Origin of the sequence: Haloarcula salinisoli, from assembly GCF_019599405.1 — an archaeon.
In the GTDB taxonomy this organism is placed as follows: Archaea; Halobacteriota; Halobacteria; order Halobacteriales; family Haloarculaceae; genus Haloarcula; species Haloarcula salinisoli.
In genome coordinates this window covers 220,691-276,091 of record NZ_RKLQ01000002.1, presented here as the reverse complement: position 1 = coordinate 276,091, position 55,401 = coordinate 220,691, and the positions used below count along the sequence as shown (strand labels likewise).

Here is a 55,401-nt window from a genome sequence, read left to right as displayed (position 1 = left end):
ACAGCGCGAGCAACTCGCCGCGGAGGTCGAGGACGACCTCGAAACGCCGATGGCCGAGCTCAAGGAGTCCTCCGACGGCGTCGCCCAGTCCTCCCAGCAGATATCCGACCTGACCGGCGAACAGTCCGAGCGCATCCAGTCCATCGCCAGCGAGGTGTCGAACATGAGCGCCACCGTCGAGGAGGTCGCCGCCAGCGCCAGCGAGGTCGAGGGCAACAGTCAGCGGGCGCGTGACCTCGCCGAGGACGGCCAGTCGGCCGCCGACGACGCTATGGGCGTGATGGACGACGTCGGCGACGCCGTCGACGACGTCTCAGACGACGTGGACGAACTCCAGGACCGGGTCGGCGAAATCGATTCCGTCGTCGAGGTCATCAACGACATCGCCGAACAGACCAACATCCTCGCGCTGAACGCCTCCATCGAAGCCGCTCGCGCCGGTGAGGCCGGCAGCGGCTTCGCCGTCGTCGCCGACGAGGTCAAGTCCCTGGCCGGCGACTCACAGGAGCGCGCCCAGGAGATAGAGACGCTCGTCCACGCCATCGAGGCCGACACCGAGGACACCGTCGAGAGCTTAGACGAGACGACCGAACAGATAGAGGCCGGCATCGAGCGCGTCTCCGAAGCGATGGAGCTGCTCGACGACATCGCCGACGCCGTCCAGGAGACCGCCCAGGGCATCCGCGAGGTCTCCGACGCCACCGACGAACAGGCCGCAAGCACCGAGGAAGTCGCGAGTATGCTGGACGAACTCGTCGCACAGGCCGACACCGTCGCCGCCGAAGCCGAACAGATCGCCGCCGCCAACGAGGAACAGGCCGCGACGATAGAGGAAGTGTCCCAGGCCGTGGGTCGGCTGACGGAGAACTAGAGGTTCGGGTCGTCGAGCGCGTTTCTCCTGTCTCTGGCACCACGACTGGGGTCTCGCCGGTGCCGAAGTCTACCCAAAAACAGCCGTGTCGCCGAAGGTTTTTGTTGTAACGATTGTAAGGATTGCACACGAGGGGGCACTCATGTCGAAGGCAACCAAGCGAATCCCAGTCACCGAGGAACGGTGGAAAGAGCTGAGCGAACTGAAAGAGGCCGGTGAGACGTACGACGACCTGCTGGGTGAGTTGATACAGGAACACCAGCGCCGACAACTGGCCGAACGAGCGAAGACGGTGCGAGAGGTAGACAGCGACGAGCTGACCTCGCTCGATGAGTTATGAGGTCCTCCTCGCGGCGGAAGCCCGCGAGTACGTCGCCGCGTTAGACGAGAAGAGCGCCCGAATCGTCAAGGACAACCTTCAGAAACTGGCCGACGACCCCTACCCGAGGCCGGACGCCGGGTCCGGCGACAGGGAGAAGCTCGTCGTCGACGGCAAGGAGCTATACCGGTTGCATATCGGCCGAACGCATACGGCATTTTACGATATTCTCGAGGCCGCAGAAGAGGTCCGGGTAATCGAAATACTGGCTATCGACGACGCGCACAAGCGATACGGGTTCGACTGAGCCTGTGTTTGCTGGGGCACCCTCTATACGAAAGACTACCCGCTGGCAACAATGTCTAGCTGACCGGATTCTTGAACAGCTGCGAGACCAATCGGTATCGATAGCGAAGCACATCGTAATCCGCGACGGAATTCACGACACCGAATCACAATATCGACGAGCGGCGTCGGAAATACTGGGTCGCTCAGTTCGCGGGTTTCGGGTGTCTCGAACCAGCTGCCGACATTCTGCTCTTCCTTCCAGAGCAATCGATGTTTGGACGGGGTCCTCACACCATTACCCGAATCCCCAAGATTGCGGGATGTCCGCGCGAACGAAGTAAGCGCGGTTCACCGGCATCGAGCGAAGCGAGATGCCGGCCTTTTTCATCGACGTTTTTCGAGGAGCCCTCCCGCAGCGAGCCGTAGGCTCGCGAGGAAGGGCGACGACGAAAAAGGTCGACGGGCACGGTGGGATTCGAACCCACGACCGTCGGATTAGAAGTCCGACGCTCTATCCGGGCTGAGCTACGTGCCCACACGGGGCCAAAAACGGGGCAGCGTCAAAAACCGTCCGAATCGGCCGGCTACGTCGGGCATTAATATTCCAGCGCCGCTCTGGGAGCGGTCCCACTGTGGTAGCAGACATCAGATACAGCCAGACAGTCCCACCCGTAGCTGTTTGGCCAGCCGACATGGGTGGGACTGAGCGGGGCCTCCGGCTCCGCGAGGGTTGGGAGACGAGAAGCGTCTCCAGGGACTTTCTGGCTGTTCACGCTGTCGGTTCCAGTCGTTGCTAGCGGGGCTTTCTGGCTCAACGCACCAACGCCTACGTGCCTGACCGCTACTCACACGCCTCATTCCCCGGGCCGGTCCACGTTCCGGAACTCGAACCGCGCCCCACCGGCGTCGCTCTCCGTCACAGAGACGGTCCACTCGTGGGCGTCGGCGATGGTGCGGACGATAGACATTCCGAGGCCGGTGCCCTCGTTGGTGGTGGTGTAGCCGTGGTCGAGGACGGCGTCGCGTTCGTCTTCGGGGATGCCGACGCCGTCGTCTTCGATGAAGAAGCCGCCGTCGAGCGGGCCGACGGTGACGGTGAGGCCGCCGCCGTCGCCCAACGCCGCGCCGGTCTCCTCGGGGAGCCCGTGTTCCATCGAGTTCCGAAAGAGGTTCTCGAAGATGTGGAGCAGGTAGTCGGGGTCGGCGATGATGATGGCGTTTTCGGAGACCCGCAGAGCGGCGTCGCCGGTGTCGACGTGGGCCCAGGCAGTGTGGGCGGTCTGGGCGACGTTGACGCGGTCCGCGTCGAGGCTGTCGCGGTCGACGGTAGTCAGTTCGCGCAGCTCCTCGACCATCTCGCTCATCCGGCGGATGGCGCGGTCGACGTCGTCGAGCCGGGAGAGGTCCTCCGTCTCGCGGGCGAGTTCGACGTAGCCCGAGGCGACCTGGATTGGGTTGCGCAGGTCGTGGGAGACGAACTGGCCGAACTGGTCTAAGCGTTCGTTCTGGCGTTCGAGCTGGGCGGTGCGAACCTGGAGCTGGCCGCGCTGGCGACGTTCCTCGGTGATGTCGCGACCGACGACGACGACGCCGGCGCCCTCCCCCGTGGAGTTTTCTATCGTGGAGACGCCGATGTCGTAGAAGCGCTGCTCGCCGTCTATCTCGCAGGCGAGGATGGTGTCGTCGTCGACCGGGGTGCCGGCGACGGACTGCTCGTAGCAGGACAACAGCGTCGGCCGGGCGGCGAAGGCCGTCTCGACCGGTTCGGTCGGAGCGTCGGCGTCGGGGGACCGGCCCAGGAGTCGGTTCCCCGGCGGGTTCGTGTACCGAATCGTCCCCTCGCGGTCGACGATGTAGACGGCGTCGTCCATGCTCTCGATGACGGCCTGGCGGGCCAGGGGCTGGATGTCGAAGAAGAAGTCGTTGACGTACGACCAGCCGATGGGGATGGCGGCGATGGTCGCGCCGTAGGTGATGAGCTGGACGTTGGGCCATGGGTTCAGCGCCGGGAGCAGCGTCGTGTGTTCCGAGAGAAAGAGCACGGAGAGGCCGAACTCGACGGAGCCGACGACCGTCAACACGAGCAGCTGTGGCCGATAGCTGGCGAAGGTGCGTTTCCACGTCGAGACGATAAGGACGTGGGCGACGCCGACGACCCCGAAGATGTAGACGCAGTTGAGCCAGAACAGCGGGCCGAGCGTGAGTTCGAGCAGGAAGAGCGCACCCATCGTGTCGAGCGCGAGCGCCGACCAGTACAGCTCGCCGGGATTTACCAGTACCAGGCCGACGAAGGCGAGGCCGACGGCGACGATGGGGGCCAGTAGCCGGCGGTCGAGCAGTTCCCGGCGGTCGGTGTACTGGGCGGCGAACACCCAGAACGCCATCGCGAACAGCGGACTCATCGCGTGCCGAGCGACGAACCACGGGCGCTTGCCGGCCACCGTCGGCACGAGCAGCTGCCCGACGTATAGCGTCGACCACACGGCCAGTGTGACCATCAGGACCGTGTAGGTCCGTGCGCCCCGCGTCGCTCGCTGTTGCCAGGCCACCCCCGCGATGAGCAACGCGAGCGCTGTCGAGAGCATCCCGAGGACGACGACGGGATGGGTGAGCGCGCTCATAGCACATTATACTGCACGTATTATGAGTCAGTTACGGCTTTCGGCGGCGCGCAGTCGTCGATATTCGAGTTTCGTGTAGTAGCCGACTGTCCGGAGGATGCCGTCCTCGGTCATCCGCCGGCCGGAGGTCTCGACGAGGACACGGGGGCAGGTCGCGGTGGCGTAGGCCCGGCCGAGCCGGTGGCTGAAGGTGAGGTCCTCGTTGGGGCCGCTCGCGAACCCGCCCACGTCGAAGTACGCCGGCCGCGAGACGAAGACGTTGAACCCCGGGAACGGCGGCGGCGACAGTCTGGGCAACCCGTGGTTGAAGAGGCATTCGAAGGGAACGGTGCGCCAGCCGCCGGTGACGCGACAGCGGCTGTTGGCCCCGGCGAGGTCCCGGTCACGGACAAAGGAGAGCATCGCCTCGGTGTAGTCGGGTCGCAGGCGGGTGTCGGCGTCGATAAAGGCGAGCCACTGGCCGCTCGCGTGGCGGGCGCCGCGGTGTCTGGCGTCTCCCTGGCCCGTGGCCGGGCAGGTAAGGACGCGAGCGCCGTGGTCACTGGCGATAGCTCGGGTGTCGTCGTCGCTGTCGCCGTCGACGACGAGACACTCGTGGTCGACCGACGCCGCCGTCGACCGAATCGAGGACAGCGTCGCGGGGAGATAGTCGGCCTCGTTCCTGGCGGGCACGACGAAACTGACCGTGGGGTCACCCGTCGAACTCGACATCCTCGTCGGTCGCCGCTTCGGTCGTGATAGCGATGGCGTCGGTCGTCTCGACGGCGTCGAGCCCGTCGATGGCACAGACGTCGGCGACGGCCTCGTGGGCCACCGAGACGGCGAGGTCGTCGAACTGGAGGCGGCGTTCGACGGTCCCGCCGGCGGCTTCGGCGGCCGCGGCGACGGCGTCCGGGTCGGCGTCGTCAGCCGTCGTCAGCGCGAGTCCGACCGATTCGCCCTCGATGGGGTCCTCGCGGATACTTTTCACGGCGCGGGAGACGTACATTACTCCGAGGAGGGGCCGCCAGGGCCTTGGTTGTGGCGCTCGGCGGCGTTCAGGCGAGACTCGGCGATGGCGAAGGCGAGTGTGCTCGCCAGTCCCAGCAGCGTCCCGCCGGTGAGGACGACGGCGAGATACTCCAGGGTGCGACTACCGAGGAAGAAGGCGCTGAGTCCGTGGAGGACGCCGCCGATGGCCAGTACGTAGAAGGGCGCGTTGAGGTAGCGCCACTCGAAGCTCCCGTTGAGGTACTCGTCGGTTACCCGGCCCAGGCTGGAGGTGATGCCGGCGGCGGCGAACCACTGGACTGCGCCGTTGACCAGCGCTGCGAGCACCTCGACGGCCGAGAGGGGTTTGGGCTGGTTCTCGTAGGCGGTGACGCCGCTGAGCCCGCCGATGGCCAGCAGGGCCGCGGCGACGACGTAGGTGATGATGGTGATGCGGCCGCCGTAGAAGCCGGAGGTCGCGCGGTCGACGGCCTCGTCGAGGATGCGCTCGACGCCGAGCCCACGCCCCAGCACGTAGAGTCCCAGCAGGCCCGAAATGATGCCAAGCGCCGACCCTGGATAGCCCAGGGACTCGACGGCGATTGTCATCGGGTAGATGAGCAGGAGGATGCCGAGCGGGACGAGAATAGTCCCCCGCGTCTCGGGGTCGTTGAGCACCTGCTTGATAGTGTAGTACATCGATTCGAGGTCCTGTGCCTGCCGGACGACGACGCGGCGGACCCCGTCGATGCGGATGCGCGAGCGGATGACCGGTACGACGGACTCGTCCTGGGCGCCGTCGGTCACGACGATGGCCCGGACGTCCTCGTTGGCCGCGAGGGATGCGAGGACGGTGTCGACCTCCTCGCCGACGGCGCGGTTGGCGGCCACGTCGCCGGCGTCGACGCCCGTGACCGCCGCGACCTCGACGGGCTCGTCGTCGATCTCGTCGGCGATGTGGACCCCCTCGAAGAGGACGTTGACGTCGGAGTCCTCCGGGTCCGCGCTGGCCAGCGCGACGGCTGCGTCGACGACGTTGTCGCGGCCGACGACGGGCGTCTCGACGTCGGTCTTGCGCCCGAGGTCGTCGTCCAGGTCCACGCACAGCACCAGCAGCATTGGTCGGTGGTATGCCAGCGGCCTTTAATTGTCTTCGGGCGTGGCAAAGATTGCCACCCTACGTGGTGCGACGTTCCACGACGAGCAACACGGCGAGCCCGATGATGATGAGCGTGTACGAGCCGGCGGCCATCAGCGCCGCCTCCTCGTCGGCGTACTCGCCCGTCCGGAAGATGATGGCTTTCCGGACCATCGCGATGACGCCCGTGTAGATGACCAGCCGGACGATGCGGCGGGTCTCGCTCTCCTGCGTGTAGGCGACGACGGTCTGGTACACCTCGACGATGATAAAGAGGAGGAGGGCGGTGTCGATGAAGCCGACCACGACCAGCGGGTCGGTGATGCGGCCGCTGAGTGCGCTGTTGAATATCTGGAGCCCGAGGTCGAACACGCCGATGGCGAACAGTAACACGATGACCAGCGCGGCGATGACCTCGACGTAGCGGATGAGTTCTTCGCTGGCCGCCAGGACCCGCTCGTCGAGTGAGTCACCCATCGGGAGCGACCCGCCGACCGGGTCTGCCTCCTCGTCGTCCATAGTCCATATTGGAATCTGACACGTATCAACGGCGTGCCTATCTGACGTGGCCCGGGTCGGCCGACCGGGGGTCCGGTGGCGTCCCGCCGCGGCCCGGCCATACGCTTACTGGTCGTGGCGGCGGCATAAGCCCGGCGGCGACGTGCGGTCAGCTCCCGTCGTCCGTCTCGCTCGACGGGTCCGCGGCCGTCTCCAGAATCGTGTCCATCGTCTCGAGTTCGGTGTCGAGCCTGGCTGCCACCCGACGACTGGGAGTAGCCACCGTCCGTCTCGCCCGGCTCGTACTGCCAGTCGTCGATTTTCTCTACCGACGGGTCGCTGGGCGTCGGCGTCTCGGTCGTCGTGCCGGGCGTCGGGTCGTCCCGCTCGCCCGGCGAGCCCAGCGACGAACAGCCCGCCAGCGCGGTTCCAGCGCCCGCCGCGAGCAGTTTGATGTACGAGCGTCGGGAGTTACCGTCGACCATACGTGGGCCGACACGGGTGCGGACCCTATAGGCGACGTTCGCTCAAACCCCGGTTTGAGCGACGCCATCCGTGCGGCCAGTTTCGCACGCTTTTTGTCACTCCACGAGCAAGGATTGGTACTCAATGATCTCCGAGGGCTGCGAGCAGTGCGCCAAAGGCGGCAAGATGGTACTCTTTGTCTACGGCTACTGCGACCAGCGGGACTGTTTCTACTGCCCTCTCGGGGAGAACCGCAAGAACGTCACCCAGATGTACGCCAACGAGCGTCCCATCGAGGACGACAGCGACGTCATCGAGGAGGCAAAGCGCATGAGCGCGCTGGGCACCTCGATTACGGGCGGCGAACCACAGGAGGTACTCGACCGGACCTGTCACTATCTGGAACTGCTCAAAGACGAGTTCGGCGAGGACCACCACACGCACCTCTACACCGGTATCACCGGCGGTCGCGAGAATATGCGCCGGCTCAGCGAGGCGGGCCTGGACGAGATTCGCTTCCACCCGCCACTGGAGCTGTGGGGCGATATGCACGGCACCGAGTGGGAGGAGATTCTCTACATCGCCCGCGAGGAAGGACTCACCCCGGCCTTCGAGATTCCCGGCATCCGCGCCGAACCGGAGTTCCTGGAGTTCCTCGACGAGGGCGCCGCGGACTTCTGTAACATCAACGAGTTCGAGATGTCCGACGGCAACTACCGCCGGATGCAGGAGGAAGGGTTCGAGCTCAAGGAAGACCACATGAGCGCCGTCGAGGGCTCTCACGACATCCTCGAACAGATGGGTGACCACGAGAAGGTCTACTTCTGTACCAGCGTCTTCAAAGACGCCGCCCAGCACCGCTCCCGACTGAAGCGGATGGCCGAGAACATCCGCCGGGAGTTCGACGACGTCACCGAGGACGGCACGCTCGTGTATGGAAAGGCATGGGTGAGCGAGGCCCGCCTCGACGAACTGGGCGTCCCCGAGGAGTTCTACGTCGCCAAGTCCGAGCACGTCGAACTCGCCTGGTGGCTCTTAGAGGAGATGGTCGAGGAGGGCGACGTGCCCAAAGGCGAAATCGTCGAGCAGTATCCGACCTACGACGGGACGGTCGTGGAGCGAACGCCACTGTCGGGCGGGGCGGGCGGGAGCCGGGCGACCGCGGACGACTGAGTGTACGGCGACCGAAGGGAGCCGTTTCCCCGGTGGCGAACGGAGTGAGCCACCGGCCTTTTTCGCGAACGTTTTTCGAGGAGCGGTTCGCGCTTTGCGCGAACCCGACGCAGAAAAAGGTTCAGAGGCACTGTCGACAGTAGGCGGTGTCGTCGCGGTTACCAGCGCCACAGGTCGGACAGGTCACGACCGGCGAGTCCGGCGAGGCCGTGGGGCTGAGCGAGAGTCCCGAGGCGTCGTCGGCCTCGGCGCGCTCTCTGACCCGCCGGACGAGCGCGTCGTCCTGCATCGACTGCAGGCCGCGCCAGAGGCCGAGAAAGAGCAGCGTCGGCGCGACGATGACGAACAGGCCCGCGAGGACGCGCAAAGCGAGTTCGAGCTGGCCGAGTGCCATGGGCTACCATAGGCCTCCACCGTGGAGAATCCGTCGGCGTCGAGGGCCGTCGGTATCTTCCGCTGTCACCTGTCGAGATGCGGCGGCGGACACAGATACCGATAGTTAATTTTATATTTTTCTCGAAAAATTTTATAAGTCAGGTCCCTCTTACCAGTATCCAGAACGGACGGATACTCGGCATGGGAGCAATGATAGCGAGCGGTTTCGGTCTGGCTGGGGCGATCTGCGTCCGCACGATGGAGCGATTCTAGATGGATACGGACCGGGCCCGTGAGATTCTCGGGGTGTCGATTTCCGACGGCGACGAGGAACTGGAAGCGGCGTATCGGCAGAAGGTGAAAACGCACCACCCCGACGTGACCGACGACCCGGAGGCGGCAGGCAAGTTCCGCAAGGTCCAGGAAGCGAAAGAGACCCTCGAACAGTTCCGACAGCGAGAGAGAACCGGCGACCGGGCGGGCTCTGGGGACTCCGGACAGCGGCGGCAGCGACAGCGGCCCGACTGGGCCGACGCGGGTCGGGGGCAAACCGACCGACGGTCCCGTACCGAGCAGACGGCACGTGCAAGCGAGTCCGACTCACAGTGGTCCGAGCGCTCGCGGTCGACACCAGGACAGGCCGACCAGTGGGTGAACCGCGAGCGAGACGAGCGGGCAGCCGACGGCGAATGGCAGTACGAGTCCGCGACGAGTCGACACGGTGCCTCGTGGACCGCCGATGGTGTCAGCGGAAGCGGGTCCAGAAGCGCCGCCCGGCGCAGGGAGCGAACACGCAACCGTACAGGTCGGAGCCGGTCCCGAGGGAGCGAAGACCAGGCAGCGGCCACAGACCAGGCAGGGACCACGGCCGACGATGCCGAACAGACGAACGGGCCACTGGTGGTGCGAATGGGGTATGCAGCGGGTATCGGGTCGATGGTGTATCTCGCCTTTCTGCTCGCACTCGTCGGGACCGCGTCGCTACTGCCGATGGCGACGGCTGTGACCTTCGTCGCGGGGCTGGGTGGGCTGGCATGGGCCGGAAGCCGGTACCCGCTCTCGACGACGGGGACGACCGGCCTGCTCGGACTCTCCGCCGTCGGTGTCCTGCCGGTCGGGCCGGTGTATTCCCTCTCGGGAACGATGCCAGGTATCGCGTCGTACAGCCCGCTGGGAATCGATATGCTGCTTGCCCTCCCAATCATTGCGACGGCAGCCGGTATCGCGTACGGGACGGCGGTTCGGGACGGCGAGCGTTCGACCGACCAGTCTCAGTAGTTGTACAGCGACACCACGAAGGGGAGCTTGCCGTACATCCACACGGCAAGCGGGATGCCGACGATAGAGAGCGTCAGCGTGTAGGCGACACCGGTCCAGACGCCGCTGGCCCACCAGCCGACCAGGAGGAACCACACGGCCCGGACCGGGATGGAGTACTGTGATTTGCCGGCGCCTGCCTCGACGTACCGCTCGCGTTTCTTCAGCGAGAGGACGTACGGGACCCAGTTTATCATCTTGATACCCAGCGGAATGCCGATGATGGTGACGTTCAACAGCCAGGCGACGGAGAGCCAGAGGCCGGTGAGCCACCAGCCCACGAGGAGGAACCAGACGGCGCGGACGAGGAGCGAAGGTTGGTCAGCCATACGACATGTAGGGCACAGACGGGGATAAGTAGCGCGTCCAGACTCTCGCGTGTCGTCTGGCCGTATCAGTCCGTCCACCGGAAATCCGGCGGTTCAGCGACGACGACTCAGCACTCGCCTTTGATATCCTCGGCGTACGGGTGGTCCGACCACATATCCAGCACGTCGTTCATCTTCTCGTCGACCGTCTCGCAGTCGTCTCGCCACAGCGCGTTCAACCCCTCCTGGTAGGTCGTCGAGAGCTCGCTCTGTTCGGGCTCGACACCGAGTTCTTCGAGGAATTCCGTCGCGGTTTCGATGGGGAGGGCAAAGCCCGTATCTTCGATGCTGGAGTCCGCGGGCCCGAACGTCGCGACGCCGACGACTTCCCCGTCGCTGTTGTACACCGGACCGCCGCTGTTGCCGCTGTTGATCGCGGCGTCGGTCTGAATCGTCTCCACGTCGGATTTCAGCGTTCGCCGTGCACTGACGACACCGGAGAACAGAGACGGCTCCAGCGTTGTATTGCGGTCCGTGAACAGGGACTCGATGCCGATAGTCGGATAGCCGATGACGAACAGGTCCGCGCCGGTTCCGAGTCCGGTAGAGTCGCCCAGCCGGACGGTCGGGAGCGGGTGGTCCACGTCGACTTTGAGAACGGCGATGTCCCGGCCCCACGTCGTCTCGCCGTCGACCTCTTCGTAGACAGAGCCGGTCGTCTCGACGGACGCCGACCAGCTCTTGGCGCTGAACTCCTCGTCCGGCGTCGCGGTGCCACTGAGGACGCCGACGCTCGTCGAGACCGAGGCGACAGTGGACTTCTCTGCGTAGTAATCGTTTAACTTGGTCGTGAAAATGTCGGTCAGTTCCTGTTGCTCGCTCTCGCTGAGGTCGTCGTCGCCTGCCAGTTCCCCCTGTATGGCCTGTCGTGTTTCGGCCGCGAGCTGGTAGTAAATCTGCTCCTCGGGGTCTTTGTCGGTGCCGACGACGTGAGCGTTCGTCACGACGTAGCCGTCCGGACTGACGATAAACCCCGACCCCGTCGCTCCCGCGGTGAGGTCTCTGGAGTTCGTCTCGGCGTCCTCGGCTGCGTACACGCCGTAATCCCTGATTATCTCGACGACTGAGCTACGACCGTCCTCGCCGTCGACAGTTTGCTCTAACTGTTCGGTCCCTGATCCGTCTGGCTCCGAGAGCTCGAGAACAGGCGTTCCCCCATCCGTGTCGATCTCGTAGCGCCGTTCGTACTCGCTTCCGTCAGAATATGTGACCCGAAGAAGCTGCTCGGGCGGGTACGTCTCGTACGTTCCGGTGGCCTCTTGACCGGACTCACGGTACGAAAACGTCAGGTCGTCGTTGAACTGGAGTTCCGTACCCTCTCGCTCCCACGTCCCGAGAAGCGGCTCCTGGACCCGGTCGTAGTACTCGGCCTCCGGCCACTCGATCGTGCCGGAGACCGTCCACCGGATATTCGGAATCGCGGCCTTGTCCCGGAGAACCGTCTGGCGTTCGATGGTGGGTTTGTCCATCGGCGCTGTCGGCGTGGCCGTCTGTTCCGGCGTCGCCGCCGCCGACGTCGTCGCTGGCGTCTCCTCGCTCCCCAGGTCGCTACAGCCGCTAATCCCCACAGTTAACGCACCCGAGAACACCCCGAGTGCCTCACGGCGGGAAAATCCATCGAAGGACCGGTCCATGCCCGCCTATTATTATCGAAGATATAAAGTAATTTTTTGTTTGTCCACTAGCGATAAGTATCCGCTCGATAGCGCGGTTCGACATTTCTTCAAAACGCACACAGACAGTGGCGAAGACGGACTACTCCTCCACGGCTCACTGCGTTCGCCGTTACGGTTCGAGGTCTCCCGTTGGTCGACCTCGCTACTGCTCGCGGGTCACGCCGTTCCCCGCTCGCAATCCGAGAAAGCTCCCTGCGGTCGCTTTCTCGCTACTCCTCCGCGGGTCGCTTCGCTCCCCGCTCCGGTTCGAGGTCGCTCACTACGTCGTCGGGCGGCGCTGCCGCCCGACTGCCCGAGGGACCGACGGTCCCTCGCTGTTCGCGACCTCGCTACTCCTCGAACACGAACGTCCCATCCTCCTGCACTTTCTCCCCGTCCACCTCGATGAACGACTCCTCGCTCATGTCGACGATCATGTCGACGTGGACCGCGGAGTCGTTCTGCTCGTTGTCCTCGCCGACGGTCTCCTCGTAGGCGCGACCGACGGCCATGTGAACGGTGTCGCCCATCTTCTCGTCGAACAGCATGTTGTAGGTAAAGCGGTCGATGTCGCGGTTCATCCCGATGCCGAGCTCGCCCAGCCGGCTCGCGCCCTCGTCGGTCGAGAGGACTTCCGACAGCAAGTCCTCGTTCTTGCCGGCGCTGTGTTCGACCACGTCGCCGCCCTCGAACCGGAGGAAAACGTCGGTAATCTCCCGGCCCTGGTGGTAGAGGGGTTTGTCGAAGAGGACCTCGCCCTCGACGCTGTCGGCGACGGGCGCGGTGAAGACCTCGCCGCCGGGGAGGTTCTTCTCGCCGTAGTCGTTGAGCGTCGGGTTGCCGGCGACGGACATCGTCACGTCGGTCCGTTCGCCGGAGACGATGCGGACCTCGTCTGCGGGGTCTAAGATGTCGACCATCTGTGACTGGTGTTCCCGAACGGCGTCCCAGTCCTTGTTGACGGCGTCCCAGACGAAGTCTTCGTAGGCCTCGGTGGACATCCCCGCAAGCTGGGCGTTGGCCGCGGCCGGGTACTGGGTGAGACACCACGGCTTCGACAGCCGCTCGGCGAGCAGCGGTTGCATCGCCTGCTGGTAGGCGGCGTTGGTCTCGGGGTCGACGTCGCTGGTCTCGGTGACGTTCGCGTTCGCTCGGATGGCGATATAGCAGTCCATCGCCTCGTACAGCGCCTCCATGTGGCCGGGCGTTTCGAACTCGTCGCGGTTCCGGAGGAAGGCCCGTTGATAGCGCTCGCCCAGCCGGTCCTGGACGACGAGCGGGTTCGCACCGCGGTCGGCGGCGAGTTCGTGGAGCGCGACGACGAGGTCCTCGGCGACGGGATGGGCGTCGATGACGAGGTCGTCGCCCTCGGAGAGGTCGATGGAGTGGTCGACGATGACGGACGCGTGTTCGCGGATTCGCGGGTCCATACCTGCAACTCCGGCGTCGCGGCCAAACCATTTTCGGGACCGCAGAGAGATTTGGTCGCGGAGTGGCACACAAATTGAACCGCTCACCAGAACAATTTTATTACAGACTCAGAAGGAAGGAATATGGAGAGGCAGACAATGTTGCGTCGTCAGTTCCTCGCTGCCACCGGCGTCGCCGGTGTTGGCGGACTGGCGGGGTGTTTCGGTGGCAGCAATGGCGAGGGAACCGAGGAGAGTGACCCAGAGACTGACAGTCAGGTCAAGGAGACAGAGCCAGAATCGATGGGCGGAACCGACACGCCGGGGGAGACGCCCTCCGAGACGGAGACGCCCTCCGAGACGGAGACGCCCTCTGAGGACGAGTCGGTTACCGTCTCCGGGTCGCTGGTCGGACCGTCGGGGTCACCGGTGACGTCGGGGCAGATAGACTTCCTGACTATCCCCGAGTACCCGGAGATCGTCTCACCCGAGGAGGACGGCACGTTCTCGGCGGAACTCACTTCGGGCCTCGACTACACAGTGGTTCGCGAGAGTGGTTACGGTGACTCGATCGACGGGGTGCCCGACGTCTACGTGATAGACAAACTCTCGTTTACATCGGACACCGACCTGGGCGAAATTAGCTTGCCAGAGGCCTACAAAGTGGACGTGACCGTCGAGACGGCGGAGGGCGAGGACCTGACAGACCAGGTGAAGGTATTCATCTCGCACACGAACGACGGGGTGACGGGCGGGAATGCGGTCGTCAGCGGCGACCCCATCGAACTGACCGGCGAGGTGACGTTCAGCGCCGACTACGAAGGGGAGACGAGAGAAAAGACCGTCACGATTACCGAGGCGCAGTCGGTGACGTTGACGTTCTAGTCCGCGAGCGCACGGTTACTTCTCGCGGCCGCCCTGCATCCCCTCTTTGAACCCGAGGATGGACCGTCTGACCATCAGGTACATGAAGAAGAAAAAGCCCAGGACGAGCGCGAGAAGCACCCACGTGAGCAGCCCGACCTCTATCATAGCCGGCGGTTGACGGCCACCGGACAAAGAGGTTTCGGGGTGGCGTGGCGCGTATCGGGTCGGCTCACCGTGGCCGCGTGACCGTCTCGAAAACTTCCCCGTCGGGCGAACGCAGGCGGACCCGAAGCGCCCCCTCGTCGACGTCGAGTTCGGCGTGGGCCGGGCGGTAGCGGCGCGGGTCGGCGTAGCTCCCCGGATTGACGAGCAACCGACCGTCCAGCTCGCCGAGTTCGGGCCGATGGGAGTGGCCGACGACGACGATATCCGCGTCCTCCTGACGGGCGAGCATGGCCAGGGCGGTGTCGGAGTGGCGGTGGCCGTGGACGACCAGGAGACGGTGGCCGGCCCACTCGACGGTCGCCTCGGCAGGCAGGCGTTCCCGCAGCGCCGGCCGCTCGTTGTTGCCGGCGACCGCAGTCAGCCCGGCGGCCTCAGCCTGGATAGCGTCGTAGACGGCTTCGGTCGTGAAATCCCCGGCGTGGACCACGTGGTCGGCGGCCCGGACCGCATCGAGGGTCTGGCCAGTCAGTCGGTGGGAGTCGGTGCCGTGCGTATCGGAGATGACGGTGAGCATACGCTTCCTTTCTGCTCCAGATATAAATCCAGAACCACTTTCACCCGGCATCGTGAGGGGGTGATAATGGCAGGCAGCAAATCAGTCGTCTTAGCCGCCCTGGTCGCCAACGGAGCCATTGCTATCCTGAAGTTCTTCGGCTTCCTGTTGACCGGGAGCGCAGCGATGCTGTCGGAGACCTACCACTCTCTCTCCGACACTGGCAACCAGGTGTTCCTCCTCATCGGTATCCGCTACTCCGAGCGGAAAGCCACCCGACAGCACCCCTTCGGTTACGGCAAATCACAGTTCTTCTACAGCTTTCTGGTCTCGGTGTTCCTGTTCGGTATCGCGGGCTGGGAGAGCCTGAAACACGGCTACAGCGAGATTACCAGCCACGGCGGCCACGGCGGGGGCAGCGGCGGCATCGACTTCCTCTTTATCCAGTACACGCCGCCGGCGTGGCTCGACCCGGTATGGGTGAACTACACGGTCCTGCTGGGCGCCTTTGCCTTCGAGACGTGGGCGCTGTACAAGGCCCGCGCGGAGATGCAACGGCAGATGAAACGCAACGACTGGGACAGTTACCGGGAGGCGTTCCGCAAGACCAGCGACGTGACGACGCTGACCGCACTGACCGAGGACACCATCGCGCTGCTGGGTATCGTCATCGCGCTCGTGGGGCTCGTCCTCGCACAGCTGACCGACAACCCCGTCTACGACCAGATTTCGGCGGTGCTCATCGGTATCATGCTGATGGGCTTTGCCCTGGCGCTGGCCTGGGAGAACAAGCGGCTCCTGCTGGGCGAGAGCCTCCCCGCAGACGAGGGCAAGCGACTGCGTGACGTCATCACCAGTAACGAGCACGTCGAATCCATCGTCGACTTCCGGACGGTGTATTTCGGTCCCAACGAAGTCATCGTCTCCGCGGATATCGCCTTCCGTGACGGCCTCGAGACCGAGGCGATGGACGACGCGATTACGGCTATCGAGGACGAACTGAAAGCCACCAACGGCGACATCCGCAAGGTGTACATCGAGCCCGAAGCGGTCCCGGAAGCGGCCTGAAACGAGCGGTCCGCACGACGGTTTTGAACCCACAGTTTTGCCGCCGGTGACCTTTCGATTCTGAACGACAACAGTGGTGAACGAGCACCGTGTATCCACTAGTATGAACGACAGTTCGGGAGCGGCGCTCGGTCGTATCGTCCGGCTCGCGCTCGTCGCGCTGGTCGTCGTGCTCGCGGCCACCGGTCCGGCCGCCGCCCACTCCGGTGACGACGGCAGGCACCACCACGACGGCTGGATGGGGACCCACGGCGGGATGGGCTGGGGCATGGGCTGGGGCGTCTGGCTCCTGTGGCCCGCGCTCCTCCTGCTCGGCGGCGTCGCCGCCTACGCCCTCTACAGGAGTGCAGACGGGGCCAGCAACGGCGGCGGCAGCGACGACGCGATGTCGGCGCTCCGAGAGCGGTACGCCCGGGGCGACATCGACGACGAAGAGTTCGAACGGCGGCGGCAGACGCTGCAGCGCGGGGAGCCCTAGGCCGGTGAATCGGGATGCAGATGATACTCATCGACAGCGTGCTCGAAGCGCTCCGCATCGGCGTCGGCTTCCTCTGGACGGCGGCCTGGGCCATCATCATGGGACTTGTCATCACCAGCCTCGTTCAGGTGTACGTCTCGAAAGAACGGATGGCCCAGCTCCTCGGCCGCGGCGACGTTCGGGGCGTCACGCGAGCGACGCTGTTCGGCGCGGCCAGCAGCGGCTGTAGCTTCGGCGCCGTCGCCATCGGCAAGGGACTGTTCAAGAAGGGGGCCCACGTCGTCCCGTTCCTCGCCTTTATGTTCGCGTCGACCAACCTCATCGTCGAACTGGGGCTGATGATACTCGTCCTGCTGGGCTGGGAGTTCCTGCTGGCCGAACTGCTCGGTGGACTGATACTCATCGCCGTGATGGCGCTGCTGGTCCACCTGACGCTGCCCGAGACGCTCTTCGAGCGGGTTCGCGAGGAGCTGGCCGAACGCGACCGCGAGGCCGGCACCACGGAGGACCCGACCTGTGGGATGGAGGGCAAAGACGAGTACACCGTCGTCACGGACGGTGGGGAGACGCTCAAATTCTGTTCGCCGGGCTGTCTGGAGACCTACGAGCAGGCGGTCGCGGGGCGGGGAAGCTGGCGCGAGGAACTGCGCTCGTGGGGCGGCTGGTACAAAGTCGCGAACCAGTACCGCAAGGAGTGGTCGATGCTCTGGACGGACGTCGTCGCCGGCTTCCTGATATCCGGGTTCGTCATCGTCTTCGTCCCACAGTGGGTGTGGAACAGCCTGTTCCTCGGCGGCGACGGGGTCCTCGTGAGTGCCGAGAACGCCGTGATGGGGGTTGCTATCGCCGTGGTGAGCTTCGTCGGCAGCATGGGCAACGTCCCGTTCGCCGTCGCACTCTGGGGCGGCGGTGTCAGCTTCGCCGGCGTCATCGCGTTCGTCTACGCCGACCTCATCACGATTCCAGTCCTGAACGTCTACCGGAAGTACTACGGCTGGAAAGTGATGCTGTACATCCTCGGCGTCTTCTTCGTGACGATGGCGTTTACCGGGTTCCTGATGGAACAGCTGTTCGACCTGCTGGGCATCGTCCCGGACCTCGCCGGCGGCGAGACGGCCACCGAACAGGAGTTCTTCGTGGTCGATTACACGCTCGTACTGAACCTGCTGGCCTTTGGGCTCTCCGGGTTCCTGCTGTACGTCTACCGCCGTGGGCTGGGCGCGCCCGGCCAGTACCGCGACCCGGTCTGTGGGATGCGGGTCGGCGATGACGGACCCAGTGCGGCGGCCGACGGCGAAACCTACCACTTCTGTTCGGCGACGTGTCGACGGACCTTCGAGGAGTCACCAGGTGCGTACACCGCCGACCACTCCGTTCCGGCCGACGGGACGGCCCACGACCACCACTGACGACGGTTACCCGTACACTCCGATATCCTCGGCCCACCACGGGACAGGCACGCGCTCCGTATCGGTGGTGACCGCCATCCGAAGGTAGACGATGGTCCCGTCGGGCCGGCGCTCCCAGTGGTCGACCTCCCTGATGACGCCCTCGCTATCGACGTAGAGCCGCGACTGGGCCGAAATCGAGGGGTCCACCCCGGACCCCCGTCCCGTGGCGTTGACGGCGACGACCGCCAGGTTTCGCCCGCCACGACGGACCGTGTCGACCCGCTGGTAGCCGTCCTCGAGCAGGACCTGTCCGAGGCGGGCCTCGCCGGACCGGGTGGGGACGTACGGGACCGTGGCGTTGCTCGGCTCGCTGGTGTAGGCCCGGTCCGGGTCGTCGCTGGCCACCCGGTAGCGCCGGCCGTCGAACAGGATGGCGTCGTCGACGACCGGCCCGAGGGTCCGCCGGACCCGCACGACGCCGCGCTCGCGGTCCACCCACACGTCCCTGGTGTTCTGTGGTCCCTCGCGTACGACCCGGCGGTGGAAGCTCCGGTCCGAAAGGGCCGCGTCGTGGCGCGCGAGAACCCGGTCGATGTCGACGCTCCCGTTGGCTCTGGGAACGTCGACGTCAGAGGCGTCCGGCGTGGTGATGGGGACCGGCGTCACCGTCGGCTCGTCGGCGCTTGCCCCGAGTCCGAGACCGCTACAGCCCGCCAGCACGACGAGCGTGACGACGGCGAGCGAGCGATGCATATCCCAACGAAGGACTGCTGAGGCAAGTGACTGCCGGGAGTATCGGCGACCGACCAGGAACGGGTGCGTGTAGCCGATTGACTAATCACCGCGGGTGGGACTGAAAGGGGCCGACCGTTCGAGTAGCCTGGGCGACGCTAGCACCGAGCGAAGCGAGGCGCGCAGCGAGCCCCGGCAGTTTCGTGAGCGAAGCGAACGAAACCTCGATAGGCGAGCGAAGTGAGCCTATCGGCACTCGAACGGTCGGGGGCTTTCTGGCGGTTCGGGGTCCCGGCACCACTATCAGACGTATCGCATACTGTTCCTAGGGCCGAACCCTTTTGCCCGATAGCGGCCAACTACCCCCCAGTGACGACAGACGACGGCTATCTACGCTTTTTCCCCTTCGAGGAGCCCTACGACCACCAGCGGGAGGCGATGGACACCATCTACGAGGCGCTGGGGGAGGGCGACGACGTGCTCTTCGAGGGGGCCTGCGGAACGGGGAAGACGCTCGCGTCGCTGGTCCCGGCGCTGGAACACGCCCGCGAGACGGGCAAGACCGTCGTCATCACGACCAACGTCCACCAGCAGATGCGCCAGTTCGTCGAGGACGCCCGCGCCATCACCGAACAGGAGCGGCTCCGTGCGGTCGTCTTCCGGGGGAAGGGGTCGATGTGTCACATCGACGTGGACTACGAGGAGTGCCAGGCCCTGCGGGACACGACCCGGGAACTCGTCGACGTGGAGGAAGACATCGCTCAGCTGGAAGAGCGCGAGGGGGAGCTACTGGCGGCGGGCCAGGACGGTGACAGCGAGGCGATGGAGGCCCGCAACGCCGTCGTCGAGGAGCTGCGGGACCTCCAGGAAGAGATGGACGAACTCGAGAGCGAACGGTCGACCTGTGACCACTACTACCGGAACCTCACCGTCGACACCAGCGAGTTCTACGCCTGGCTCTACGACGACGTGCGCACGCCCGACGACGTCTACGAGTACGCCGGCGACCGGGGGCTGTGTGGGTACGAGCTCCTCAAGGAGGGGATGGAGGGCGTCGACCTCGTCGTCTGTAACTATCATCACCTGCTGGACCCGACCATCCGCGAGCAGTTCTTCCGCTGGATCGGCCGGGACCCCGAGGACATCATCGCCGTCTTCGACGAGGCCCACAACGTCGAGTCCGCCGCTCGCGACCACGCCCGCCGTACGCTGACCGAGAACACCGTAGACCAGGCCATCGAGGAGCTCTCCGGCGTCGAGGACTCGCGAGCCGAGAACGCCGCGAACGTGCTGGGTACCTTTCGGGACGCGCTGGTCGAGACCTACGAGGATTCGTTTGGATTTGGCGACCGCGAGGCCGTCGACGAGCACTGGGACGACATCACCATCGCGAACGACGACCGGAAGGACGATCTGACCCTCTCGTTCTTCCAGGCCTACAGCGGGCCGGGCTTTCACGAGGAGGTCGACCTGGCGCTGGACCTCGGTCGGGAACTCGACGAGCGCTACGAGGAGCAGTTCAAAGAGGGGGAACTGGACACCCGCAAGGAGTGCCAGACGCTCCAGGCAGCGGGCTTTCTGGCCGACTGGCTCTCCGAATCGGACGCCACCGGGCAGTACCCCGTCGTCAGCGTCCGACGGGACGAGTCCACGAGCGAGGTCTACGGCCGCGCGGAGCTGTACACCTGCATCCCGGAGCAGGTGACCCGCGAGCTGTTCGACGATCTGCACGCCGCCGTGTTGATGAGCGCCACCGTCCGCCCCTTCGACGTGACCGAGGACGTCGTCGGCCTGGACGAGCCGGTGACGATGGCCTACGGCGACCAGTTTCCGGAAGACCGGCGCCGGACCTACGCCGTCTCCGGGCCGGCGCTGTTTTCCAGCGAACGGGACGACCCCGAGACCCAGCGCACGATAGCGCGAACCCTGGAGGATATCATCCGCTTTACCCCCGGAAACACGCTCGTCTTCTGCCCCTCCTACAGCGAGGCCGAGCGCTACCACCAGATGGTGGCCGTCTCCGGGACCCGGTATCTTGACGAACCGGGCAAACAGGCCCGCGACCTGCGGGAGGCTTTCACCGACGACGACGGCGCCGTCCTCTTTACCTCGCTGTGGGGGACGCTGGGCGAGGGCGTGAGCTACGACGGCGACGACGCCCGGACCGTCGTCGTGCTGGGCGTGCCCTATCCCCATCTGGACGACCGGATGGAAGCGGTCCAGGACGCCTACCAGACCGCGTTCGGGGAGGGCGAGGGCGACCACCGGGAGGCCTCGAAGGACGACGAGGCCGGCTGGCGCTACGCCGTCGAGATTCCCACTGTCAGAAAGACCAGACAGGCCCTGGGCCGGGTGGTCCGCTCGCCAGAGGACTTCGGCGCGCGCATCCTGCTGGATAAGCGCTACACCGAAGCGGCGGAGATGGAGATGCACGACTACGCCGTCCGCGGCCGGTTCCCGCCCGAGGAGCGCAAGGAGATGGTCGACATCGGCCCCGAGAAGTTGAAGTTCGCGCTGTTGAACTTCTATCAGGATATGGGCGCCTACGACGGGCCACCGCCGAAGCCGTAGCTGCGTGTCCGGTGGCTTCGCCACCGGTTCGCAGGACCGAACGGAGTGAGGTCCCTGTTTCGGGTCACCCGAGCTGTGCCCCTGGCAGGCGGTCCCGTTTCGCGTAGAGGACGACCAGGCCCCAGACGGCGGCCACCGCGATACCGACCGGGCCCCTGAGGAGCATCGAAATCAACGAGACGGAGATGAGGATGCCGGCGAACGCATACGAGACGACGATGTATGCCGACGGCCCCGAAATCGTCCGTTCGCGGAAGTCCTCCAGGCCACGTTTTCGGACGTTCACGAGTCCGAACGTGTCCACGAACAGCCAGTAGCCGTCGCCGTGGAACAGTGGACAGAGACTGCCGGCAATCCGGAACACCGACCCGATGACGTAGAGCTGGAGTCCGAGCGTCCAGCCGGCCGCCCCGACGGTGGCGCCGACGACCGACAGGATGAAGCTTACCTCCACGAAGGGCCCGGCCAGACTGATCCACCGCCGCACATTACGGGGAAGTATCCAGGCCTCGTGGGTCTTCGTGGTCAAGACCGGGATAATGCCGTTCATCGTCGAGAGCTGGAGCGAGGGGTCGAAGTACGGCCGGGACGCGACGTAGTGGCCCCCCTCGTGAACGAGTATCGTGACGATTGTGAGGGCCACGACAGTCACGATATCGAACGGGGTCAGTGCGCTCACACTGTTCGGAAGTGAGCCGATCTGTGACGCGGCGACGGTGACCAGTACCGAGGCCAGACCGAGGAACAGCGCCGCCCGTGGCCAGAATCGGATATCGTCGGGTGTGACCACCCGTTCGACGGGGCCGTTCTGGCGGACGTACCCCTGCTCTATCAAGCGGTCGAGGACGGTGGCCGCATTGTCCGGCAGTTCGTCCCTTGAGAGTTCGCCGGTGGCCAAGTCCCGGAGCATCGTGACGACGTCCTCCGAGACGCCCCGAAGTCCCCCATCACTGTCCAGCAGGTACCAGAGCGACTCCGTGGCTCCCCAGGTGAAACCGAACTCGCCGTCTGGAATCGTGGTCTCAGTCTCGGGCGTCACGGTTGGTGGGCAGTCGTCGTCAGGTACTTCGCCAGCGCATCGCTCACAGACTGGCCGCTGTTGGCATCGGCGTAGGCGAACGCGGGGGTCTGGTTCACCTCGAGGAGCGCGTGCCCGCCATCGGGACGTCGGCGGATATCGACGGCGCCGAAGGTGAGTCCGGTCGCGTCTGCGGCAGCCAGTGCTGTCTCGCGGACCTCAGATGAGAGCGTCGCCGGGACCAGCTCGACCTCCTCGCCGCGCCGGTCCGCGACCTTGAACGAGTAGGCCTCGCTCTCGTATCTGGTCGCACCGACAACCGCGCCGTCGAGAACGTAGACCCGGAGGTCCTCGCCGGGGACGAACGCCTGGAACTGGACCGGCGCAGTCTCGAGGTTAGCGAGCTTCTCGGGGTCCAGGTCCGCCTCGGTCACGACGTTTGGCTCCGCCCCGCGGGATACTGGTTTGAACAGTACCCGCTCGTGTGCAGAACAGAACTCCCGGACGACCGACGGGTCGTTGGTAAACACCGTATCTGGAACCGGAAGGTCCCGCTGTTCGAACTGGCGGAGCTGCCAGGGCTTTCGCTCCTGGAGGTAGTGGGTGGACTCGCTCGGAATCACGGGAACGCCGTTCGACTCGAAAACCCGGCAGAGACTTTCGAAGAGACTGCGATACTCCTTGAGCTGTATCAACGCCGAATACGGGTTCTGGTCGTCGAACTGTTTCTTGAAGCAGATATCTGTTGGTCGGAACAGGGAGGGGGCGTGGGCGTAGACGCTGCCGACATCGTCCAGGGAAAACTGGGCGTCCGTGACGAACTCGTCGCTCGCCGGGTCGAGCCGTATGGGAGCCCCGCCGGGCCACTCGGAGATGTCGACGACGATTGGGTCACCACCCTGGTCACGGAGCGCTGCTTCGAGGAGCTGGATTTCACCCAACCCCGCCCGACCGATGACGACAATAGACATATATTTCATTTTCAGATATAGGAAAATAAGCGTTTTCGAGTGAGATACTAATCCACGACCCCCGCGACTGCCGCAGTCGCGCAGTGATTTAATTTCTTCTACCACTACATTTATTATTTATTATTTCTAACCTTCATATTGGGATGTCAGACCACTATATCGAATCCCTGGACGAGAGCCCCGATTTCGAACTTGAAGAGCGTGAAAACGCGTCGTGTCACGGCGACTTCTGGAGAACAACCTATTTCTGTTTGGAATTGGCGTAGCGACGTCTCGCCAACCACACCCATTTTATCCCCGATACGTCCGTTCCAACAGCACTGTGTATCGGTTTTCGCCGCCCGGGTGAAACCGGATAGTTTGAAAGGTTTGGCCCAGAACCACCACGCAATGCTAGTCGCCTTCGACTTCGACGGGACCCTCTCCGACTCGGAGATGACCGTGTTGCTGGGCAACCAGAACGGCACCGCCCAGGACATGGCCGATATCACCGAGCGGGCGATGAACAACGAGATAGAATACGCCGAGAGCCTTCGCCAGCGCTGTGAACTGCTCGCTGACCTGCCCGACGAGCAGGCACAGGCGGCCTTCGACGAGGTCGAGCTGCGCCCCGGCGCGGCCGAGGTCATCGCCGCGCTACGGGAGGCCGGCCACTACGTCTCGATTCTGACCGGCGGGTTCGACCGCGGGGTCGAAGCTGCACTCGAAACGGAGGGCGTCGAGGTCGACGCCATCGTCGCCAACCGCCTGCCGGTCGCGGACGGCGCACTGACCGGCGCGGTCGAAGGCCCGCTCATCGAGGGCACCAAAGACGACGCCCTGGAAGTCGCGACGGCTATCGTCGGCGAGGACCGGTCGGATACCATCGCCATCGGCGACGGCGCCAACGACCTCCCGATGCTCGAAGTCGCCGGACTGGCCGTCGGCTTCGAGCCGAAACCCGCCGTCGAGCCCGCGTGTGACGTGACCGTCTCGACGATGGACGAGCTGTACACGCTGCTCGAAGAGCGAGACGTGCTGTAGCGCCGGCGACGGCCTTACCGGTCCGGTTCTATCGTGCCACAGCCACAGGCCGGGCAGTTGCGTCGCTCCCGTTCGAATGTGAGCCGGCAGAACCGACAGACGTAGGACTCGTTCCGGCCGCCGAGCGCGTCCGTGAGTCGTTTGAGCACGGGCATGGGGGTAGCTCCGTGGATGTGTGACACTGTTAGGACAGTACCGACTTCTTTCTTTGGATTGTCACAGAATCAGCGAAAAAGATACACGTGCAAACATAGAACTCGGCCAAGTGAGAGAATACATCCTCTATTGGCTCGAAGACCGTTAGATTGGTCAGTCAGTTCGTGAGGTCTCGAAAAGCAGGATGTGGTCGTCGGTTACGACGACTGGGCGATAGCCTGGTCGAGGTCGGCGATGATGTCGTCGACGGCTTCCGTCCCGACGGAGAGCCGGACCATGTCGCCACTGACGCCGGCGGCGGCCTGCTCCTCGTCGGTAAGTTGCTGGTGAGTCGTGCTGGCGGGGTGGATGATGAGCGTCTTCGCGTCGCCGACGTTGGCGAGCAGGCTCGCGATCTCGGTCGACTCCACCGTCGAGCGGGCGGCGTCGTAGCCCGCCTCCAGCCCGAACGTTATCATCCCGCCGTAGCCGCCGTCCAGATACTCGCTTGCGGCCTCGTGGGTCTCGTGGTCGGAGAGGCCGGGGTAGGTGACCCAGGAGACCTCGGGGTGGTCGTCGAGGAACTCCGCGACGGCCATGGCGTTGTCGCAGTGGCGGTCCATCCTGGCGGGGAGCGTCTCCAGGCCCTGCATCGTCTGCCAGGCGTCGAAGGGGGACTGCTGGCAGCCCAGGTCACGCAGCCCGCGGGCGATGGCGGCGTACGTGAAGGCGGCGTCGCCAAAGCGCTCCTGGAAGTTGACGCCGTGGTAGGCCGGGTTGTCGCCGGCGATTTCGGGGTACTTCTCGGCGTGCTCCTCCCAGGGGAACGAACCCCCGTCGACTAGCACACCGCCCACGGTCGTCCCGTGGCCGTGTATCCACTTCGTCGTGGAGTTCCAGACGAGGTCCGCGCCGTGTTCGAGGGGGTTACAGAGGTACGGCGTCGCGAAGGTGTTGTCGACGAAGAACGGACAGCCGTGGTCGTGGGCGATGTCGGCCAGCCGCTGGAGGTCCGGAGTCACTAGGGCGGGATTACCGATGGTCTCGCAGTGGACGTAGGCCGTGTCGTCGTCGATGGCCTCGGCGTAGGCGTCGTAATCCAGCGTGTCGACGAAGCGGGTCTCGACGCCGTTGCGTGGCGCAGTATGGGTGTAGTAGGTGTACGTGCCCCCGTAGAGTGAGGAGGCGGTGACGACGTTGTCGCCGACGTCGGCGAGCAGGAAGGTCGCGAGGTTCAGCGAGGCCATCCCAGACGCGGTGGCGACAGCACCCACCCCGCCTTCGAGTGTGGCCAGCCGCTCCTGGAGCTGCCCGACGGTGGGGTTCATCAGCCGCGAGTAGATGTGGCCCGGTTTTTCGAGTGCAAACTGGGCAGCGGCGTCTTCGGCGTCCTCAAAGACGTAGGAGGTGGTCTGGTAGATAGGCGGGGCCCGCGCTCGGGCTTCGCTGTCCGGTTCTTCCTGGCCGACGTGCAGGGCGTCTGTCTCGAATCCGTGGTCGTCGTCGCTCATACAGAGAGATACTGGACGGGGAACCCCTTAATTCCCTATTGAGCGGCGAACGAGTCTGGTGGTCCGGGGTAGCGGTGAATGTTGGCTGGGTCGGTGACGGGGGAAGCAGGACAGCGGTGCGAGTCGTCCACGGCGCCGACACAGTGGCCGTGAGCGGCCTCCGTGCCGCGAAGACGGGGGAGGGCAGGCTGTCGAGAAAATCATCCGGCGGCTCCGCCGCCGGTTCCCCGGAAGCGCGCCGCTGGCGCGCTTCCGGCCTTTTTCATGAACGTTTTTGCAAGCGGGGGTTCGCATCGCGAACCCCCCGCAGCAAAAAGGTTCAGGTGAATTTACGGACCGTCATATCCAGCGTGTCCAGGTCCAGGATGGGCGCGTAGCCCGAGTCGGGGTCGATGTTGACGGACTTCTGGAACTCCGTCTGGGCCTGCCAGCAGCCCGAATTCAGCGCCAGCACGTTGTGGTACTTCCCCCAGCCCAGCTTGTGGACGTGGCCGGTGTGGAAGACGTCGGGGACCTCCTCCATCACCAGATAGTCCCTGTCTTCGGGTGCGAGACGGGTGTGGCCGCCGTACTGCGGGGCGACGTGGCGCTTTTTCAGGAGCTGGTACATCGCCTTGTGGGGCTCCTCGTAGCTGGCCTCCTCGTCGGGCAGTTCCGCGATGACCTCGTCCAGCGAGACGCCGTGATACATGAGGATGGTGACGCCCTCCACCGTCACGAGGGCGGGGTTCGAGTGGACGCTGGCGTCGTGGACGGACATGATATCCCGGAGTTCCTCGTCGAAGCCGGGCTGGGGCTCGGCCAGCCGGACGGCGTCGTGGTTGCCCGGAATCATGCGAATCTCCATGTCGCCGGGGACCTCCTTGAGATACTCCGAGAACTGCTCGTACTGCTCGTAGATGTCGATGATGTCCAGCTCCTTGTCCTGTTCGGGGTAGATGCCGACGCCCTCGACCATGTCGCCGGCGATGAGCAGGTACTCGACGTGTTCCGCTTCGGGGGTGTGGAGCCAGTCGGTAAAGCGGTGCCAGGCGTCTTCCATGAACTCCTGGCTACCGACGTGGACGTCGGAGATGAGCGCGGCCTGAACCGGTCGGTCGGCCGTCGACGGGCTGTGGGTCCGGGGGATGTCCGGGAAGTGCAGCGAGTCGACGAACAAAATTCCGGAATCGTCGGCCAGGGTTCCGTCGACAGCGATGACCTCGTCCAGCAGGAGCTGCTGGACAAGGTCGGCGATGGGGCGGTCTTTCATCACCAGACACGGGAACGTGCCGTTGGTGTCTTCGAGTTCGACCAGCCAGTGGCCGCTGGCGGTCGAGCGGATATCGGAGACCATCCCGATGAGGGCGGCCTCGCTTCCCCCGGCCATGTTCTCGATGGCGTCGGTCGGGCGGTGGTTCACCCGTCCCCGCAGCTTGCTCGCGAGCTTCTCGTAGCGGTCCCGGAACACCTGCACGAAGTCGTTGTACTCTCCGGTGCCCGTCGAGTCGCCGGTCATGTCGTTGGCGACCTCGATGGCACGCTTAGATATATCAACGTCGCGAGACCCCTTCGTTTCGACTGGAACACCGTCCCCCACGTCGGGCGAGTTTGGCGGCTCCGTTCCAGTTGAAACAGAGGGGTCTTCGGGTTCGGTCGCCGACGTGACTGCACTCGCCCCGGTCTCGGCGTCCTGGCCCGGCGTCGACGTGGCGGCGGCACGCGATTCCGACCGGTCGAGTACCGAATCGACGTGGTCGACGGTGAGTTTTAGCGCGTCGTCGGGCATCGTTTCCAGTGCGCGTTCGAGCGCGGTCTCTGACTCCGGCGCGCCGGCCAGACGCGTCACTGCCGCCGGTTCGGCGTTGTAACCACGGCTGGCCAGCTCGCTGACGATACGGGCCGGCGTCGAGAGTGGCACAGTATCTCTCAACGCGCCGGTCCGCAAAAGGCTAGCGGACGGTAACTGGTTGCCACAGCGGAATTTTGATTGTTCGTCTCCCGGTACGCACGCACGAATGAATGGTGCCGATGAGTCGGCGTCGAGTGACGGCGAGCCGCCACAGTCCGTCCAGTACGGGCTGGACATCCTCGGCAGCGCTGGGACAGTCTTCCTCGTCGGGCTGTTGGTCCTGGCGGTCAGCGGAATCTGGCCGCCACTGGTCGCCATCGAGAGCGGGAGTATGGAGCCACAGATGGAACGGGGGGATATGGTGTTCGTGATGGCAGAAGAGCGCTTTGCGGGTCCGGGCGCCAGAGATGGCGTGGTCACCGCAGCGACAGCCGAGTCGTCCGGCTATAATCGCTTCGGACGACCCGGAGACGTCATCGTGTTCGCTCCCAACGGGAGCGACCAGCGGACACCCATCATCCACCGGGCGATGTTCTACGTCGAGGCGGGGGAGAAGTGGTACAGCCGTGCCGACCCGGAGTACATCGGCGACGCCGAAAACTGCGAGGAACTGACCAACTGCCCGGCAAAACACGAGGGGTTCATCACGAAAGGGGACGCCAACGGGAGGTACGACCAGGTTCAGCCGATCAAGAGTACCGTGGTCCGACCCCGATGGGTCATCGGGACCGCCGAGCTTCGGGCCCCCGGACTGGGGTGGGTCCGGCTGTCGGGACCCGGGTGAGTTCGGGTGTAGCCACAACGGAACGTTGATTGCTCGCCTCGCGGTAGTCGGTGTACGAATGTCCGGTGACGACGGGCCACCTTCCAGTGATGACGAGCCGCCACAGTTCGTCCAGTACGGGCTGGACATCGTCGGAAGCGCCGGCGCCGTCATCCTGGTCGGACTCCTGCTCTTTACCGTCAGTGGCGTCTGGCCGCCACTCGTGGCTATCGAGAGCCCGAGCATGGACCCACAGATACAGAAGGGCGACCTCGTGTTCGTCATGGAGGAAGAGCGCTTCGCCGGGGCGAACGATAGATACGGTGTCGTGACCGCGGCAGACGCCAACGGCTACACGAAGTTCCAGCGCCCCGGTGACGTCATCGTATTCCAACCCGATGGAAGCGACAGACGAACACCCATTATTCACCGGGCGATGTTCTACGTCGAGGACGGCGAGAACTGGTACAGCCGGGCAGATCCCGACCATCTCGGCGGGGCCGACAACTGCGAGGAGCTGGCTAACTGCCCGGCAGAGGACGGTGGCGGCTTCATCACCAAAGGCGACAACAACAATCAGTACGACCAGGTCGGAAGCGAGCCCATCAGCGAGCCGGTCGAGCCCGAGTGGGTCATCGGCACCGCCGAGTACCGGGTCCCGCTGCTGGGCGAGATTCGACTGGGCTGGAATCAGGCGGCGTAGCGACTCGACGCGGGGCAGGTGGCGTCAGTTGTCGAAGCGAGCCTGGACGAACGGCTGGACGTCGTCGATATCGCCCAGCCGGGAATCACTGAGCAGGACGGCTTCGGTCTCCTCGGTCGGGACCGACAGGGAGATCTCCTTGGTCCGGCCGTAGCGGCCCTTCGAGACGACGACGGCGTTGACGATGCCCAGCATATCCAGCTCGGAGATGAGGTCGGTCACCCGGCGCTGTGTGAGGACGTCGGCGTCGATCTCCGCACAGAGGTTCTTGTAGATGTTGAACACCTCGCCAGTGTTGATGTTGTGGACGCCGTTCTTCTCGAGCAGGATGATGGCAAAGAGGACGATTTTCGACTGCGTGGGCAGGGTGCGGACCACCTCGACCACGCGGTCGAGCTCTATCTTCTCCTGGGCCTGTCGGACGTGGTCCTCCTCGACGTTGTCTATCTGGTCGCGCTCGGCGAGTTCGCCGGCAGTTCTGAGGAGGTCCAGCGCCCGGCGGGCGTCTCCGTGTTCCTGTGCGGCGAAGGCTGCACACAGCGGGATGACGTCGTCGGTGAGTGCGTTACCCTTGAACGCCACGTCGGCGCGGGCCTGGAGGATGTCCCGCAACTGGTTGGCGTCGTAGGGCGGGAAGACAATCTCCTCCTCGCCGAGGCTGGACTTGACCCGCGGGTCCAGGAAGTCGGTGAACTTCAGGTCGTTCGAGATGCCCATGATGGAAACACGGGAGTTCTCCAGTTCGGAGTTCATCCGCGAGAGATTGTAGAGGGTGTCGTCGCCGGATTTCTCGACTAACTTGTCTATCTCGTCGAGCATGATGACGACGACCCGTTCGTGGTAGTCGACGGCGTCGAAGAAGGAGCTGTAGACGCGGTCGGTCGGCCACCCCGTCATCGGCACCTCCTCGAACTCCTCCTTGTCGGCTTCGAGGTCGTCGATGGCGTCTTCGAGTGCTGCCAGGGAGTCGTAGTCGCTGTCGTCGAGTTCGCTCGTGTCTTCGCGTGCACGGGCCTGGAGGTCTTCCAGTTCCGCGATGCGCTCGTCGATGACGTCGACGTTCTTGTTGATGAACTTGTTCGCGAGCTGGGCCAGCACCCGGTACTGGGTGTCGGTCACCTCGCAGTTGATATACTCGACCTCACAGGGGACCTCGTACTTCTGGGAGGTGGTCTCCAGTTCTTCGCTGACGAACTTCGCGCTCGCGGTCTTGCCCGTCCCGGTCTTCCCGTAGATGAGGATATTCGACGGCGTATCCCCGCGCAGGGCGGTGACGAGGATGGTCGCCATGTTGTTTATCTGTTCCTCGCGATGGGGGAGCTTGTGGGGCGTGTAGGACGGTCGCAACACCTCCTTGTTCTCGAAGATGGGCTCGCCTTCCAGCAGGTCGTCGAACAGCCCTCGGGAGGCCTCGTCGGAGGCCTCACCCGTGCCAGTGTCGAGATTGTCCAGAACGACGTCGTCCAGGTCGGGCGACGGCTGGTCGTCTGTCGAACCAAGTTCCGCCGAGGTGTCGCTGTCCTCGTCCGGGTCGATAGTCGCCTCCGGGTCGTCGTTTGTGTCAGTCATTCTCGGGAGCTGTGACCCCACCGTTTCAGGTGGAGTGTCGCCTGCGAACCGCTAGCTCGGACGTGAAGAGCGTGTTACGGCCACCTTCCGGGCGTTTCCACACGGGCGGGTGCGTCCAGTTGAACCACATGAACCCGTGGCTGATTAGATATTAAATATTTCGGTCCGACGGACCCCGACACTGGACCGGAAGTAGGGGTCACCACCGGCACAATGGCCTGTTTACAGACCTTTTGGCCGCCGGAACCCACCGTTGGATCAGTGCTGGAACCGGTGTGTTTCGGTTCGAACTGAGGGGAAAATCGTGTTGCACGGGAACTTGGGGCGGGTCGGCCCAGTCAGTTCGGAACTGCGGACCGTATTGTCGGTGACAGGAGGGGTGCGAGAACGGCATTCGTGGTGGGTGGGTGTGACACTATACCACGATATCCACTAGACCCCCCCACCCCTTTGTTTCGGGTGGAACGCCCAAGAAGGGTGGGTGGGGGGTCAGCGAGAACGGGGGTTGTGCTCTAGTCTAGGAAAGATTTATATCACATACCACACAACCAAATCCGCACTAGAAAGAAAACAAGCTTCAGCTAGCTAGTACGGTTCTAGACTGTTCCTAGAGCGAGTCTCCGTGATAGAATCCCTAGTTCGGCTCGCGCTCGTCCCGGCTCGTCACCCCCTCGAACACCCGTCGCGCCAGGTCCCCTCCCGGGCCTGTTCCCCGTTCCACCCGAAACGAAGGGGTGGGGGGCATCCCCCCGCTCCCATCAACTCTCGACAGTGCAGTGCTCTTGTCGGTTCCTAGACCGGATTCGTGATTTCGCTCGTGCCCGTGGGGGGACTGTTTCCTGTCCAACCCGGGTTCCCGTCCGACCCCTGTTTTTGTTGACTCGCTCGCCTGCTCGGTACGGTTCCCTTTCGGATTCAGTCCAAATGGGTCACCCCTGACCCGTCTCCAGCTGACTCTAGAATCTTCTCCTGCCTATCCGGACCGAACCATCGTCAAGTTTACACCTCGATTCACCTACTCTCCAATATGGCGACCCGGACGAAGGCACTCTTTACCGGTATCGTAGGAACGGTTGGGGCCGCAGGGATGCTCGCGCTGACAGTGTACCCGTTCGACTACGGGGTCGCCGAGAGCGCCGTCCTCGCGGGAGCCGTCGTCCTCGTGGCGCTGTATCAGACCGTTCTCGACGACGCGTTCGCGTCGTAATTCGTCCGTTCAGAGCGCTCGGTAGCTACGTGTTACGTACCATTTCACCCTCGATTTCGCCTGGAACGCCCGACTTAGCGACGTCGTCGACTTTCGACCACAATCGTGTCAAATCATTTTTGTTTGTCTGACGTAGCCTTAAGTGAATTCCCGCATCTCTTGGTGGTAGAAGCCGCCATACCGGCACGTCCGGGCGGCGGGAGGATAGGATGGGACTGCTCACAAATCTCAAAGACAGCATTTCGAGGGCGGCATCGACGCTGTTCTCGGAAGAAGACCCCAAGCGTATCGGCATCTACGGACCGCCCAACGCGGGCAAGACGACCCTCGCGAACCGCATCGCACGCGACTGGACCGGCGACGCCGTCGGCCCGGAGAGTCACGTGCCTCACGAGACCCGTCGAGCCCGCCGGAAGGAGAACGTCGAAATCGAGCGCGACGGCAAGAAGGTGACCATCGACATCGTCGACACGCCCGGCGTGACGACGAAAGTCGACTACACCGAGTTCCTCGAACACGACATGGAGAAAGACGACGCGGTGCGTCGCTCCCGCGAGGCCACCGAGGGCGTCGCCGAGGCGATGCACTGGCTCCGCGAGGACGTCGACGGCGTCATCTACGTGCTCGACTCCTCGACGGACCCCTTTACCCAGGTCAACACGATGCTCATCGGTATCATCGAGAGCCAGGACCTCCCGGTCCTGATTCTCGCGAACAAGATAGACCTGGAGGACTCGTCGGTCCAGCGCATCCGCAACGCCTACCCACAGCACGAGACCATCCCGCTGTCGGCCCTGGAAGGGGACAACATGGACGAGGTCTACGACAAGATAGCGGAGTACTTCGGGTGATACAATGGCAGAAGTGAAAGACCCAAGCGACGGCGTCCAGATCGACCTCATCAGCGGGGAGCGCATGGACGGGCTCACGTCCATGGAGAAGATTCGGCTCATCCTCGACGGCGTGCGCGATGGCAACATCGTCATCCTCGAAGAGGGCCTCTCGCCTGACGAGGAGTCCCGGCTCATCGAGGTCACCATGACCGAGATAAGCCCCGACGAGTTCAACGGCATCGAGATAGAGACCTACCCCAAGTCCGAGGCCGCGGACGCGAGTCTGCTCGACCGCATCATGGGCAAGGAGTCGACGAAGAAGCTCACGGTCATCGGCCCGGCCAACCAGATAGAGACGCTCCACAAGGACAAGAACCTCATCAGCGCGCTGGTCTCACGGAAATAATGCCACACCAGTGTACGGACTGCGGCCGCGGGTTCGAGGATGGCTCCCAGGAGATGCTGTCGGGCTGCCCGAACTGTGGCGGCAACAAGTTCCAGTTCCGCCCGGAAGGGGCCGACAGTGCGCCGCCGACGGACGCGGAACCACCGGAGCCGCCCGAACCGCCGGGCGGAAACAGCACCGTCGCGAAGACGGTCGGGAAGACGGCGGCAACGGTTCGGGACATCGTCGGGGGCAACGACGAGCCCTCGGTGGGAGCCGACCAGCCCGAGACCGCGGACAGCCAGATCGCTGCCGGGCCGACAGACACCGAAGACGCCGCGCAGGCCAGCGCCCGCGGCGAGGTCGTCTCGCCGGACGAGCTCCCGGACCACACGCCCGAGGGCGACCACCAGTTCGAGCCGGTGGATGCCGACGACGCCGCCTCGGTCGAACCCCCGTCCGAGGAGACACGCGACCGGCCGGACCTCAAGGAACTGCGCGAGGAGCTGAACAACCAGTTCGAGTCGGTCAAGGTCGTCGCGCCGGGCCAGTACGAGCTGAACCTGATGGAACTGTACGACCGCGAGGAGTACATCGTCGCACTGGAGGAAGACGGCCGCTACTCCATCCAGGTGCCCGAGCCGATTCAGGAATAGGCTGTTTTCGCCGCTGGCTACCCACTGTCCTGAACGGGTCGAATCATCGCTATGGCGTTCGGCTCGACTCGAAAAGGGGGCCGCTTTGCTGACCGACGGATTCCGGCGGTGCGGACCGACAGCCTCAGGCGATCTTGTCGTACTGCTCTTCTAACTTCTCGGCGGCCTCGGCCATCAGCTCCTGCTCGTAGTCGTCCAGTTCCCACTCGATTACCTCCTCGACGCCGTTCGACCCGAGCCTGACGGGGACGCCGAAAGCGGTGTCCTCGTGGCTGAACTCGCCCTGTAGCTTCACCGACGCCGGGAACACCGCCCCCGTGTCTCGGAGGATGGCCTCGACCATGTGGGCGACGCCCCGTGCCGGCCCCCACTCGGTCGCACCCTTGCGCTCGATGACGTCCATCGCGGATTCCTGCAGGTCGCCCAGAATCTCCTCGCGCTCGTCGGCCGAAAAGTCCGGGTCGCGGCCGTCGACGCGGACCTTCGAGAACACCGGCACTTGCGCGTCGCCGTGTTCGCCCAGAATCGTGGCCTCGACGTTGGTCGTCGGCGCGTCGAAGCGGTCGGCCAGCACGTACCGGAACCGCGCCGAGTCCAGGCGGCCGCCAAAGCCGATGACCTGCTCCCGAGGGCGGTCACCGGCCTCGTAGAGGTGCCGGTTGAGCAGGTCGACGGGGTTGGAGGTCGTCAGCGAGACGTAGTCGTCGTTGTGCTCGTCCAGCGACGACTGGATGTCCTCCATGATGGGGGCGTTATCGCCCGCGAGGTCGATGCGGGTCTGGCCGGGCTGGCGCGGGATGCCGGCCGTTATGACCACCACGTCGGAGCCGGCGGTGTCGGCGTAGTCGCCCTGTCGAACCCGGGTGTTCGAGTCGTAGGCGATACCGTGGTTCGTGTCCGCGGCCTGCCCGATGGTGTCTGCCTCCTTGTCGGGAATGTCCACGAAGACGAGTTCGTCAGCGATGTCCCGAACGGCGATGCTGTAGCCCGCAGCGGCACCGACGGTTCCGGCCGCACCGACAATGCTTACCTTTGTCATGCCGTGTTGTACTGGTGGCCGAGCGAAGGTAAACACTTCTCCTCTCTCTGCGGTCCCGGGTCGGGTACTCCGTCCCGGCAGTTCCCCACGGGGCGCCAGCGCGTCGCCGGCCCGCAAGCCCTAATCCGCTCGCCCGTCTGTCCACGTACATGAGCGACTTCGACAAGGAAGCCGAGCGCGAGAAACTCCGCGAGAAGTACGGGGAAGAGGAGGAAAAGCGCAAGGCGACCGAGCAGATGAGCGAGCTGCTGTTGAAGGGTGCGACGATGACCAACGCCCACTGTACGGACTGTGGCGACCCTATCTTCCGCTACGACGGCCAGGAGTTCTGCCCCACCTGTCAGAAACCGGTCGCTCGCGACCAGGGTGCGAGCGACGACGGAGCGGACGACCAGACCGACCACATCGAGGTGGCCGACCCCAGTGACGAGGCCACGGTCCAGTTCGGGGACGGCGCCGACGAGCAGTCCGCGAACGAGCGGGGCTCGAACGGCGCTCCGGAGACGGCCGACGCGTCGACAGACGCCGCTGGACAGCCGCCCGCCGCGGGGTCGATGGGCGACACTACCCGGGAGATTCCTTCGGCCGACCCGGACCGGACGCCAGGGGCCTCACGGACAACAGAGGCGGGGGACGGCAGCGAACCGACGGCCCCCGCCCCCGAGGGCCCAACCACTGGCCAGCGCACCGACCGCGGCGCGGTGACGACGGAGCTTTCGGCGGCCGAGGGGCTGCTTGCGGAGACGGTCCATCGGTTCGCCCAGCGGGCCGCCGACACCGACGACCCACGCACCGCTCGCGAACATCTCAAAGCGGCCCGCGAGGCTGCCGAGGCGCTCGACGCCGTCCGTTTCTAGCTGTCGACCGGCGTATTGCCGGTCGATGTCGCGTCCGCGGCTCGGTGACGGTCGAGGAACCCCAGGAGCGACTCGACGACCGGCACGTCCAGCTCCGCTTCGGTCGCAGTCGCGACGACGCGGAGCCCGTCATCCCCGGCGCGACAGAGCGCAACGGCCGGGAGCGAACCCACCGACTGCTGGAGCGACCCGAACGTCTCGAAGGTATCGTCACGCTCCGTCGCTTGCTCGCTGGCCCCGTCGGTTGCCGGGTCCACCAGCATCGGGAACGGCAGGTCGTACTGCTGGTCCCACAGCCTGGCCCGCTCGCGGATGTCGGGCAAGACGGGGACGACCGCCGTGTCCCGCCTGCGGAACGCGTCGTGGCGCTCGGACAGGACCCGGACGAGCTCTCGGGACCGTGAACAGTAGTGACTGCCCAGCAACACCACGAGCAGGGAGTTACTGTCGGCGAGCAGTTCGCAGCACTGTACCGTCTCCCCCCCGCGACCCACGTTCGGGAGTTCGAAATCGAACTGATGACTCTCGCGTTCGTTCACGGTCTGACCCCTCTCGTGCGTCTGGGTCGCACTGTCAAATGAAAGTTCCTATCAGTCGGCGGACAGGGCGGCCGTTCTGTCTAATATATCAGGGTTCGTACGCGCTTCCGACGACCGAGCGGATGCGCTCGGCCGTGACCTCGCCGATACCGTCGACCGCGAGCAGGTCGTCGTGGGTGGCGGTCATCACCGCCTCGACGCTGCCAAAGTGTTCAAGCAGGCTGCGGGCGGTCACCGGCCCGACCTCCGCGACCGAGGCGACGACGTACTCCTGTTGCTCGGCGACCGTCTTGGACTGTTTCTCCCCGTGGACGCTGACCTCGCGGTCGCCGTCGTCCTGTTCGCGGGTCGCGATGGTCTCCAGCAGGTCGGCGGTCTCACCCTCGTCGTCGGTCCGGAGCACGCTCGCACCGAAGTCCACGGCCAGCGAGGCCAGCGCGCCGTTGATGGATTTCGCGTGGACGTTCCGCTCGCCGTAGAGGTCGCCACCCTCGATGACGACCACCGGCCGCGCGTAGTTTCGGGTGGCGTCGCCGACCTGCTCGAACATCGACCGGTCACCGCCGGTCAGCGTATCCAGAAAGTCCGAGACGGTCTTTCGCTCGACGACGACGCGGTCCGAGAGGACGTAATCGCCGACGGCCAGCGTCTCCAGGCGCGTCTCGATGCCCTCCCGCGTCGAGAGGTCCCGCGCGATAGTCGAGTCCAGTTCGCGCTGGTCCGCGACGATTTCGACCGACTCCGCGTCGCTTTCGGGTTTCGCGACCACGCCGTCGTCACTGTCGTCGCTTTCGTCGTCCTTGCCGTCGCTATCGGCGTCCTCGCCCGCCTCGGTCGCGCCGCTCGTGTCGTCTGTGGCTTCCCGCTGGTCGTCTACAGTCGCCATGTCCTGTCCGGCGAAGGCGTCCAGCCCGGCCTGGCCACCGTCGGCGTTGGCCTGGCTCTCGGCTTCGCCGCTCGCGTTTTCCGAGGCCTCCCCCCGGTCGGCCTCGCCGGTACCACCGTTGGCGGCTGCCTCGCCCGCGCCAGCGCTCGTCCCGCCGTCGGTTTCGGAGGCGGCCTGCTGTTTGGCCCCACTGTCTTCGTAGTCGTCCAGCCCGGTCTGGTCCAGTTCGGCCGAGAGCTCGCCGGCCACACTCTTGAGCTCGTTCAGTTCGTTCTGCATCCGCTTCTGGTCGTTGCGCGCCTTCCAGAAGTACGCCTCGTCGCGGGTGTCGGTCGCCAGCAGGACGACGACCCGCCCCTCGGCCTGGCGGCCGGTCCGGCCCTTGCGCTGGATGGCCCGAATCGCGGTCGGCACCGGCTCGTAGAAGAGCACGAGGTCGACCTCCGGTACGTCCAGCCCTTCCTCGGCGACCGACGTCGAAACCAGCACCTCGAACTCGCCGCTGCGGAACCGTTCCAGGGTCTCCTGCTGTTCGGTCTGGGTCATCCCCTCGCTGCCGTCGGTGTCTGACTGCCCGACGAACTTCTGGGTCGTGAAGTGGTTCGAGAGGAAATCGACCAGCGTCTCGGCCGTATCCCGGGACTCGGTGAAGACGATGACCCGCTCCCCGTTCTCGATGCCGAGCGTCTCGGCCAGCAGCATTCTGGTCTGGCGGAACTTGGGGTGGAGGTCGTCGTAGCTCTCGGCTTTCCGTATCGCTTCCCGAATCTTGGGCTCGCTGACGAGGCGCTGGTCGGCTTTCGATGCCCCTGACGAGCGGGCGGCCTCCTTCAGCCGCTCGAAGTACCGCCGCAGGGACTCGACGCTCTGGGTCTCGACGTAGGTGACGGCGGTCCGCAGTTTGCGTATCTCGGCGAGCAGACTCATCCCCTGGTACCCCTCGCTCTGGTCGTTGTTCATCAGCTTGCGGAGCTCGGCCTGCATTCCCTGGATGTCTCGTTCCGAGAGGTCCGGCGAGGACTTGTTCGTCACGCCCAGTTCCTTGAGTTGCTCCAGCCGGTCCGCGACGACCTCGTTGATGGCGTCACGAATCTCGACGACGACCTCCGGGAGGTCGATGCGCTTCCAGTCGACGTCCGTGTCGTGGGTGTACTCGGCGACGTCGGCGTCGTCCTCGGTCATGACGGCGACCTCCGAGAGCCCGAGGTTCTCACACACCTGCAGGATGGCCTCCTCGTCGTCGCCCGGCGAGGCGCTCATCGCGGTGACGAGCGGGTCGGCGGCGTCGGCGTGGTAGCGGTCCGCGATATAGTTGTAGGCGTAGTCGCCGGTCGCGCGGTGGCACTCGTCGAAGGTGCAGTGCGTTACCCGGGCCAGGTCGATGCGGTTGCCCACGAGGTCGTTCTCGACGACCTGCGGGGTCGCGATGACCACGGTCGCGTCCTCGAACAGGGCGGCGCGGTCGTCGGGGCGAACCTCGCCGGTGAAGACGACGATTTCGTCGTCGGGAATCGTCAGGGCCTCGCGGTAGAACTCGGCGTGCTGTTGTACCAGCGGTTTGGTCGGCGCGAGCAGGAGCGATTTCCCGCCCACCTCGTGCAGCCGTCGGGCCGTCACCAGCAGGGAAACGGTCGTCTTGCCCAGCCCCGTCGGGAGACAGACCAGCGCGTGGTCCCCGCTCGCAGTGTCGGCGAGTTCGACCTGATACCGGCGGTTCTCCAGGAAGCCGTCGGTGACGAGCGGGTGCTCGAGGAACTCCCCGTCGGCGGTGGTCGCCATTGGCGTGGCGTTGGCTCCCGCTGGGGTTAAGGGTTCAGGTACCAGGGTGAAACTGAAACGGTCCGCCCGAAACACACAGACGGCAACCATTCATCTGCTGCAAAGAGTTTTGTCCACATACAGTCAATGACACACCATGGTTGGGCTCACTCCCGTCGAGATAGCCCTCGTCGCGTTCTTTTCACTTTCTGGGCTCGCCCTCGCCGGGCTGGCGCTGTATCTCCGCGCTTCGCAGCTTCCCAACCGCGGCATCCGCTCGTTTATCTCCCTGCTGGTGCTGATGGCGGTGTGGTCGTTCAGCGCCGTCGCGAAGCTGACCATGCCTCCCGTCGTCGAGCGGTTTCTGGTCACGCTCGAACTGCCGATGGGCGTCGCCTTCGCCTTTCTCTTCCTGGTGTTTGCCTCCCAGTACACCGGCCGGCACTGGCACCGCCAGCGGCCCTTCACCGCCTACATCGTCGTCTCGATGCTGGCGCTTGCCGTCGGGCTGTTGACGAACCCGATTCACGGGCTGTTCTGGGACCGAATCGCACTCTCGACGGCCGTCTTCCCCCACTACGTCCACGAGGGGGTCGGGCCGCTGTATTTCCTCTACGTGGGGCTGGCCTACTGTCACTTCGCGGCGGGCGTGTACGCGCTGGTGAACCTCCATCTCCGGAGCCGCTACAACACGACGCCGATGATGCTGGTCACGTTCGGGGCCTCGCTGCCGCTGCTGGTCAACCTGGTCTCGGTGTTCGACCGGGCCCCGATACCGGGACTGGACTACACCCCCGTCGGACTGGCTATCTTCGGCCTCGCGACCACCGTCTCGATGCAACTGGACCTGTTCGACATCATCCCCGTGGCCCGTGACACGGCGGTCGAACAGAGCAGCGAGGGGATGATAATCCTCGACTCGAAGCGCCGGGTCCGGGATTACAACCCGACGGCCGCGTCACTGCTCCCTGCCCTATCGACCCACCGCGGCGACCAGATCGACACGGTCGTCGACGACACGACCGACCTCTTCGATACGACCACGCCGACGAGAATCGCGGTCGCGGACGGCGAGGAGGCTACGTACCTCTCCGTGCAGCTCTCGCCGATAACCGACGGCCCCCATCACCTGGGCTGGACGGTCGTCCTCTCCGACGTCACCGAGCAACAGCGCCGGGAACGACACCTCCAGCTGGTCTCTCGCGTCCTCCGACACAACATGGCCAACCGCATCAACATCATCATGGGCCACGTCGAGCTGCTGGGTGACGCCGCCGATGAGACCGAGCGCACCCATCTCGACGCCATCGACGCCAGTGCGACCGACATCATCGAGACGAGCGGGAAGCTCCGGACGATTCAGGAAATCGTCACCGGCGGCCGACCCGCCCGCCCGACCGATGTCACCCGAACCGTCGAGGCCGTCGGGACCCGGTACGCAGACCGCTACCCCGACGCAGCGGTGACGGCCGACTGCCCAGACGGCGTGTTCGCCCGGTGTCCCACGGGGTTTCAGGCGGCGCTCGACAATCTTGTCGAGAACGCTATCCAGCACAACCCCGATTCCGCGCCCTCGGTCACCGTCACCGTCACCGAGGACGGCCCGCTGGTCCACGTCGCCGTCGCCGACGACGGTCCCGGCATCCCGGAGACCGAACGTCGCATCCTGGAAGACGGGGAGACGCCGCTCCAGCACAGTGCCGGCGTGGGGCTCTGGCTGGTCTACTGCTTCGTCGAGCAGGCGGGCCACGAGCTGACATTCGAACCCTCGGCCGCGGGCGGGAGCGAGGTCCGATTCGCCCTCGACCGCGCCTCCTCCCCCTTCGAGACTGACCCCAACGCTTCGGGGCGATACTGACGGTCTCCCGATGCGTACCGTGACACGATGCAAGCACATAGTGAGTACCAAACTGGCCGAGACTGGGAACAACTTCGAGCACTCGTTCGATGGGCTCAGCAGTTCCGGGTGGTCCAGGGCGCCGTCGCGGCGGCCAAGACCGCCTTCGCGATGGCGCTGCTGGGTGTGGCGTCGCCGATGCCCGCGGTCATCGTCGGCCTGATATCGTTCGCCGTCTACACCGCCAACGACCTCGCGGACCTCGAAGAGGACGCCATCAACACCCCCGACCACTCGTCGTTCGTCGCCGACCACCCGGCCGTCGTCGCTGGCCTCGCCGTCGGGACGTTCGCGCTCGGCGCCGCCATCGCGTGGTGGGGCGGTGGCCCGATCACGCTGGCTGTCGCCTGTGTCCCGCTCGGGGCCTCGCTGTTGTACAGCCTCCCCGTCACGCTCGGGGGCCGACGGCTCAAGGACGTCTTCGGCGCCAACACCGTGCTCGTCGCCCTCGCGTGGGCCTTGACCGTCACCGGCGTCCCCCTGGCGTTTGGGGGCCTGTCAGTCGGCCCGGTCGCGATAGCGGTCTGTCTGTTCTTCTACCTGCGCTCGTTCATCTCGGTCGAGGTCTTCAACGTCCGTGACGTCACTGGCGACGCCGCCACCGGCGTCGACACTATCCCGGTGGTGCTGGGCGTTCCCCGAACCCGGCAACTCCTGGCGCTGTTCGAGGGCTGCTCGCTGGCGTTGCTCGTCACCCTCATGACCGTTCCGACGGTGGCACTGGCCGCGCTCGGAGCCTTGCCCGTGCTGGGCTACTCGCTGGGTCTGACGTGGTTCCTCGGCGAGACCGGCCGGATGGACGCGTTCTGTCTGGCCAAGGACGCCGAGTATCTCCTGCTCGGGCTGGTCGCACTGGCGCTGATCTAGAGCGTGGGGACGGCCACGAGGCCGACCCACATCGCGACGGCCCCGAATACCGGAATCGAGAGGTTGTCGTCGACGACGTAGCCGGCGATAGTGGGCTTGACGCCGTCGGCGAAGGTGGCCGCGACCCCGCCCAGCACCGCCGCCGCCGTCGAGACGAACGGCGCCGCCAGTAGCGTACAGACCCCGAACATCACGAGCAACACCCACAGTTGTTTGACGCTGCTGGCCTCCGTCGACCCGAGGAGCCCGCTGATGGGGTCCCCGATGGCTAACATTAGCATCGCCGGGACGGCGACCGCGACGGGGAGCCCGACGGCGACAGCCCAGGCGACCACGGCCATCCCGACGATGTAGAGGGCATAGCCCGCCGGGTTGTCCTGTTCGTACTCGCGGGTGAGCCGTTCGTAGATGGCCCAGTCGAGCCCGACCGACAGCCGCAGGAACTCGAGGGCGACGACGACGACCAGGGCGACCGAAAGAAACAGCTGCACGACCCGCCAGCTCACGAGGTCGCCACCGAGCAGGTAGCCCAGCGGCACCGCTGCGCCCGTCGCGTGGACGAGCCGTCTGGCGACCTCGTCGGTCATCTTACAGGTCGTCGAACGCCACGTCGCCGTCGACCAGTTTCTGGACGGTCTCGGCCAGGCCGTCGATGGGGACTCGCTTCTGTGCCGTGGAGTCCCGTTCCCTGAGTGTGACGGTGTCGGCCTGCAGGTCGTCGGGGTCGGCGTCACCCTCCGGTTCACCTATCGATTCGTAGTCCACCGTCACGCAGTACGGCGTCCCGATTTCGTCCTGGCGACGATACCGCCGGCCGATGGCGCCCGAGTCGTCGTAGGTGACCGAGTGGCCCGCCTGTCGGAGCGCCTCGGCCAGTTCCCGGGCGTACTCGCCCATGCCGTCCCGGTCCATCAGCGGGAAGACGCCGACCGTCGTCGGGGCCTGCTCGGGGGGCAGTTCGAGATAGGTCCGGGCCTCGCCATCGACCTCGTCCTCCGTATAGGCGTGGGCCAGCACGGTGTAGATGAGCCGACCGACGCCGAAGGAGGGCTCGACGACGTGGGGCGTGATATGCTCGCCGTTCTCTGTTATCTCCTCGACGCTGAAGCCGGTCTGCTCGACTGGAACCGTGACCGTCTCGCCGTCGAGTTCGACGGTGACTTCCTCATCGTCGAAGGCATCTGGGTCGTCGGCCGCGAGTCCCTCCAGCGCGTCGGCGACCGCCTGTGCGTCGCCGCCGAACTCCGGCCCGAGGTAGCTCATCTCGGGGTCGACGGTGGGCCGTTCGACCGTGATGGGCTCGTCGTACTGCTTGAACACGGTGTAGTCCTGGCCCGAGTGGTCGGCGTGTTTCTGCAGGTCGTAGTCGCCCCGATAGGCGAAGCCGGTGATCTCTATCCAGTCGCCGTCGATTTCGGCCTCGGCGTCCCAGCAGTCCGACGCGTAGTGGGCCAGTTCGCCCGGGAGGTGCTGCCGGAAGCGAAAGCGGTCCATGTCGATGCCGATGCGCTCGTACCAGCCACGGGCGATGCCCAGGTAGTAGGCCACCCAGTCGCTGGTGATGACGCCCGAATCGACGGCCTCACGCACCGTCAGGTGCTCGACGCCGCCGTCGTCGGCCTGCTGACTCTCGCCGGAGTACAGCGGCAGGGTCACGTCCTCGACCGTCTCAAGCGGCGGTTCGTCCTCCTCGGGGTCGACGAAGTGTTCGAGTTCGGCCTGCGTGAACTCGCGTACGCGCACGAGCGACTTGCGCGGCGATATCTCGTTGCGGTAGGCCTTGCCTATCTGTGCGACGCCAAAGGGGAGCTGGTTGCGGGCGTACTCGGCGAGCTGGGGGAACTCGACGAAGATGCCCTGGGCGGTCTCGGGGCGCAGGTAGCCCGGCGAGGAGGTGCCCGGACCGATGTTCGTCTCGAACATCAGGTTGAAGTTATCGACCGGCTCGCCGGCCAGGGAGGCCTGACAGGAGGGACACGGGATGTCGTGCTCGGCGATGATATCCATGACCTCCTCGTTGGGCAGGGACTCGGCCTCCTCGATGTCGGTGTTGTCCTCGACGATGTGGTCGGCCCGGTGGGTGGCGCCACACTCGCCGCATTCGAGTATCATGTCGTCGAAGCCGTCGAGATGGCCCGACGCCTCGAAGACGGGCTCGGGCATCACGTCCGGCGCGGATATCTCCTGGTGGCCGGCCTGGACGACGAAGCGGTCCCGCCAGGCGTCCTCGATATTGTCTTTCAGCGCGGCGCCCTGCGGGCCGTAGGTCCAGAAGCCGGCGGCGCCGCCGTAGGCGCCCGCGGCGGGAAAGTAGAACCCTCGTCGCTTGGCCAGCTCGGTCAGGCGTTCGCCCTCGTTCATAGCCCCTCCAGCAGGTCGACGTCCCGCACGATACCCGTGAGCTCGTCGCCCGAGACGAGCGGTATCTGCTCGATGTCGTGCTCTATCATCAGCTGGGCGGCCTCCGTGGCGGTGCGGCGCTTGTTGACGGTGACGACGTCACTCGTCATGAACTCGCTGACGGACTCGGCGGGGATTTCGACGTTGCGCGTGGGCATGTAGCGACCGCCCACGGCCTTGATACCCTCCCAGGCCCAGTCGTCGTCCTGGTTGGCGATGGAGTCGCCGGTGTCGTCCTCGCCCTCCACGACGCGGGCGACGTCGATGATGTCGACGACGGTGAGCATCCCGGTCATCTCGCCTTCGTCGTCGAGTACGACGCCGTAGGGCACTTCGGCGTAGGACAGTTCCCGCTCGGCGACGGTCAGGGGCGACCCGGCATAGAGGCAGTTGATGTCGCTTCGGGCCAGGCCGCCGACCTCGCTGTCGCCGTCGGTGTCGCCGTTGGCGATGGCGTGGACGATATCCGTTATCGTGATGATTCCTTCCAGTCGCCCGTCGACGACCGGGACGCGGCGTTCTCCCTCGGAGAGCATCAGTTCGGCCGCCGCCTCGATGGTGGCGTCGGCGGTGATGGTCGGGACCTCCTCGACCAGCAAGGCGAGCTGGTCCTCGTCGGGCTGGTCGATGAGTGCGTCTCGGGAGATGAGCCCGCGGAACTGTTCGCCGTCGTCGGTCTCCTTGATGACGGGGACCGAGGAGAACTTCCGCTCCTGGAGATACTCCAGCACGTCGTCACGGGTGCCCGGAATTTCCACCGTGACGACCTCCGAGCGCGGCGTCATAGCGTCTGCGACGTTCATACTGGCCAAAGCTCCGCCCCGCACCTACTAAGTAGTTAACATCGGGGCCGTGCCGTCGCCGAACTCGCCCGCGCGGTGACACGCCCGGTGCTGGCTGGTCGGACCTTCCAACGCTGGCTGGTCGGACCTTCCAACGCTGGCTGGTGGGGCGTCACGTCCAGACGAAACCCATCGCTGTCTGGCCTCGCCCCGCTGTTCTTGACGCCAGACCGACCTGTCAACTCGAAAGAGTGAAACGCTGGAGGGGGGCTAGATACCACCGATAAGAACGTGATTCGCTAGTATAGGCCCCAGAAAACGGCTATTTCGGCCGAATCAGGTATTCGTTTCAGCCATTGATTTTCACCGGATATAGCTCAGGATTGTGATACTAACACCACGTTATCCACGGATTCCGCAGTTTTTATATACGGGTGTTACATATTCTCATGCATGGAGCCGGATACGGTTGCCCCAGCGAAGGTTGCTGCCGAATCGGAGGTCATGGCTTCCGTCGAGGAAGGGCCGACTGACACGTTCATCATCGCGGACGTTTCGACCGACGACGCCTATATGACACTCCCGCTCGTAGACGCCGCCTCGCTCCCCGAGTGGCGATAGCACGCCCGTTTTCTCTCCGTTCCACCGCCACCAGTGGCAACACCGCGCGCAGAAAACAAGCGTTATGCCGTCCCAGTAAGTTCGGTCCGGTATGAAGGTACTCGTTACAGACCCCATCGCAGACGCCGGACTCGACCGGTTACGCGAGGCGGGCCACGAGGTTGTCACAGCCTACGACGTCGAGGGCGACGCGCTGCTCGACGCAGTCTCGGACGCCAACGCGCTCATCGTCCGCTCGGGAACCGAGGTCACCGACGAAGTGTTCGGGGCCGCCCCCGACCTCATCATCGTCGGTCGCGCCGGTATCGGCGTCGACAACATCGACATCGACGCCGCCACCGAACACGGCGTCATCGTCGCGAACGCCCCGGACGGGAACGTCCGCGCCGCCGCCGAACACAGCGTCGCGATGGCTTTCGCCACCGCTCGTTCTATCCCGCAGGCCCACGACCGCCTCAAGGGCGGGGAGTGGGCCAAAGGCGAGTTCCTCGGCACCGAGGTCAACAACAAGACGCTCGGCGTCGTCGGCTTTGGCCGCGTCGGCCAGCAGGTCGCCAAGCGCCTGGGCAATCTGGGGATGGACATCGTCACCTTTGACCCCTACATCAGCGAGGAGCGGGCAAAGCAGTTCGGCGCCGAACTCGTCGACGACCTCGAGGACTGTCTCGAGGCGTCGGACTTCGTCACCATCCACACGCCCCTGACCCCCGAGACCGAGAACATGATCGGCGAAGAAGAACTCGCGCTGCTGGAGGGCGGCTACGTCGTCAACTGCGCCCGCGGCGGCATCATCGACGAGCCCGCGCTCGCCGAGGCCGTCGAGGACGGCATCCTCAACGGCGCTGCGCTGGACGTTTTCGGCGAGGAACCCCTGGCCGAGGACTCCCCGCTGCTCGGCGTCGACGACATCATCGTCACGCCCCACCTCGGGGCCTCGACCGAGGCCGCACAGGAGAACGTCGCGACCTCCACGGCCGACCAGATTATCGCCGCGGCCAACGGCCAGCCCGTCGCCAACGCCCTGAACGCTCCGTCGCTCGACCGTGCCACCTTCGAGGCCGTCGAGCCGTACCTCGAACTCGCCAGCACGGCGGGTCGCATCGCCGTCCAGCTGTTCGACGGCCACATGAGTTCGGTCGAGGTGACCTACGCCGGCGACATCGCCGACGAGGACGTCGAGTACGTCACCGCCAGCGCCCTGGAGGGCGTCTTCGCGCCCTCGGACATCCAGGTCAACGCCGTCAACGCCCCCCAGATCGCCGAGGAACGGGGCATCGACGTGACCGAGTCCAAGACCTCCTCCGCCGAGGACTACCAGAGCCTCATCACCGTCACCGTCTCCGACGGGGAGAGCGACGTCTCCGTCTGTGGCACGCAGTTCGGCGGCGAGGAGTCCCGCATCGTCCGCATCGACGGCCACCGCATCGAGGCCGTCCCCCACGGCCACATGCTCGTCGTCCGGAACAAGGACGAGCCGGGCACCATCGGCTTCATCGGCACCGCGCTCGGTGAGGCGAACATCAACATCGCCGGGATGTTCAACGGCCGCGAGACCATCGGCGGGGAAGCGCTCTCTATCTACAACTTAGACGAGAAGCCCGACCGCTCGCTCATCGACCGCCTGAACGACGACAGCCGCATCATCGAGACGACCTACGTCGCGCTCGGCGACGGGTAGGCTCAGAACTTCTACTCACCGCTCGGCCAGCAGCCGCTCGTAGCGGTCGACGACGGCCTGCCGGCGCTCCCGTTCGGCTTCGAGTTGCTGTTCCAGCGCAGCGACCTGACACTCCAGGACGGCCACCCGGAGCGCCTGGACGGTGGTCGAAATCGGCCGCTCCTCGCGCGAGTCGGGGACGGTCGGTGACTGGGGTGATGCCACTCTCTCAGGGTGGGTTGTCATACCATGACTGATTAGATTCGAGTGACAAAAGCACCCATCGGACGGCCGGCAGACGCCCGTCTTGCGGTCGTCAGCGGCCTGTATTGGCAGGCCCGAGCTACATGAAGTCGGCGATGCCGGACTGCTTGTTGTGGTCGTTCTGGAACACCGACTCGATTTTCGTCTCCAGAATCTGGAGCCGCTGTTTGGTGTAGTCCCGGGCCCCGAACTCGTCGGCGACCCGTATCGCGGTGTCGATGTACTTGTTGACCGAGCCCTGGTGCACCGTGAGGTTCACCCGGCCGCCACACTCCCGGCAGTCCCCGGTCAGGGGCATCCGCCGGTACTTCTCGCCGCAGTCCAGACAGCGGACCTCCTGACGGGAGAAGGCCCGCAGGTTGCCGATGAGGTCGGGCAGGAAGTGGTACTCGATGATGCGTTCGGCCACGTCGCTCTCGACGACCGCGCGCAGTTTCCGCGAGAGGTGCAACTGGGCGTCCATCTTCTCCTCCATCGACCCCAGCGTCTTGTACGCCGAGAGGTCCGGCCCCGCGGCGATATCCGTGGTGTCGTGGGTGTGCCGGAACTCGGTGTACTCGCGGTCGGTCCCGAGGTTCTCCTCGGCGATGGTCATGATGTCCTCGACTTCCTCGGGGGCGGTGAGTTCCCGCGTCGCCTCGTAGAACTCGCGGGGGTACCGCTCCATGATGTCCATGTTGTGGGCCTCGTCGTCGATTTCGGAGGGGTCGATGCGAGAGGACATGACGAGGGGGGCGTCCATCCGACCGCCGCGTTTGTCAGGAAGGTATGATTTACTGAAATTCAACAATCCGTCCATTAGAAGCATCACACAATCTTCATCACCGTCGCAATTCCGGCGTTTCGCGGCGTGAAAGTACGGATGCGCATATCCAACTGCAGCACTCGTAAATCCGACAACTCGCCCAACTGTCGCCGCACTGGTGTGTGGGGCCATCCCGAAGACGAGCTCGCCGACCAGGTCGTCGCGGTCGTCGAACTCGTAGTACCGGTCGAGCCCGTAGTACTGCGCCAGCAGGTCGTCGACGAAGTCGGCGGTCTGGAGCATGTGTTCGGCCGCGCCGTTCGAGAGCACGATGTCCTGGACCTTGAGTTCGAACAGCTGGTCCGGATGCGTCAGCGGGTCGCCGTGGATGTCGGTCTCGTAGCCCAGCGCGCGCAGCCGGTCGGGGTCGACGTCGAGTTCCGCCGGTCTGAGCGCCGTGACGGGCAGGTCGGTCATGTCGTAGCGCACCGTCCCGTCCTTGAACGCCGAGACGTCGTGTTTCGCCCGGAGGATGCCCTTCTCCATGGGCTCGGGGAGTTTGGCCTCGCTGGTGAGTCCCTTGACGGCTTTCAGGGTGTCGAAGGCCGTCTCGCGCTCTTCGGCGCTCTGGAGTGCGTCGCGGTATATCTCCTGTATATCGAGTTCCGTGTACTGGGTCGGGGAGGCGAGCGTCTCGCATCGCTCGCACTCGGCGCGGCCGGACTCGTCGGGCTCGACCTCCATCTCACAGTCCGGACAGACGTAGATAGTCTCGGCCAGCGAATCGCAGTCCGGACAGCGGGCCTCGTGGCCCTCGGTGCCACAGTCGGGACAGCGCCGTCTCGCCACCTCGACCTCGACGCGGCCCGGCGTCTCCGTCATCGAGTCCGAGTGCTTGGTCGCGGCGGCGACGTCCCGCTGTGCGCCGCCGGCCTCGCCGATGGGAAAGAGCGTGTGGACGGCCGGCGAGAGGTCACGACTCTCGGACTTTTCGGGGCGTCCCATCCGATTGCCGATGCGCGTGGGGGCACGCTCGCGGACCTCGAAGGGGGATATCTCGTTGACCGCCTCGATGGCGTTCCGGCCCGCCTCGTCGCCGAGTTCGTCGTCGACGTAGCCGATGGCGTCGGCCGCCTCCTGCTCGCCGTAGGTCTTGGCGTGCTCGGAGATGTCCTCGAGAGTCCAGTCCCGTTCCAGGGACCGCGAGAAGCCAAGCGTCCGGACCAGCGGGAGCCAGTCCGAGACGACCAGCCGGTCGCTCTCCTGGGTGTGTTCGACGAGCAGGCGTTCGAGTGCCTCCCGGACGAGGTCGGTGTTCTCGAGGACGAGGTCGCCGTCGGCGGCCGTCGTCGTGTCCTCCATGACCGCACCGTCAGTCGCTGTGATGTCGGCCGTCTCGACGGCGTCGGCCAGGGCCCCGAACTGCTCGATGGTCACGTCGTGCCAGAGGTAGGTGTACTTCGGGTGCAGCGGTGCGTCGTAGTCGCTGGCCCAGGAAAGCGCCTCGGCGGCGCTGGGGTCTGTCAGGTCTGTGCCGGGGTCGTCCCGCATCGCCTGGACGTCCGCACCGGCGGCCTCGAAGTCCTGCTCCCACCACTCGACGGTGTAGGAGGCCGGGGCGAGCGGGTGGTTGTTCTCGACGAACTCGCCGTAGTTGACGAGGTACTCGCCCAGGTCCAGAATCTTCTCGACGCCGTTGCCGACCTCGCGGGCCTCCGTGACGTCGTCGATACGGCGGACGTCGCCGTTCGCGAGCCGTACTGTGGGCCCCTCGATGCTGTCGACGGGGACGACGCCGGCGGCCTTGCCGGGCCGCTCGGTCTTTATCTGCGTGCCCGTCGCGAGGAAGTCGTCGACCAGATGCATCGTCGCCGGGTGAACCCCCGCCGTCGCGAACCCGTGGTTCCGTGCGCGGCCGTAGCGCAGCCGGAAGCCGCCGGATTTCGAGGGATGGGAGAACACCGGGCGGCCGGCGATGAGGTCCCGGAGGTACTTCTTGGCCGGTTCGACCCGGGGCGGACCGGCACGTTCCTCGCCGTCGTCGCTCTCTTCGCCTTCGCTCGCGGCGTCGCCGCTCGCGTCGTCGGAGTCCGCCCCCTCGCCCTCGCTCCCCTCGTCCTCTCCTATCGTCCCGTCGATGAGGTCCTGGAGCCACGGCCAGTCGACTTCGTCCAGATTCCGCGTGTAGCGCTGAATCTTCGGGGCTTTCAGCGCGATACCCTCGGCGAGGACGAGACACATCCCGCCGCGGGCGGAGTTCGAGTCCACCCGTTCGAGGTCCCGATAGCCCGAGACCTCCTCGTCACCGGTGGCCTCGCCGTCCAGCATGATTGGCATGTGCTCCGCGATGAACTTCGTCTCCTTCTCCTTGGGCGAGTACTGGAGGCCGGTGTCCTTGTCGTAGAGGTCGATCTCCTCGGCGTAGCGGCCGATTTCTTCCTCGCGGGCCTGGTACTGCTCGATGCCCAGCAGCGCACGGGCGTAGTCGGCCACGAGCACAGAGAGAGCCTGTGCGGTCCCACCCGCCGAGCGGATGGGCCCGGCGTAGTAGACGTTGATGAACTCGGTGCCGTCGTCGTTCTCCAGCAGTTCGACGCGGTCGATACCCTCGATGGGGGCCGCGACGACGCCCTCCGTCAGCAGGGCGACCGCGGTCCGGACTGCGCCCTCGACTTTCCCCTCGCGGGTGTCGTAGTCCCCGACGGTGCCCTCGACGAAGTCGTCGACGAGTTCGAGGGCGGCCTCCTCGCGGGACATCTCGCCTTCGAGTTCGCGAACGCGCTCGGCAACGCCGTCGATGCCGAGGATGTTCTCGACGCGGTCGGCCATGTCGCGGGCGGTCGGTATCTCCACTTCGGGCTTGGGGTCGCCACCGCGCTCGCGGGCGCGTTCGGCGACATCCATGGCCGTATCGAGCTCGCTTTCAAGCCGTTCGAAGTAGCGCTCGTCGGCCTCCCGCATCTATAGCTCCCAGAGGTCGAGGTCGGTCGGTTCGTCGTGTGCCCGCTCCAGCTCCGTCTCGAACGCCTTGACGTACAGCTCCCCGGCCCAGACGGTCGCGCTGTCGAGATGCCCCGCGATAGCCTCGCCGTCGGGACGGGAGAGCACTGCGTGCGTATGCGCAAATCGGTCTCCCTCCAGCCACGAGATATTCCCCACGCAGGCGGCGACTTCCAGGGGCTCGGCAAACACCATCGAGTCGTACTCCTGTCTATCCTGGTCGTAGAACCACAGTTCGGCGTCCTCGACCGCGCCCAGCCCGTAGAAAAAGCCCGCGTCTATCCCCTCGTCGGCGGCCAGCGATTCGATTTCGGCGCGCCAGTCTGCGCCGTGGTCCAGTCGGCAGACGAACTCCTGTGCTGTCTCGACGGACCGATAATCCATACACGAGTGGCAGGGTGGGCGACGGCAAAAGAGTTGCTACGTGTCGCCCGGCCTGTCGTCGTGACCGCCACCGGTGCCGTCTAACTGAGAGCACAGCTATCGACCGCTACCCGCTCCTGACCATCTATCATTATAAACTAATTTTATGTGTTCGTGAGCATACACACGAAACAATGGGGGAACAGAAACGATGGGACGTACGGGTAGAGGGGGACACCGTCGTCGTCGAACTCCGGCGGCGGCTGGTGCTCGATGACCGGGCAAGCGAGCGGCTCTACAGCGCTATCGAGACCGCTGTCACCGGTGACATCGACCGTGTGTTGACCGTTGTCGACGTCGAGCACCCGCTGAGTGACACGCTGCACGATGCAGTGGTCCGGGGTGCTCGGACGGCCGCTGCCGAGGGCGTGACAGACTGGCACGTCACCGGCGAACACGAGCACAAGGCCGCCGCGGTGGCGCGCGAGCTTCCCAGCGTGGAGACGGCGGTGTTCGCCGACGTGCGGGAGGCCCGGGCACAGCCTGCGTGAGGACTCCGCTCTAGGCCGGCAGCGAGACGCGACTCACCGGCTGGCCCCGTTCGGCGTCGAAGAAGACCAGTTCCTCGACGGTCCACGTGACGGGGTCGATATCCCGCTCGACCAGCCGCCGGGCCGCCGCTGGGTCGCCGCCCCGAGCAATCGTCACGTGGGGGACGTAGTCGTCGAGGCCTTCCATCCCCTCGACGGGGTCGAACTCGTCACAGAACCGCCCGTGGAGCGCCCGTAGCGCCGGACTCTCGACGGCCAGGTAGACGACTGGCGAGGGGCCGGTTTCGGCCGTCTCGAAGCAGTCGACGCCGGTGACACGCACCTCGAAGGGGGCGGTCCCGCGGACGGCGTCGCGAGCGCGGGCCTCGAGCCGGGCGTAGGCCGCGTGGTCGCCGTCGCCGAGGCGCTTGACGACGAGGGTATGCTCCCCGCGCGGTCGGGCCCGCGCCCGGGGGAGCTCCCGGGCCAGCTGGCCCGCGAGCCGGGTGACAGACGACGGGAGCGAGACGTTCAGGCTGTACACACCGGAGCGAGTCGCGGCGAAGCTAAAAAGAGCCCGCTCAGTTCCTGGAGACGCCGTGGGTCTCCCGACCCTCGCCGAGCCGGCGGCTCCGCTCAGAGCCGGCCGGTCAGATAGAGGACGATGAGGATAATCAGCACGACTCCGAGCAGGGGCTGGAGCGGGCCGAGCAGCCACGCGAACAGCCCGAGCACCTCGCCGACGACCTCCAGCGCTATCCAGACCACGATCAGGACCAGCAGTATCTTCAACAGCGTGTCGACGTCGAGTTTGCCACGTGCCATTGCCGGCAGTTTCCGTGGAACGGGCAAACCCCTTGTGGCCCGCCCGTGGCAACAAGTCCTATAGTTGGTGGCAGGTAAACGGGGCACAATGCGACGAGTGAGCGCGGTCGTGGCGGTCCTGTTGCTGGCGGTACTGGCGCCGACGGCGGCCGGCGCCGCCTTCTCCCAGCAGTCCGTCGACGCCGACGTGGTCGTGATGACCGCCGACGTGACGGCGAGTGGTGACGCCGCCTGGACTATCGACTACCGCGTTCGCCTGTCCGACGACAACGAGACCCAGGCCTTCGAGGAGTTGCAGGCCGACATCCGGGCGAACGAGTCGGTCTACACCGGCCGGTTCCGCGACCGGATGAACCGGACCGCCCGGGCCGGCGAGAACGCCACCGGTCGGGAGATGGCCATCGACAATGTCTCGGTCGAGACCTCCCAGGAGAGCGTCGGCCAGTCCTACGGCGTCGTCACCTACGAGTTCCGGTGGACGAACTTCGCGGCGGTCAACGACACCCACATCCGGGCCGGTGACGCCGTCGCCGGGCTGTATCTCGACCGCAATACGTCACTGACGATGCAGTGGCCCTCCGAGTACCGGTCCGAAAGCGTCCGGCCGTCGCCGGACGAAGAGGGCGCCCGCTCGGTCACCTGGCACGGGCGCCAGTCCTTCGGCGAGGACGAGCCCCAGGTCGTCGTCACCAACGAGTCCCAGCCGTTCGGGGACGACGTGGGCCAGCTATCGTCGCTGGTGGGCCTGCTCGGCCTCGGTCTGGCGTTGCTGGTTCTCGCCGTCGCCGGCTACGGCGTCTACCGGTACGTCCGGGCCGACGAGCCCGACGGGGCTGACGACGCCGTGGCGGCCGCCGATACGGAGGGCGGCGACGACAGCGCGGCTTCGGATACCGACACGCCGCCCGCGGAGCTACTGAGCAACGAGGAGCAGGTGCTCAAACTCCTCCGCGAGAACGGCGGCCGAATCAAGCAACAGCGGGTCGCGAGCGACCTCGACTGGACGGCCGCCAAGACCAGCCAGGTCATCGGCGGGCTCCGTGAAGAAGGCGACGTGGAGACGTTCCGAATCGGGCGGGAGAACGTGGTCACCCTTCCGGACACGGACCTGACCGACGGAGCGGACGGTGGGTCAGAAGACGAATAAAAAGCTACCGCCGTTTCATCGACACTCACAGCTGAACCCGTCGCATTCGTGCGGTTTAATCCGGCTTAATCGGCGTCAAAGCGGGGTGAACGTCGACTGTTTATATACTGGTAGGGGGACAAGTAGTGGTTGTATGAGACGACCCACTTCCGCTGTGCTGGCGCTCCTGCTCGTGGTGAGCACCGTGGCCGCCGTGCCGATGGTCATGGCACAGCAGACCGAAACGGAGACCAATCAGACCAGCGAGAACGACACCGCCGCCCCGGGCGCCCAGCTCGCCGCCGTCGTCGCCGTCGGTGACGCGGAACTCGACGGTGAAGTCGACTCACGCGCCTACGACATCCGCGTCGACCGGGCGAACAGCTCGGCCGCGAAGGCCGCCGTCGTGGCCGACCAGCTCAACCGGACGAGCGAGCGCCTCGGCGAGCTCGAACAGCGGCGCCAGCAGCTCGAACAGGCCCGCGACAACGGCTCGATGAGCGAGGGCGAGTACCGGTCCCGCGTCGCCGCGCTCCACGCCGAGAGCAAGAACGCCCAGCGACTCGTCAACCAGACCAACGAGACGGCGAGTGAACTCCCCGCCGAGACGCTCGAGGAAAACGGCGTCAACGTCGACGCCATCCGAGCGCTCTCGGACCGCGCGGCGAACCTGACCGGTCCGGAGACGGCCGAAATTGCCCGTTCCATCGCTGGTGACAAGGCGGGCAAGAACATCGGTGCCGGCGAGGCCGCGGACCGCGGCGCGGGTGACCGGACCGAAGCGGGTGACGGGAACCGGACCAGCGGTGGCGACCGAGGCGACACTGACGGCTCGACGGCCGGCGACACCGACCGCTCGGGCACTCAGGACGGTACCGAGTCGGCCAATGAGACTACAAGCCCCGGCTCCCAACCCTAGGTAATGCGTGTCAGACAGACGCTGCTGACGAGTGTTGTGCTCGCGGCCGTGCTGGTCGGAGCGGCCGTGGCGCCGGCCGGTGCGGCCCAGACCGGTGACGCCCCAGACGAGTCGTTGACTGTCGACATCGCTGCCGACGGTGACGCGGCGGTAACGGTCGTCTCGACGTTCGACCTGGACGACGAGAGCGAGCAGGCCGCCTTCGACGAGCTCCGCAGCAACGAGACGGCCCGGGACGCCTACGCGGCGCGACAGACGGCCCGCTGGCGCTCGCTCGCAAACGACACGTCGGCGCGGACCGACCGCGAGATGGCCGTGACCAACAGCTCGCTGTCGCTGTCGCGGACGAACGCGACCGGCGTCGCGACCTTCTCGGTCACGTGGGCGGGGCTCGCGGCGGCCGAAGACGGGATGCTGACGTTCGGTGAGC

The 55,401-nt window shown here is 65.4% G+C and carries 55 protein-coding genes and 1 tRNA gene (2 of these 56 only partly in view); 26 read left to right on the top strand and 30 right to left on the bottom strand.

Translation table 11 applies throughout. The annotated features are described in order from the left end of the window. The 3 genes from EGD98_RS10495 to EGD98_RS10485 form a co-directional block, all read left to right on the top strand. Positions 1-871, top strand: the 3' portion of a protein-coding gene (locus EGD98_RS10495) for a globin-coupled sensor protein (protein WP_220588328.1). The gene continues 704 nt to the left of window position 1, outside the view; only the last 871 of its 1,575 coding nucleotides appear in the window; the start codon falls outside the window, past its left edge; it ends in the stop codon at positions 869-871. A 142-nt stretch (positions 872-1,013) separates the two neighbouring features. Then, positions 1,014-1,211, top strand: a complete 198-nt coding sequence (locus tag EGD98_RS10490) for a hypothetical protein (RefSeq protein ID WP_220588327.1) — start codon at positions 1,014-1,016, stop codon at positions 1,209-1,211. Further along, the gene (locus tag EGD98_RS10485; protein ID WP_220588326.1) at positions 1,201-1,497 is read left to right on the top strand and encodes a type II toxin-antitoxin system RelE family toxin; all 297 of its coding nucleotides are present in this window, start codon (positions 1,201-1,203) and stop codon (positions 1,495-1,497) included. The genes EGD98_RS10490 and EGD98_RS10485 overlap by 11 nt, the downstream gene beginning before the upstream one ends. 441 nt (positions 1,498-1,938) lie before the next feature. Here the strand turns inward: EGD98_RS10485 and EGD98_RS10480 are convergent. From EGD98_RS10480 to EGD98_RS10455, 6 genes are all read right to left on the bottom strand, one after another. After that, positions 1,939-2,013, bottom strand: a tRNA-Arg gene (locus tag EGD98_RS10480). A 319-nt stretch (positions 2,014-2,332) separates the two neighbouring features. After that, entirely contained in the window at positions 2,333-4,099 is a 1,767-nt protein-coding gene (locus EGD98_RS10475; protein ID WP_220588325.1) for a sensor histidine kinase, read from the bottom strand. 27 nt (positions 4,100-4,126) lie between these two features. Then, the gene (locus tag EGD98_RS10470; RefSeq protein ID WP_220588324.1) at positions 4,127-4,810 is read right to left on the bottom strand and encodes a glycosyltransferase; all 684 of its coding nucleotides are present in this window, start codon (positions 4,808-4,810) and stop codon (positions 4,127-4,129) included. Then, entirely contained in the window at positions 4,791-5,087 is a 297-nt protein-coding gene (locus tag EGD98_RS10465; RefSeq protein WP_220588323.1) for a hypothetical protein, read from the bottom strand. The genes EGD98_RS10470 and EGD98_RS10465 overlap by 20 nt, the downstream gene beginning before the upstream one ends. Further along, positions 5,087-6,187: a DUF373 family protein gene (locus EGD98_RS10460; protein ID WP_220588322.1), complete on the bottom strand. Its 1,101-nt coding sequence runs from the start codon at positions 6,185-6,187 to the stop codon at positions 5,087-5,089. The genes EGD98_RS10465 and EGD98_RS10460 overlap by 1 nt, the downstream gene beginning before the upstream one ends. A gap of 58 nt (positions 6,188-6,245) precedes the next feature. Beyond that, positions 6,246-6,725 carry a phosphate-starvation-inducible PsiE family protein gene (locus EGD98_RS10455; RefSeq protein ID WP_220588321.1) on the bottom strand — a complete coding sequence of 160 codons (480 nt, stop codon included), beginning with the start codon at positions 6,723-6,725 and terminating at the stop codon, positions 6,246-6,248. A gap of 588 nt (positions 6,726-7,313) precedes the next feature. On the opposite strand from EGD98_RS10455, the gene EGD98_RS10450 reads away from it, so the two are divergent. Next, positions 7,314-8,342 (top strand): radical SAM protein, encoded by a 1,029-nt coding sequence (locus EGD98_RS10450; RefSeq protein ID WP_220588320.1) that lies wholly within the window; start codon positions 7,314-7,316, stop codon positions 8,340-8,342. Between the two features lie 121 nt (positions 8,343-8,463). Here the strand turns inward: EGD98_RS10450 and EGD98_RS10445 are convergent, their stop codons facing one another. Beyond that, complete coding sequence (locus EGD98_RS10445; protein ID WP_220588319.1) at positions 8,464-8,736, bottom strand: zinc ribbon domain-containing protein; 273 nt, start codon at positions 8,734-8,736, stop codon at positions 8,464-8,466. A gap of 254 nt (positions 8,737-8,990) precedes the next feature. Between EGD98_RS10445 and EGD98_RS10440 the strand changes: the two genes are divergently transcribed. After that, positions 8,991-9,995 carry a J domain-containing protein gene (locus EGD98_RS10440; RefSeq protein ID WP_220588318.1) on the top strand — a complete coding sequence of 335 codons (1,005 nt, stop codon included), beginning with the start codon at positions 8,991-8,993 and terminating at the stop codon, positions 9,993-9,995. On the opposite strand, the gene EGD98_RS10435 is transcribed toward EGD98_RS10440, so the two are convergent. From EGD98_RS10435 to EGD98_RS10425, 3 genes are all read right to left on the bottom strand, one after another. Further along, entirely contained in the window at positions 9,989-10,363 is a 375-nt protein-coding gene (locus EGD98_RS10435; RefSeq protein ID WP_220588317.1) for a YccF domain-containing protein, read from the bottom strand. The genes EGD98_RS10440 and EGD98_RS10435 overlap by 7 nt on opposite strands. Positions 10,364-10,470: 107 nt before the next feature. Beyond that, positions 10,471-12,036, bottom strand: coding sequence for a S1C family serine protease (locus EGD98_RS10430; RefSeq protein ID WP_220588316.1), 1,566 nt, complete (start codon positions 12,034-12,036; stop codon positions 10,471-10,473). A 371-nt stretch (positions 12,037-12,407) separates the two neighbouring features. After that, positions 12,408-13,487, bottom strand: a complete 1,080-nt coding sequence (locus EGD98_RS10425; protein WP_220588315.1) for an aminopeptidase — start codon at positions 13,485-13,487, stop codon at positions 12,408-12,410. Between the two features lie 123 nt (positions 13,488-13,610). Between EGD98_RS10425 and EGD98_RS10420 the strand changes: the two genes are divergently transcribed. Next, entirely contained in the window at positions 13,611-14,351 is a 741-nt protein-coding gene (locus EGD98_RS10420) for a hypothetical protein (protein ID WP_220588314.1), read from the top strand. Positions 14,352-14,366: 15 nt separating this feature from the next. Here the strand turns inward: EGD98_RS10420 and EGD98_RS21020 are convergent, their stop codons facing one another. Beyond that, positions 14,367-14,498, bottom strand: coding sequence for a DUF7859 family protein (locus tag EGD98_RS21020; protein WP_268899159.1), 132 nt, complete (start codon positions 14,496-14,498; stop codon positions 14,367-14,369). A 64-nt stretch (positions 14,499-14,562) separates the two neighbouring features. Then, entirely contained in the window at positions 14,563-15,072 is a 510-nt protein-coding gene (locus EGD98_RS10415) for a metallophosphoesterase (protein ID WP_220588313.1), read from the bottom strand. A 66-nt stretch (positions 15,073-15,138) separates the two neighbouring features. Here EGD98_RS10415 and EGD98_RS10410 point away from each other — a divergent pair, with 66 nt between their 5' ends. The 3 genes from EGD98_RS10410 (at position 15,139) to EGD98_RS10400 (ending at position 18,006) form a co-directional block, all read left to right on the top strand. Beyond that, entirely contained in the window at positions 15,139-16,119 is a 981-nt protein-coding gene (locus EGD98_RS10410) for a cation diffusion facilitator family transporter (protein ID WP_220588312.1), read from the top strand. Positions 16,120-16,222: 103 nt separating this feature from the next. Then, entirely contained in the window at positions 16,223-16,597 is a 375-nt protein-coding gene (locus tag EGD98_RS10405) for an SHOCT domain-containing protein (protein WP_220588311.1), read from the top strand. 14 nt (positions 16,598-16,611) lie between these two features. Then, positions 16,612-18,006, top strand: a complete 1,395-nt coding sequence (locus EGD98_RS10400; RefSeq protein WP_220588310.1) for a permease — start codon at positions 16,612-16,614, stop codon at positions 18,004-18,006. Between the two features lie 6 nt (positions 18,007-18,012). Here EGD98_RS10400 and EGD98_RS10395 read toward each other — a convergent pair whose 3' ends face one another. Beyond that, positions 18,013-18,741, bottom strand: a complete 729-nt coding sequence (locus tag EGD98_RS10395; RefSeq protein ID WP_220588309.1) for a hypothetical protein — start codon at positions 18,739-18,741, stop codon at positions 18,013-18,015. A gap of 348 nt (positions 18,742-19,089) precedes the next feature. Between EGD98_RS10395 and EGD98_RS10390 the strand changes: the two genes are divergently transcribed. Beyond that, on the top strand, positions 19,090-21,291 hold the full coding sequence (locus EGD98_RS10390; protein WP_220588308.1) for an ATP-dependent DNA helicase: 2,202 nt from the start codon (positions 19,090-19,092) through the stop codon (positions 21,289-21,291). Positions 21,292-21,355: 64 nt separating this feature from the next. On the opposite strand, the gene EGD98_RS10385 is transcribed toward EGD98_RS10390, so the two are convergent. Both EGD98_RS10385 and EGD98_RS10380 read right to left on the bottom strand, forming a co-directional pair. Continuing rightward, a complete protein-coding gene (locus EGD98_RS10385; protein ID WP_220588307.1) occupies positions 21,356-22,330 on the bottom strand; it encodes a zinc metalloprotease in 975 nt (324 codons plus the stop codon). After that, the gene (locus tag EGD98_RS10380) at positions 22,327-23,280 is read right to left on the bottom strand and encodes an ATP-grasp domain-containing protein (protein ID WP_220588306.1); all 954 of its coding nucleotides are present in this window, start codon (positions 23,278-23,280) and stop codon (positions 22,327-22,329) included. Before EGD98_RS10380 ends, EGD98_RS10385 begins: the two co-directional genes overlap by 4 nt. Positions 23,281-23,670: 390 nt before the next feature. Here EGD98_RS10380 and serB point away from each other — a divergent pair, with 390 nt between their 5' ends. Continuing rightward, positions 23,671-24,303 carry a phosphoserine phosphatase SerB gene (gene serB / locus EGD98_RS10375; RefSeq protein ID WP_220588305.1) on the top strand — a complete coding sequence of 211 codons (633 nt, stop codon included), beginning with the start codon at positions 23,671-23,673 and terminating at the stop codon, positions 24,301-24,303. A gap of 14 nt (positions 24,304-24,317) precedes the next feature. Here serB and EGD98_RS10370 read toward each other — a convergent pair whose 3' ends face one another. The 3 genes from EGD98_RS10370 to EGD98_RS10360 all read right to left on the bottom strand — a co-directional run bounded on the left by EGD98_RS10370 (position 24,318) and on the right by EGD98_RS10360 (position 27,849). Beyond that, complete coding sequence (locus EGD98_RS10370) at positions 24,318-24,458, bottom strand: hypothetical protein (protein ID WP_220588304.1); 141 nt, start codon at positions 24,456-24,458, stop codon at positions 24,318-24,320. Between the two features lie 198 nt (positions 24,459-24,656). Further along, complete coding sequence (locus EGD98_RS10365) at positions 24,657-25,949, bottom strand: O-acetylhomoserine aminocarboxypropyltransferase/cysteine synthase family protein (RefSeq protein ID WP_220588303.1); 1,293 nt, start codon at positions 25,947-25,949, stop codon at positions 24,657-24,659. 319 nt (positions 25,950-26,268) lie between these two features. After that, positions 26,269-27,849 (bottom strand): DNA-directed DNA polymerase II small subunit, encoded by a 1,581-nt coding sequence (locus tag EGD98_RS10360; protein ID WP_220588302.1) that lies wholly within the window; start codon positions 27,847-27,849, stop codon positions 26,269-26,271. 97 nt (positions 27,850-27,946) lie between these two features. Between EGD98_RS10360 and EGD98_RS10355 the strand changes: the two genes are divergently transcribed. After that, entirely contained in the window at positions 27,947-28,564 is a 618-nt protein-coding gene (locus EGD98_RS10355) for a S24/S26 family peptidase (RefSeq protein ID WP_220588301.1), read from the top strand. A gap of 58 nt (positions 28,565-28,622) precedes the next feature. Continuing rightward, on the top strand, positions 28,623-29,246 hold the full coding sequence (locus EGD98_RS10350; RefSeq protein WP_220588300.1) for a S24/S26 family peptidase: 624 nt from the start codon (positions 28,623-28,625) through the stop codon (positions 29,244-29,246). Between the two features lie 24 nt (positions 29,247-29,270). On the opposite strand, the gene EGD98_RS10345 is transcribed toward EGD98_RS10350, so the two are convergent. Then, entirely contained in the window at positions 29,271-30,815 is a 1,545-nt protein-coding gene (locus EGD98_RS10345) for a Cdc6/Cdc18 family protein (protein WP_220588299.1), read from the bottom strand. A 1,027-nt stretch (positions 30,816-31,842) separates the two neighbouring features. Between EGD98_RS10345 and EGD98_RS10340 the strand changes: the two genes are divergently transcribed. The 4 genes from EGD98_RS10340 (at position 31,843) to EGD98_RS10325 (ending at position 33,896) form a co-directional block, all read left to right on the top strand. Then, a complete protein-coding gene (locus EGD98_RS10340) occupies positions 31,843-32,022 on the top strand; it encodes a hypothetical protein (RefSeq protein ID WP_220588298.1) in 180 nt (59 codons plus the stop codon). Positions 32,023-32,231: 209 nt separating this feature from the next. Then, on the top strand, positions 32,232-32,873 hold the full coding sequence (locus EGD98_RS10335) for an Era-like GTP-binding protein (protein WP_135303491.1): 642 nt from the start codon (positions 32,232-32,234) through the stop codon (positions 32,871-32,873). A 4-nt stretch (positions 32,874-32,877) separates the two neighbouring features. Then, positions 32,878-33,261, top strand: coding sequence for a DUF2073 domain-containing protein (locus EGD98_RS10330; RefSeq protein ID WP_220588297.1), 384 nt, complete (start codon positions 32,878-32,880; stop codon positions 33,259-33,261). Next, entirely contained in the window at positions 33,261-33,896 is a 636-nt protein-coding gene (locus tag EGD98_RS10325; RefSeq protein WP_220588296.1) for an OapC/ArvC family zinc-ribbon domain-containing protein, read from the top strand. Before EGD98_RS10330 ends, EGD98_RS10325 begins: the two co-directional genes overlap by 1 nt. A gap of 124 nt (positions 33,897-34,020) precedes the next feature. On the opposite strand, the gene mdh is transcribed toward EGD98_RS10325, so the two are convergent. Further along, the gene (gene mdh, locus EGD98_RS10320; RefSeq protein WP_220588295.1) at positions 34,021-34,935 is read right to left on the bottom strand and encodes a malate dehydrogenase; all 915 of its coding nucleotides are present in this window, start codon (positions 34,933-34,935) and stop codon (positions 34,021-34,023) included. A gap of 149 nt (positions 34,936-35,084) precedes the next feature. On the opposite strand from mdh, the gene EGD98_RS10315 reads away from it, so the two are divergent. Continuing rightward, positions 35,085-35,792, top strand: a complete 708-nt coding sequence (locus tag EGD98_RS10315; protein WP_220588294.1) for an Sjogren's syndrome/scleroderma autoantigen 1 family protein — start codon at positions 35,085-35,087, stop codon at positions 35,790-35,792. Here EGD98_RS10315 and EGD98_RS10310 read toward each other — a convergent pair. Beyond that, positions 35,789-36,331, bottom strand: coding sequence for a redoxin domain-containing protein (locus EGD98_RS10310; RefSeq protein ID WP_220588293.1), 543 nt, complete (start codon positions 36,329-36,331; stop codon positions 35,789-35,791). The genes EGD98_RS10315 and EGD98_RS10310 overlap by 4 nt on opposite strands. Positions 36,332-36,419: 88 nt before the next feature. After that, positions 36,420-38,996, bottom strand: a complete 2,577-nt coding sequence (locus tag EGD98_RS10305) for a DEAD/DEAH box helicase (RefSeq protein ID WP_220588292.1) — start codon at positions 38,994-38,996, stop codon at positions 36,420-36,422. 136 nt (positions 38,997-39,132) lie between these two features. On the opposite strand from EGD98_RS10305, the gene EGD98_RS10300 reads away from it, so the two are divergent. Beyond that, positions 39,133-40,833 (top strand): histidine kinase N-terminal 7TM domain-containing protein, encoded by a 1,701-nt coding sequence (locus EGD98_RS10300; RefSeq protein ID WP_220588291.1) that lies wholly within the window; start codon positions 39,133-39,135, stop codon positions 40,831-40,833. Between the two features lie 27 nt (positions 40,834-40,860). Then, entirely contained in the window at positions 40,861-41,739 is an 879-nt protein-coding gene (locus EGD98_RS10295; protein ID WP_220588290.1) for a UbiA family prenyltransferase, read from the top strand. Here EGD98_RS10295 and EGD98_RS10290 read toward each other — a convergent pair. From EGD98_RS10290 to EGD98_RS10280, 3 genes are read right to left on the bottom strand one after another with little or no spacing between them, the layout of a single operon-like run. Continuing rightward, positions 41,736-42,326, bottom strand: a complete 591-nt coding sequence (locus EGD98_RS10290) for a dolichol kinase (protein ID WP_220588289.1) — start codon at positions 42,324-42,326, stop codon at positions 41,736-41,738. The two genes, EGD98_RS10295 and EGD98_RS10290, sit on opposite strands and share 4 nt — an antisense overlap. A 1-nt stretch (position 42,327) precedes the next feature. Further along, complete coding sequence (glyS, locus tag EGD98_RS10285) at positions 42,328-44,100, bottom strand: glycine--tRNA ligase (protein WP_220588288.1); 1,773 nt, start codon at positions 44,098-44,100, stop codon at positions 42,328-42,330. Next, positions 44,097-44,942: a CBS domain-containing protein gene (locus EGD98_RS10280; protein ID WP_220588287.1), complete on the bottom strand. Its 846-nt coding sequence runs from the start codon at positions 44,940-44,942 to the stop codon at positions 44,097-44,099. The genes glyS and EGD98_RS10280 overlap by 4 nt, the downstream gene beginning before the upstream one ends. 432 nt (positions 44,943-45,374) lie before the next feature. On the opposite strand from EGD98_RS10280, the gene EGD98_RS10275 reads away from it, so the two are divergent. Then, positions 45,375-45,542 (top strand): DUF7556 family protein, encoded by a 168-nt coding sequence (locus EGD98_RS10275; protein WP_220588286.1) that lies wholly within the window; start codon positions 45,375-45,377, stop codon positions 45,540-45,542. Positions 45,543-45,633: 91 nt separating this feature from the next. Continuing rightward, positions 45,634-47,220 (top strand): phosphoglycerate dehydrogenase, encoded by a 1,587-nt coding sequence (gene serA, locus EGD98_RS10270; protein ID WP_220588285.1) that lies wholly within the window; start codon positions 45,634-45,636, stop codon positions 47,218-47,220. Positions 47,221-47,235: 15 nt separating this feature from the next. On the opposite strand, the gene EGD98_RS10265 is transcribed toward serA, so the two are convergent. The 3 genes from EGD98_RS10265 to EGD98_RS10255 all read right to left on the bottom strand — a co-directional run bounded on the left by EGD98_RS10265 (position 47,236) and on the right by EGD98_RS10255 (position 51,592). Further along, the gene (locus tag EGD98_RS10265; RefSeq protein WP_220588284.1) at positions 47,236-47,445 is read right to left on the bottom strand and encodes a hypothetical protein; all 210 of its coding nucleotides are present in this window, start codon (positions 47,443-47,445) and stop codon (positions 47,236-47,238) included. 97 nt (positions 47,446-47,542) lie between these two features. Beyond that, the gene (locus EGD98_RS10260) at positions 47,543-51,169 is read right to left on the bottom strand and encodes a DNA polymerase II large subunit (RefSeq protein ID WP_220588283.1); all 3,627 of its coding nucleotides are present in this window, start codon (positions 51,167-51,169) and stop codon (positions 47,543-47,545) included. Beyond that, complete coding sequence (locus EGD98_RS10255) at positions 51,170-51,592, bottom strand: PPC domain-containing DNA-binding protein (protein ID WP_220588282.1); 423 nt, start codon at positions 51,590-51,592, stop codon at positions 51,170-51,172. 173 nt (positions 51,593-51,765) lie between these two features. Here EGD98_RS10255 and EGD98_RS10250 point away from each other — a divergent pair, with 173 nt between their 5' ends. Further along, positions 51,766-52,122 carry a hypothetical protein gene (locus tag EGD98_RS10250; RefSeq protein ID WP_220588281.1) on the top strand — a complete coding sequence of 119 codons (357 nt, stop codon included), beginning with the start codon at positions 51,766-51,768 and terminating at the stop codon, positions 52,120-52,122. A 10-nt stretch (positions 52,123-52,132) separates the two neighbouring features. Here EGD98_RS10250 and EGD98_RS10245 read toward each other — a convergent pair whose 3' ends face one another. Further along, on the bottom strand, positions 52,133-52,645 hold the full coding sequence (locus EGD98_RS10245; protein ID WP_220588280.1) for a 2'-5' RNA ligase family protein: 513 nt from the start codon (positions 52,643-52,645) through the stop codon (positions 52,133-52,135). A 92-nt stretch (positions 52,646-52,737) separates the two neighbouring features. Further along, complete coding sequence (locus tag EGD98_RS10240; protein ID WP_220588279.1) at positions 52,738-52,926, bottom strand: DUF7554 family protein; 189 nt, start codon at positions 52,924-52,926, stop codon at positions 52,738-52,740. An 88-nt stretch (positions 52,927-53,014) separates the two neighbouring features. On the opposite strand from EGD98_RS10240, the gene EGD98_RS10235 reads away from it, so the two are divergent. The 3 genes from EGD98_RS10235 to EGD98_RS10225 form a co-directional block, all read left to right on the top strand. Continuing rightward, positions 53,015-54,073, top strand: a complete 1,059-nt coding sequence (locus tag EGD98_RS10235) for a helix-turn-helix transcriptional regulator (RefSeq protein ID WP_220588278.1) — start codon at positions 53,015-53,017, stop codon at positions 54,071-54,073. Positions 54,074-54,206: 133 nt separating this feature from the next. Beyond that, on the top strand, positions 54,207-54,971 hold the full coding sequence (locus tag EGD98_RS10230) for a DUF7096 domain-containing protein (protein ID WP_236039457.1): 765 nt from the start codon (positions 54,207-54,209) through the stop codon (positions 54,969-54,971). A gap of 3 nt (positions 54,972-54,974) precedes the next feature. After that, positions 54,975-55,401: the 5' portion of a DUF7345 domain-containing protein gene (locus EGD98_RS10225; protein ID WP_220588277.1), read on the top strand. Its footprint extends 305 nt past the window's final position; only the first 427 of its 732 coding nucleotides appear in the window; it begins with the start codon at positions 54,975-54,977; its stop codon lies beyond the right edge, outside the window.

Excerpts from the sequence above, each read along its gene's own strand:
- EGD98_RS10490 (WP_220588327.1), top strand. The coding sequence starts at position 1,014 with ATGTCGAAGGCAACCAAGCGAATCCCAGTCACCGAGGAACGGTGGAAA.
- EGD98_RS10485 (WP_220588326.1), top strand. The coding sequence starts at position 1,201 with ATGAGTTATGAGGTCCTCCTCGCGGCGGAAGCCCGCGAGTACGTCGCC.
- EGD98_RS10475 (WP_220588325.1), bottom strand. The coding sequence starts at position 4,099 with ATGAGCGCGCTCACCCATCCCGTCGTCGTCCTCGGGATGCTCTCGACA.
- EGD98_RS10470 (WP_220588324.1), bottom strand. The coding sequence starts at position 4,810 with ATGTCGAGTTCGACGGGTGACCCCACGGTCAGTTTCGTCGTGCCCGCC.
- EGD98_RS10465 (WP_220588323.1), bottom strand. The coding sequence starts at position 5,087 with ATGTACGTCTCCCGCGCCGTGAAAAGTATCCGCGAGGACCCCATCGAG.
- EGD98_RS10460 (WP_220588322.1), bottom strand. The coding sequence starts at position 6,187 with ATGCTGCTGGTGCTGTGCGTGGACCTGGACGACGACCTCGGGCGCAAG.
- EGD98_RS10455 (WP_220588321.1), bottom strand. The coding sequence starts at position 6,725 with ATGGACGACGAGGAGGCAGACCCGGTCGGCGGGTCGCTCCCGATGGGT.
- EGD98_RS10450 (WP_220588320.1), top strand. The coding sequence starts at position 7,314 with ATGATCTCCGAGGGCTGCGAGCAGTGCGCCAAAGGCGGCAAGATGGTA.
- EGD98_RS10445 (WP_220588319.1), bottom strand. The coding sequence starts at position 8,736 with ATGGCACTCGGCCAGCTCGAACTCGCTTTGCGCGTCCTCGCGGGCCTG.
- EGD98_RS10440 (WP_220588318.1), top strand. The coding sequence starts at position 8,991 with ATGGATACGGACCGGGCCCGTGAGATTCTCGGGGTGTCGATTTCCGAC.
- EGD98_RS10435 (WP_220588317.1), bottom strand. The coding sequence starts at position 10,363 with ATGGCTGACCAACCTTCGCTCCTCGTCCGCGCCGTCTGGTTCCTCCTC.
- EGD98_RS10430 (WP_220588316.1), bottom strand. The coding sequence starts at position 12,036 with ATGGACCGGTCCTTCGATGGATTTTCCCGCCGTGAGGCACTCGGGGTG.
- EGD98_RS10425 (WP_220588315.1), bottom strand. The coding sequence starts at position 13,487 with ATGGACCCGCGAATCCGCGAACACGCGTCCGTCATCGTCGACCACTCC.
- EGD98_RS10420 (WP_220588314.1), top strand. The coding sequence starts at position 13,611 with ATGGAGAGGCAGACAATGTTGCGTCGTCAGTTCCTCGCTGCCACCGGC.
- EGD98_RS21020 (WP_268899159.1), bottom strand. The coding sequence starts at position 14,498 with ATGATAGAGGTCGGGCTGCTCACGTGGGTGCTTCTCGCGCTCGTCCTG.
- EGD98_RS10415 (WP_220588313.1), bottom strand. The coding sequence starts at position 15,072 with ATGCTCACCGTCATCTCCGATACGCACGGCACCGACTCCCACCGACTG.
- EGD98_RS10410 (WP_220588312.1), top strand. The coding sequence starts at position 15,139 with ATGGCAGGCAGCAAATCAGTCGTCTTAGCCGCCCTGGTCGCCAACGGA.
- EGD98_RS10405 (WP_220588311.1), top strand. The coding sequence starts at position 16,223 with ATGAACGACAGTTCGGGAGCGGCGCTCGGTCGTATCGTCCGGCTCGCG.
- EGD98_RS10400 (WP_220588310.1), top strand. The coding sequence starts at position 16,612 with ATGCAGATGATACTCATCGACAGCGTGCTCGAAGCGCTCCGCATCGGC.
- EGD98_RS10395 (WP_220588309.1), bottom strand. The coding sequence starts at position 18,741 with ATGCATCGCTCGCTCGCCGTCGTCACGCTCGTCGTGCTGGCGGGCTGT.
- EGD98_RS10380 (WP_220588306.1), bottom strand. The coding sequence starts at position 23,280 with ATGTCTATTGTCGTCATCGGTCGGGCGGGGTTGGGTGAAATCCAGCTC.
- serB (WP_220588305.1), top strand. The coding sequence starts at position 23,671 with ATGCTAGTCGCCTTCGACTTCGACGGGACCCTCTCCGACTCGGAGATG.
- EGD98_RS10370 (WP_220588304.1), bottom strand. The coding sequence starts at position 24,458 with ATGCCCGTGCTCAAACGACTCACGGACGCGCTCGGCGGCCGGAACGAG.
- EGD98_RS10365 (WP_220588303.1), bottom strand. The coding sequence starts at position 25,949 with ATGAGCGACGACGACCACGGATTCGAGACAGACGCCCTGCACGTCGGC.
- EGD98_RS10355 (WP_220588301.1), top strand. The coding sequence starts at position 27,947 with ATGAATGGTGCCGATGAGTCGGCGTCGAGTGACGGCGAGCCGCCACAG.
- EGD98_RS10350 (WP_220588300.1), top strand. The coding sequence starts at position 28,623 with ATGTCCGGTGACGACGGGCCACCTTCCAGTGATGACGAGCCGCCACAG.
- EGD98_RS10345 (WP_220588299.1), bottom strand. The coding sequence starts at position 30,815 with ATGACTGACACAAACGACGACCCGGAGGCGACTATCGACCCGGACGAG.
- EGD98_RS10340 (WP_220588298.1), top strand. The coding sequence starts at position 31,843 with ATGGCGACCCGGACGAAGGCACTCTTTACCGGTATCGTAGGAACGGTT.
- EGD98_RS10335 (WP_135303491.1), top strand. The coding sequence starts at position 32,232 with ATGGGACTGCTCACAAATCTCAAAGACAGCATTTCGAGGGCGGCATCG.
- EGD98_RS10330 (WP_220588297.1), top strand. The coding sequence starts at position 32,878 with ATGGCAGAAGTGAAAGACCCAAGCGACGGCGTCCAGATCGACCTCATC.
- EGD98_RS10325 (WP_220588296.1), top strand. The coding sequence starts at position 33,261 with ATGCCACACCAGTGTACGGACTGCGGCCGCGGGTTCGAGGATGGCTCC.
- mdh (WP_220588295.1), bottom strand. The coding sequence starts at position 34,935 with ATGACAAAGGTAAGCATTGTCGGTGCGGCCGGAACCGTCGGTGCCGCT.
- EGD98_RS10315 (WP_220588294.1), top strand. The coding sequence starts at position 35,085 with ATGAGCGACTTCGACAAGGAAGCCGAGCGCGAGAAACTCCGCGAGAAG.
- EGD98_RS10305 (WP_220588292.1), bottom strand. The coding sequence starts at position 38,996 with ATGGCGACCACCGCCGACGGGGAGTTCCTCGAGCACCCGCTCGTCACC.
- EGD98_RS10300 (WP_220588291.1), top strand. The coding sequence starts at position 39,133 with ATGGTTGGGCTCACTCCCGTCGAGATAGCCCTCGTCGCGTTCTTTTCA.
- EGD98_RS10295 (WP_220588290.1), top strand. The coding sequence starts at position 40,861 with ATGCAAGCACATAGTGAGTACCAAACTGGCCGAGACTGGGAACAACTT.
- EGD98_RS10290 (WP_220588289.1), bottom strand. The coding sequence starts at position 42,326 with ATGACCGACGAGGTCGCCAGACGGCTCGTCCACGCGACGGGCGCAGCG.
- glyS (WP_220588288.1), bottom strand. The coding sequence starts at position 44,100 with ATGAACGAGGGCGAACGCCTGACCGAGCTGGCCAAGCGACGAGGGTTC.
- EGD98_RS10280 (WP_220588287.1), bottom strand. The coding sequence starts at position 44,942 with ATGAACGTCGCAGACGCTATGACGCCGCGCTCGGAGGTCGTCACGGTG.
- EGD98_RS10275 (WP_220588286.1), top strand. The coding sequence starts at position 45,375 with ATGGAGCCGGATACGGTTGCCCCAGCGAAGGTTGCTGCCGAATCGGAG.
- serA (WP_220588285.1), top strand. The coding sequence starts at position 45,634 with ATGAAGGTACTCGTTACAGACCCCATCGCAGACGCCGGACTCGACCGG.
- EGD98_RS10265 (WP_220588284.1), bottom strand. The coding sequence starts at position 47,445 with ATGACAACCCACCCTGAGAGAGTGGCATCACCCCAGTCACCGACCGTC.
- EGD98_RS10260 (WP_220588283.1), bottom strand. The coding sequence starts at position 51,169 with ATGCGGGAGGCCGACGAGCGCTACTTCGAACGGCTTGAAAGCGAGCTC.
- EGD98_RS10255 (WP_220588282.1), bottom strand. The coding sequence starts at position 51,592 with ATGGATTATCGGTCCGTCGAGACAGCACAGGAGTTCGTCTGCCGACTG.
- EGD98_RS10250 (WP_220588281.1), top strand. The coding sequence starts at position 51,766 with ATGGGGGAACAGAAACGATGGGACGTACGGGTAGAGGGGGACACCGTC.
- EGD98_RS10240 (WP_220588279.1), bottom strand. The coding sequence starts at position 52,926 with ATGGCACGTGGCAAACTCGACGTCGACACGCTGTTGAAGATACTGCTG.
- EGD98_RS10235 (WP_220588278.1), top strand. The coding sequence starts at position 53,015 with ATGCGACGAGTGAGCGCGGTCGTGGCGGTCCTGTTGCTGGCGGTACTG.
- EGD98_RS10230 (WP_236039457.1), top strand. The coding sequence starts at position 54,207 with ATGAGACGACCCACTTCCGCTGTGCTGGCGCTCCTGCTCGTGGTGAGC.